The sequence below is a fragment of the Methylobacterium sp. WL7 genome (assembly GCF_008040085.1).
GTDB classification, from domain to species: Bacteria; Pseudomonadota; Alphaproteobacteria; order Rhizobiales; family Beijerinckiaceae; genus Methylobacterium; species Methylobacterium mesophilicum.
In genome coordinates this window covers 1-44218 of the sequence record NZ_VRVG01000033.1, presented here as the reverse complement: position 1 = coordinate 44218, position 44218 = coordinate 1, and the positions used below count along the sequence as shown (strand labels likewise).

Sequence of the window (44218 nt, the reverse complement as noted above, 5' to 3'; positions counted from 1 at the left end):
GGCCCACCCTCCCCCGCAGCGGGGGGAGGGAAGAGCGCGCGTTTTGAGAGTGCCGCCCAGTCCCAAATGAACGGCATCCATCTCTCGGGTGAGTCCCTGATGGGCCTGCGCCATCTCGCCCGGCGGGGCGCGGCGCCGGCGACCCGGACGCTGGCGGGCCTGCCCGGCGGCATCGTCACGAAGCGGCGCGGGCGCGGGTCCGAGCCGGAGGACGTGCGGCTCTGGTCCGAAGGCGACGACCGCCGGTTCATCGACCGCAACGCCACCGCGCGCACCGGGCAGCTGCACGTGCGCACCCATCACGACGAGCGCGACCGCGCCGTGGTGCTGCTCGCCGATTTCCGGCCCTCGATGCTGTTCGGCACCCGCCGGACCCTGCGCTCGGTGGCCGCCGCCGAGGCCCTGGCGCTGCTCGGCTGGCGGGTGGCGGCCGATGGCGGCCGGGTCGGCCTCGCGGTGGCGACCTCGGGGGCGCCGACGGTGCTGCGCCCGGCCGGCGGCGAGCGCGCCATGATCGCGGTGACCGGCGCCCTGGCCCAGGCCCATGCCGACGCCCTCGCGGCGGCCGGCGCCGCCGGGTCCGACGCACCCCTGGAGCCGATCCTCGGGCTCGCCCGCAGCCTGCTGCCCGCCGGCGGACATCTGGTCATCGCCAGCGCCCTCGACGCCCCGGGCCCGGGCTTCGACGCGACGCTGACCCTGCTGGCCGAGCGGGTCGCGATCCGGCTGATCCTGGTGAGCGACGCCTTCGAGCGCGCCCGCCCACCGGGCTACTATCCCTTCGCGTTGGCCGATGGCCGGCGCGGCACCGCGCTCCCGACGGCGCTGCCGGGTGAGACCGCCGAGGCGCGGCTCGCCGACTATGCCCGCCGGGGCATCGCCGGGGTGCGCCTCGACGTCGAGGCCGGCCCGGAGGCCTATGCGCCGCTGATGGAGCGCCTCGATGCGGTGCTGTGAGGCTCGGGGCTCGTCCCGAACGGTGCTTGCCGGCTGTCGGGCCGGGATGGTGCCCCAGCGAAGCCCGGCCGTGTCGCCGCGTCTCCCACATCCGGGCTCGGCCCGATGAACCCCGTCGAGATCGCCCCGAGCCTCGACCAGCTCCGCGGCCTGCACCTGCCGGGGGGCGCCGCCGGGGCGGTGCAGGGGGAAGTCGTCGCGGCGGCGGCGTTGGGCTTCCTCGCCGCCCTGCTGGTCGGGCTCGTCCGCTACCTGCGTGGCCGGGCCCGGGCGAGCCTGCGCCGGGCGGCGCTGGCCGAACTTGCCGGCACCCGCGACCTCGATCCGGAGTCCCGTCTCGTGGCGCAGGCGCGCCTGCTGCGCCGCCTCGCCCGGACGCTCGCGGGGGACGACGCCGCCCGGGAGACCGGCGCGGCCTGGGCCGCCCGCCTCGACACGCTCCTGGCCACCGACTTCTTCACGCGCGGATCCGGCCGGGTCCTGGCCGACGGGCTCTACCGGCGCCAGGACCCCGACCTCGACGGGCTCGACGCCGAGCTGGGACGCCTGATCGGACGGTTGCGGACATGAGCGGCCTCCTCCCCGCCTGGCTCACGGCGCAGCTCTCGGCCTTCGACCTCGCGGCGCCCTGGATCCTGCTCGCCCTGCCGCTGCCGCTGCTGGCCGCGCGCCTGCTCCCGGCCGAGACGGAGGGCGGCAGCGGCGCCCTGCTGGTGCCCGGGACCCTGGTCGGCACCGCCCGTTCCGGGGCCGACCTCGCCGCCCGCGGCCGCCGCCGGGCCGCCCTGATCTGGACCCTCTGGGCCGCCCTGGTGGTGGCGCTCTCCGGGCCCCGCCTGGTGATGCCGGCCGCAGCCCTGCCGGCGTCCGGCCGCGAGATCATGATCGCCATGGACCTGTCCGGCTCGATGGAGCGGCGCGATTTCACCCTGGACGGCGAGACCGTGAACCGACTCACCGCGGTCAAGCGCGTCGGCACCGACTTCATCCGGCGCCGGGCCGGGGACCGGATCGGCCTGGTGATCTTCGCCGATCAGGCCTACGTGGCCGCCGCCCCGAGCTTCGACACCGCCGCGGTCGCCCGCGCCCTCGACGAGGCGACCATCGGCATCAGCGGCCGCTCCACCGGCATCGGCGACGGCCTCGGCCTCGCCCTGCGCCGGCTCGATCCGAAGGACCCCGCGACGAACGGCGACGGCGCGGCGGCACCCTCCGCGGCGCCCTCCGCGAAGGCCGTGATCCTGCTCTCGGACGGCGCCAACAATGCCGGCCAGACCGCCCCCAAGGACGTGGCCGCCCTGGCCAAGGAGCTGGGCATCCGGGTCTACACGATCGCGCTCGGCCCCCGGGACATGGCCGATGCCGACGGCGAGCAGGACGTGGTCGATACCGAGACCCTGCGCGAGATGGCCCAGGCCAGCGGCGGCGAGGCGTTCCGGGTCCGCACCACAGAGGACCTCGTCCGGGTCGCCGACGCGATCGACCGGCTGGAGGGCGGCCGCGCCCTCGCGCCCCCCCTGCCGCTGCGCCGGGAGCTCTGGCCGTGGCCCGCCGCCCTGGCGCTGGCCGCCGCCGCGGCCCTGCTGGCGACCCGGAGGGGGGTGTGATGCTCGGGTTCCGGTCAAACGCTCTCCTCCCTCCCCCCTCTGCGGGGGAGGGTACCCTGCGCAGCAGGGGGGGAGAGGGGCAGCGCGACGTCGCGGATTTCGGCTCTCTGCGCGACCTTTCCGGATACGGCGCTCCCCTCTCCCGACCCCTGCTGACGCAGGGGCCACCCTCCCCCGCAAAGGGGGGAGGGACGGCGCTCGCCCGTTTCGGACAGACCGACACGCCGCCCGTCGCGAGCCAGCCCGCATGAGCGCCCTCGACGCCTTCGCGTTCCTGCGCCCCTGGTGGTTCCTGGCCATCCCGGTCGTGGCCCTTCTGGCGCTCCGCGCCGCCTGGCGGGCGGCGCCGCTGGGCGATTGGGGGCGGGCGGTCGATCCGGCCCTGATGGCCCATCTCGCCCGCGCCGGGGCCGTGCTCGGCGGACGGCGGCAGGCGAACCGCGCCGCCGCCCTGGCCGCCGGGGCGATCGCGCTGGCGCTGACCGGCCCCGCGGTGGAGCGCGCCGATACGGCGACCTTCCGCAATCTCGACGCGACCGTGATCGTCTTGGACCTCTCCCGCTCGGTCACCGAGGGCGGGAACCTCCAGGGCGTCCGCCAGGCCGCCGCAGCGATCGCCGAGGCCGCCGGCACCCGGGCGGTGTCGCTCGTCGTCTATGCCGGCGACGCCTACCTCGCCGCCTCGCCGACCACCGACCGGGACAGCTTCGGCACGACCCTGTTCGCCCTCGACGCCGACACCGTGCCGGACCGCGGCAGCCATCCCGAGCGCGGGCTGGCGCTGGCCCGCCGGACGCTGGCGGAGGCCGACGTGGTCGCGGCCGACGTGGTGCTGATCACCGACGGCGAAGGCATCGGCGACGCGGCCGGCCGGGAAGCCCGGGCGCTCGCCGATCGCGGCTGGCGCCTCCAGGCCCTGTTCGTCCCCGCCGACAAGCCGCTGCCACCGGGCGCGCCGAAGCCCGACCGGGCCGCCCTCGACGCGCTGGTCCGGGCCGGCGGCGGCCGCGTCGCCGACATCACCGAGCCCGGCCCGGTGCTCGACGCGGTCGGGGCCGGGACCGCCCAGCACCTCGCGGCCGGCGGCTACGGCGTACTCGCCTATGCGGATCTCGGCCGCTGGCTGCTGCTGCTCGCGGCGCTGCCGGCCCTGGTCCTGTTCCGCAGGAGCGCGTGATGGAGCGGTTCTCGTCCAGGACCGGTCTCGCAGTCCCGATCCGCGCCGGCCTTCCCCCGGGCTGGCGCCGGTTCGCCCGGATGGCCGGGCTGGCGCTGGCCGGCCTCGGGCTCGTGGCCTTGCTCGCCGTCTCGCAGCCCCGCACCGGGTTCGGGCGGCTGCTGATGGCGCTCGGCCTGCCGGGGCTCGCCGCCGACCTGATCGTCGATCCGGCCTGGCGCGCCACCGCCCTGTACCAGGCCGGCCGCTACGGCGAGGCGATCGCGCTGTTCCGCACCGGCGGAAAACGGGCAAGCTACAACCTCGGCAACGCGCTGGCGCGAGCGGGCGACTTCGAGGGCGCGCTCGCCGCCTACGACGAGGCCCTGCGCTTCGACCCGCGCGACGCCGACGCGCAGGCCAACCGCTCCCTGGTCGCCCGGATGGTCGCCGAGGTGATCGACCGCGGCCCCGGCGGCGGCATCGCCAACGGCACCGCGCAATACGGCGCCCGCTACAACAACACCGCCAACCAGGACCAGAACAACGACATCAACGCCGCCTCCAGCGGCGAAGGCCTGGCCGGCAACAAGGAATCCAACGCCAGCGCGTCCCTGCCCGGCAACAGCAAGGTCGCCCGCCGCGGCAAGGCCGAGCAGCAATCGGTCGACGCCGGCAAGGGCCAGGCCCGGGGCTCGGCCGGCGACGCGGCCGGGCGCGGCCGCACCGGCGGCGGTGCGGCCATGGTCGCGGAGGCGCCCGAGCGCGAGGTCCGCCGGGTGACCAAGAGCTTCGAGGCCCACGAGATCCGCCCCGACCGGCTCTGGCTCCAGACCCTGCCGGACGATCCCGGCCGCTTCCTCAAGCTGCGTCTGCGCGCCGAGCAGACCCGCCGGGTCGAGGCCGGCACCGCAATCCCGGCCGGGAGCAACCCGTGGTGATGGTTTTCGGGATTTGGGCCTTTGGCTCCGCAGGCACGGCGGGTGTTCTCCCTCCCCCCTCTGCGGGGGAGGGTGGCCCTCGCGTCAGCGAGGGTCGGGAGAGGGGAGCGACGCGTCCGGAAAGGTCTCACCGAGAGCCGAAGCCTGCAGCGTTGCGCTGCCCCTCTTGCGGGACTTCGTCCCGCCCCCCCCTGCTGCGCAGGGTACCCTCCCCCGCAGAGGGGGGAGGGCGTTTCCGGCTCCTGTTCCAAAGCCCGAACACCCTCAGAGCGCCCGGACCCGCTGCACCAGCTCGCCGACCAGGCCGCGGGCGGTCTTGCCTTCGGCGGCCGCGCGCCAGGTCAGGCCGATGCGGTGGGAGAGCGCGTCCCGGGCGAGTTCGGTGACGTCCTCCGGGGTGACGTGGTCCCGGCCGCGCAGCCAGGCCCGGGCCTTGCCCGCCATCATCAGCGCGAGCGTGCCGCGCGGCGAGGCCGGGTGCTCGATCATCGCCCGCAGGTCCGGCGCCGCCGTATCGGTGCGGGTCGCCGCCACCAGGCGGACCAGGTAATCCTTGAGCGCCGGCGACACGTAGGTGGCCAGAGCCGCCTCCCGGGCGGCGCGCACGTCGGCCAGCGACAGGCGCACCGGCATGGCCTCGGCATGGTGGGTCATCTCGCCCTCCACGAGGTCGAGGATCGCCCGCTCGGTGGCCTCGTCGGGCATCTCGACCACGACGTGCAGCAGGAAGCGGTCGAGCTGCGCCTCCGGCAGCGGGAAGGTGCCGGCATGCTCGATCGGGTTCTGGGTCGCCACGACCATGAACGGGTCGGCGAGCGGATGGGTCTGCCCGGAGACCGTGATCTGCCCCTCGGCCATCGCCTCGAGCAGGGCCGACTGCACCTTGGGCGGCGCCCGGTTGACCTCGTCCACCAGCACCAGGGCGTGGAACAGGGGGCCCTGCAGGAACTCGAAGCTGCCGCTGTCCTGGCGCCAGACGGTGGTGCCGGTGAGGTCGGCCGGCATCAGGTCCGGGGTGCACTGGATGCGGGCGAACGAGCCGTCGAGCCCGTCGGCCAGCCGCTTGACCGCGCGGGTCTTGGCCAGGCCCGGCGCGCCCTCGATCAGGAGGTGGCCACCGGTGAGCAGACCGATCAGTAGACGCTCGACCAAGCCGGCGCTGCCGATCAGGCCGCGCTCCAGCCCGTCGCGCAGGGCCAGGACCCGCCCGTGCAGGGCCGCGTCCGGTTCGGCCTCGGGCCGGCGTTCGGCGAGGGCGTCGCTCATGCGGAGAACGCTCGGGCGCGGAAAAATACACCCGCCACGGGGGCCGTGTCCTGCATCCTGCACGTCTCCTCGGCCCGGGTCCCGTATTCTCAAGGGATCCTCAGGTTGAGGCCGGTGTGCCCGCTGCCCGGTAGGGCCGTCAATCCCGGCCGGTTCTGCCTCCGGTCCGTGCCGGGCGTCATCCCGGGGTCCTTTTGTCGGCTCCCGGAGAAAGGTGATGCAAAACCAAGGGCCTGGCGCGCCGCCCCGGATCCGCTATCCCGGACGGCGCGCCCAGCAGGCCATGATGTCACGGTTTCGTCACCTCTCGCCTCGCAAGAGACCGTCATGACCAGCTACGCCGCCATCCCCGAGGAATTCAAATCCGCCATCGGCCTGATCGTCGCCTTCGTGCTCGGCACGGCGATCGGGGCCGAGCGGCAGTACCGGCAGCGTACCGCCGGCCTGCGCACCGCGGTGCTGGTGGCGATCGGCGCCTCGGCCTTCGTCGATCTCGGCATGCGGCTGACCGGCCCGGACGGCGGGGTCCGCACGGTGGCCTACGTGATCTCCGGCATCGGCTTCCTGGGCGCCGGCGTGATCATGAAGGAGGGGATGAACGTGCGCGGTCTCAACACGGCCGCCACCCTGTGGTGCTCCGCCGCCGTTGGGGCGTTCTGCGGCGCCGACCTGCCGTTGGAGGCGGTGTTCGTCACCGTCACGGTGCTGACCTGCAACACGGCGCTCCGGCCCCTGGTGAACGCCATCAACCGCGCCCCGATCCGCGAATCCTCCACCGAGGCGACCTACGAGGTGCAGGTGACCACCGCGCCCGGCGAGGCCGGCCCCGCCCAGGATCTGCTGGTCGAGCGCCTGGAGGCGGCGAACTATCCGGTCAGCAACGTCGAGGTCGAGGAGCGCGGCGGAGGCGCGGTCGACGTGGTCGCGACGCTGACGGCCAGCGCCGTCAAGGCGAGCGAGCTGGATGCGGTGACAGCCGATCTCGCCAAGGCGCCGGGCATCCGCCACGCCACCTGGTCGGTCCAGACCGCCGATTGATCGTTTGGGACTTTGCGTGGCGCCGGACTGAAGCCGGCGCGCCGCCGGTAGGGACCGGTCAGCGCGGCGGGGCGAGGGGCCGGGTGCGGCGCTCGATCACCACGGTCGGGCGGGTACGGCGCTCGACCACGACGGTGCGGGGCGCCCGGCTCGGGCTGGCATGGGTCAGGATCCGCTCCGGCACCCGCTCCGGCCGGGCCTTCTTGGCCGCCAGGACGTGCGGGCGGACCTCGTCGGCCGGCAGCCCGATCAGGCCGGCGGCGATCTCGACCTGCTGCTCGACATCGTCGGCGAGGTCCTGGGCGGCGGCGACCGCCTCGTTCACCGTGGGCGGCTCGCGGCGCACGCGGATCGGCGGCAGGTCTGCGAAGCTCTTCTGCGTCTTCTTCACGGGGCGACTCGCGGTCATCATCGAACAGACATAGCGCCTTCCGCGCCGGTTGTGCAGTGCATCATAATCGGCGGTTGCCCGTCCGGGGAACATGTCGTGGGCTGGAATACCGCATACGGCACGCCATTGCCCTCGCTCCACAGGGCGAACATCATCCGCGCGTGGGTCGGCATCGCGCTGCGGCATAATAGCGCGTGCCCGCGCGGGGTGCCAGACGGGGGTCGCGATCCCCGTCCCGGACCGGGCGGCGACGGTCCGGAGCGTCGTGCCGACGGAGGAGCCGAACCTCCGGGATGCGAGGATACCCGAGACCGCGCGCATCGGCCGGGATCCGATCCCCTGGACGATGCGCTAGGCTCGCGCGCCATGGCCGAATCACTCGATCCCCGCCTCACCCCGGCCCGTCCGGACGTCGCCGACATCCGGTTGCGCGGCCGGGTCACGGCGGAGCGCTTCGTCGCCGCCGCCCCGCGCCGGGTCGTGGCGCCCGCGGCGCCGTTGCGCCGGGCGCCGTCGCCGGAGGCCGGGCTCGACACCGAGGCGCTGCTCGGCGACGCCGTGGACCTCTACGCCGAACAGGACGGGTTCGCCTTCGTGCAGCTCGTCCGAGACGGCTATGTCGGCTACCTGCCGGCCGATTGCCTCGGCCCCGCCGCGCCCGAGCCGACCCACAGGGTCACGGCGTTGCGCACCTTCCTGTATCCCGAGCCCGACCTGAAGCGGCCGGTGCGCGCCCATCTCAGCCTCGGCGCGCGCCTCGTCGTCACCGGCGAGGCCGGGGCCTATCTCGAGACCCCCGACGGCTACGTCTTCGCGCGCCACTGCGCCCCGCTGGCGCAGCACGAGCCCGACTACGCGGCCACGGCCGAGCGGCTCGCCGGGATTCCCTATCTCTGGGGCGGCCGCACCAGCCTGGGGCTCGATTGCTCGGGTCTCGTGCAGCTCTGCCTCGACGCCGCCGGCCTCCCCTGCCCGCGCGACGCCGACATGCAGGAGCGGGCCCTGGGCCGGGCGCTGCCGCTCGGCCTCGACGGATTGCGCCGGGGCGACTTCGTGTTCTGGCGCGGCCATGTCGGGCTGATGCGCGACTCCGAGACGCTGATCCACGCCAACGGCCATCACATGGCGGTGGCGGCGGAGCCGCTGGCCGGCGCGGTCGCCCGAATCCAGGAGAACAGTTTCGGGGCGGTGACCGGGATTCGGCGGCTCTAGGTCAAGGATCCGGGCACCCCGGGTCCAAAACGCGCGGCAAACGTGCTACAGGGACGCTCCGCGGTCGTCTTCCTGCCCGGTTCGCAGTCTAGGACCGTTGACAGGACAGCCCCGCCCTCGCCACATCGCCACCATGACCGCAGACCTCGCGTCCCTCGCGCCCGCTCAGGGCACCACCGGCAAGCCGCCGCTGGAGATCCTGCTTTGTGCCCCACGCGGCTTCTGCGCCGGCGTGGTGCGGGCCATCGACGTGGTGGAGCGGGCTCTCGCCCTCTACGGGCCCCCCGTCTACGTCCGCCACGAGATCGTCCACAACAAGTACGTGGTCGAGAGCCTGAAGCGGAAGGGCGCGGTGTTCGTCCGCGAACTCGACGAGGTGCCCGACAGCGGCGCCCCGGTGATTTTTTCCGCTCACGGCGTCGCGAAGACGGTACCGGCCAACGCCGATTCCCGCGGGCTCACGACCATCGACGCCACCTGCCCGCTGGTCACCAAGGTCCACCGCGAGGCCGAGATCCACCACAAGCGCGGCCGCCACGTGCTGCTGGTCGGCCATTCCGGCCATCCCGAGGTGGTGGGTACCATGGGCCAGCTGCCCAAGGGCTCGATCACCCTGGTGGAGGATCTGGACCAGATCCAGGCCCTGACGCCCGAGAATCCCAACAACCTCGCCTGGGTCACCCAGACGACCCTGTCGGTCGACGACACCCGCCACATCGTCGAGGCGCTCAAGAAGAAGTTCCCGAACATCACCGGGCCGCACAAGGACGACATCTGCTACGCCACCACCAACCGCCAGGAGGCGGTGAAGCAGGTGGCCCCGCTGGTGGACGCCCTGATCGTGGTCGGCTCTTCGAACTCCTCGAACTCCCAGCGCCTGCGCGAGGTCGCCGAGCGCGTGGGCTGCCCGATCACCCGCCTCGTGCTGCGCGCCGAGGAGATCGACTGGCCGGCCTTCGAGGGCATCCGCAAGCTCGGCCTCACGGCAGGCGCCTCGGCCCCCGAGGTGCTGGTCGAGGAGATCATCGAGGCCTTCGCCGCGCGCTACGATGTGATCGTCGACACCGTCTCGACCGTGGTCGAGGACATGGTCTTCCCGCTGCCGCGCGAATTGCGCAGCGAAGCGGCCGAGTAGGCCGCGCCAGGATCCGGGCCCCGACTCAGGAGGGGGCTTATCCCGTCCGCCCCCTTCATCCCGAGGTGACGGGGCGCAGCGGAGGGCTCGGAGGAGACCTCCGGGGATCCGTGCGGCCGGCTGGGATGCTCTGCAGCACCTCAGGATGAGGCGGCGAGTCGGAAAGCCGGGTCCGTCGGGTCGCTGTGCAGCCTGTCGACGATCCTGAAACTCTAAGAAGAAACACGAGCGCGAACACGTGGCCGTCTACACCGAGGTATCCGACGCGGCGCTCTCCGAGTTCCTGTCCGCCTATTCCATCGGCACCCTGCTCTCCTTCAAGGGCATCGCCGAGGGCGTCGAGAATTCCAATTTCTACCTGCAGACGACGCAGGGCTCCTACATCCTGACCCTCTACGAGAAGCGGGTGCGGGCGGGGGACCTGCCGTTCTTCATCGAGCTGATGGAGCACCTCTCCGCGCGCGGCCTCGCCTGTCCGCAGCCGGTGCGGGACCGGGCCGGCACGGCGCTTGGGCAGCTCTGCGGTCGGCCGGCCGCCATCGTCAGCTTCCTGGAGGGCGTCTCGGTCAAGACGCCCGGCGTTGGGCATTGCCGGGAACTCGGCCGGGCGCTCGCCGAGCTGCATGCGGCCGGCGCCGATTTCGCGATGGTGCGCGAGAACAGCCTGTCGGTGGACTCCTGGCGCCCGCTCTTCGCCCAGGCCGAGGCCCAGGCTGATTCGGTCACGCCGGGCCTGGCGGAGCGCACCCGCGCCGACCTCGCGCTGCTCGAAGCCGCCTGGCCCCAGGACCTGCCGGGCGGGGTGATCCACGCGGACCTGTTCACCGACAACGTGTTCTTCATCGGCGACAGCCTCTCCGGGCTGATCGACTTCTATTTCGCCTGCACGGACGCGTTCGCGTACGACCTCGCGGTCTGCCTCAACGCCTGGTGCTTCGAGGCCGACGGCAGCTTCCACCGGGACATGGCCGCGGCGTTGATTGCCGGCTACGAGGCGGTGCGGCCCCTGGAGCCCGACGAGGTCGCGGCCCTCCCGATCCTGTGCCGGGGCGCGGCGCTCCGCTTCATGCTGACCCGCCTGGTCGACTGGCTCAACGTGCCGCCCGGCGCCCTGGTGAAGCCCCTGGACCCGCGGGAGTTCGATCGCCGGCTCACATTCCATCGCCAAGCGCGGGACGCTCGGGATTACGGGCGGCAGGTCTGAGGGACGGATGAGCACCGAGACGACCGAGACCGCAACCGAGCCCATGCGGGTGAAGATCTACACGGACGGCGCCTGCTCGGGGAATCCCGGACCGGGCGGCTGGGGCGCGATCCTGATCTTCGGCGATACCCAGAAGGAGCTCTCGGGCGGCGAGGCGCACACCACCAACAACCGCATGGAGATCCTGGCGGCGATCGAGTCCCTGGAGGCATTGAAGCGCCCCTGCCGGGTCGACCTGTTCACGGACTCGCAGTACCTGCGCCAGGGCATCACCAGCTGGATCCACAACTGGAAGGCCCGGGGCTGGCGCACCGCCGACAAGAAGCCGGTGAAGAACGAGGACCTCTGGCGCCGGATCGATACGGCCAACGCCCGCCACGAGGTGGCCTGGCACTGGGTCAAGGGCCACGCCAGCGACCCGCTGAACAACCGGGTCGACGCCCTCGCCGTGGCCGCGATGCTGCCGTTCAAGCGGCGCTGAGATCAGGGTTCCCAGAGGGCTCAGCCCTTTCAAGATCTTTGAGCCAGCCAATCCTGCTCGAGGGGCGACGCCGGGCCTTTGCACAGGTGGTCCTGTCGCTCCCCGTCATTCCGGGGCGCCGCAGGCGAGCCCGGAATCCAGTGCCGCTGACGGTGCAAGGTCCTGCCCGATCTGCGTTTATGGATTCCGGGCTCCGCCTTGCGGCCCCGGAATGACGGGGTGGAGGGATCAACACCGTTTACGAAACCACCGGGTCATGTGCCGGCCCGGACACTGCGAAAGCGTTGGGTTTCGAACCGCGGCATCAGGCGGTCGGGACGCCTTGGGCGTCCAGACCGGCACCGTCCTTCGCAGCATCGAGACGTCGCTGCGTAGATGCGCGCTTGGCCGCAAACCGAGCGTCGACCTCTTCCGTGCCGATCAGGCGGCCGGCCTTCGCTGAAGCCAAGCCCACCTGTACTTGACAGCAGAACCATGCCTCCCGTTCGGTCTGCGGCAATTCGGGGTCTGGGGTGAAACCGTCCGGTCATTCGGTCGTCACGGTCCTCAATCCGTCTTGCCGTCGAGGCCCAGCCAGTGGCGGCCGTCCCGGGCCAGGAGGTCGTCGGCGTCCTTCGGCCCGGTGCTGCCGGCCGGATAGGGCTTCACGTCCGCCTGCGGCCAGCCCTTGAGCAGCGGATCCACCGCCGACCAGCCGGCCTCGATGTTGTCGGCCCGCTGGAACAGGGTCGCGTCGCCGATCATGCAATCGTACAGCAGGGTCTCGTAGCCGACATTCGGCTGGTCGGCGAAGAAGTCCTTGTAGCGGAACGCGGCGCTCACCCGGCCGATCTTCATCTCCGGGCCCGGGACCTTCACGTTGAACTCGGTGCCGACCCCGTGGTCCGGGTCGATCATGATCCGCATCACCGTGGGTCCGAGGTCGGCGTTCGGCGTGTCCTCGAACATCTTGAACGGGGCTGGCTTGAACAGCACCGCGATCTCGGTGCGCCGCCCGGTCATGCGCTTGCCGGTGCGGACGTAGAACGGCACGCCGGCCCAGCGCCAGTTCTCGATGTTGAGCTTGAGAGCGATGTAGGTCTCGGTGACCGAGTCCTTGGCGACGTGCGGCTCGTCGCGGTAGCCCGGCACGTCGCGCCCCTCGGAGGTGCCCGCCGTGTACTGGCCGCGCACCGCGTCCTCCGGGGGGATCGGCCGGACGGCCTGGGCGAGCTTGGCCTTCTCCGAGCGCACCGCCTCGGCGTCGAACGAGTTCGGCGGCTCCATGGCGACCATGCAGAGAAGCTGGAACATGTGGTTGGGCACCATGTCCCGGAGCGCCCCGGTCGGCTCGTAGAAGCCGCCGCGCTCCTCGACGCCCACGGTCTCGGCCGCGGTGATCTGGATGCTGTCGATGTATTCCCGCCGCCAGACCGGCTCGAGCAGGCCGTTGGCGAAGCGGAACGCCATGATCGACTGGACCGTCTCCTTACCCAGGAAGTGGTCGATGCGGTAGAACTGGCTCTCGTCGGCCTGCTTCAGGATCCGGGCGTTGAGTTCCCGGGCCGAGGCGAGATCCGAGCCGAACGGCTTCTCGATCACCACCCGGCGGAAATCGCCGTCCTCCTGCTTGAGCAGGCCGGCCTGGCCGAGCCCGTCCACGATCGTCCCGAAGAACCGGGCCGCCACCGCGCAGTAGAACACCGCGCTGCCCTTCACCTTGTCTTTGACCGCCGCGAACGTCTCGGGCTTTTCGAAATCGCCCTTCAGGTAGTGCAGCCGGTCGCGGATGAAGCCCCAGCTCTTGGCGTCGATGTGGTCGGCGTGGAACTCCGAGGTCGGGTCCTTGCTGAACGCCTCCATGGTCTGGGTGAGGTTGTCCCGCAGGGACTCGTCGGTGCCGTCCGAATGGTCGACGCCCAGGATGGAAAAACCCTCCGGCAGGAGCCCGGCCCCGGCCAGGTTGTAGAGCGAGGGCATCAGGAGGCGCTTGGTCAGGTCGCCGCCGGCCCCGAAGATCACCAGCGTGCAGGGCGGCGCCGGCTTGGTGCCGCTGGCCGCATCGTCCTTGAGGGCTATCGTCTGCTCGGCCATGCCTGGCTCCTTTCGGGCTGCACTGCAGCAAATCGGCGTGACAACCCACCGGTAGCAATGCCCGTTCCTGTCGCGTGTCTCTATGCTGCTGCGATCGGACAGCGGTGGAGAATCGCGCATGCATACCCATTCCCTCGAACCCTGGAGCCACGGCCACGTGTTCCTGGGAGACCGTCATGACCGGCACGCGCGCCGGACCTGGGCGGTGGTGGCGCTGACCGCAGCCACGATGGTGGTCGAGATCGTCGGCGGCACCTGGTACGGCTCGATGGCGCTGGTCGCCGACGGCTGGCACATGTCGACCCATGCGGCGGCGCTCGGCATCGCGGCGCTAGCTTACCGCTTCGCCCGGCGCCACGCGGCGGATCCGCGGTTCAGCTTCGGCACCGGCAAGTTCGGGGATCTGGCGGCCTTCGCCAGCGCGATCATCCTGGGCCTGATCGCCCTGCTGATCGGCGCCGAGAGCCTCGACCGGCTGCTCCACCCGGCGCCGATCGGCTTCGGGTCGGCCATCCCGATCGCCGTCCTCGGCCTCGTTGTGAACCTCGCCAGCGTCTGGCTCCTGCACGACGACCACGGGGATCACGGCCACGCCCATGGCGGCCGCAGCCATGGCGGTCATGGTGGCCACGACCATGGCGGACACGGGCATGGCGGCCACGACACCAACTTCCGCGCCGCCTACATCCACGTGATGGCCGATGCGCTGACCTCGGTCCTGGCGATCGCCGCCCTGCTGGGCGGGCGCTATCTCGGCCTCGCCTGGCTCGATCCGGCCATGGGCCTGGTCGGCACGGTGGTGATCCTGGCCTGGTCCTGGACCCTGCTGCGCACGGCGGGCCTCGTTCTTCTCGACGCCCGGCCGTCCCCGGCCGCCACGGCCGACATCCGCGCCCGCCTGGAGACGGAGGGCGACCGGGTGAGCGACCTGCACCTCTGGCAGGTCGGGCCGGGCCACCGCGCCGCGGTGATCGCGCTCGTCAGCGACAACCCGCAGCCGCCCGCGCACTACAAGGCCCGGCTCGCCGGGGTGCGGGGCCTGAGCCACGTCACGGTGGAGGTGCAGCCCTGCCCGGGCCACGCGGAACACGGCTGATCCGGGATCCCGAAGGGCTCAGCCCTTCGGCGGGGTTCGGGGGCGGAGCCCCTGATACCTGGGCAAAGCCCGACATCAGGGTCCAGGATCGTGCGCCTCACTCGTCCGGGCGGACGGCCTGGCCGCCCCTGTCGATCGGCAGGGTCGGACCCTTCAGTTCGGCATCGCTCGGCAGGGCGCGGACGTCCCAGCCGCCGCCCAGCGCCCGGATCAGCGTGACCGCCGCGGTGAAGCGGTTGAGCCGGACCTGGAGGGCGTTGATCTCGTTGCTCACGAGCAGACCCTGCGCGGTCACCACCGTGGTGAAGTTCTGGGTGCCGGCCCGGTACTCGTTGAGGGTGATCTCCACGGCCTTGCGGGACGATTCGACTGCCGCGTCCTGGGCATTCTGCTGCAGGCCGAGGATGCGCAGGGCCGCCATCTGGTTCTCGACCTCCGCCAGCGCGGCGAGCACCACCTGCCGGTAATTGGCCACCGCCGCGTCGTAGCCGGCCTCGGCCGAGCGGACTGCCGCCGTTCGGGCGCCGCCGTCGAACAGGACCTCGGTCCCGGCCGCGGTCGTGGACCAAACCTGGTTGGCGGCCGAGAACAGGCCGTTGCGGGTCAGACCGGAGACGCCGCCCTGGGCCGAGATCGTCACCGTGGGGTAGAACGCGGCGACCGCGACGCCGATCCGCTCGCTCTGGCCCTGCACCAGGCGCTCGGCCTGGGCGACATCCGGCCGCCGCTCGAGCAGGTCGGACGGGATCCCGACCGGGACGGGGGGCGGGTTGCGGCCGATGCCGGCCACCGGGATCGTCACCTCCGAGGGCGGGCGCCCGATCAGGGTCGCGATGGCGTTGACGTACTGCACCCGGGTCAGCCGGATCGCGATGGCCTGGGCCTCGATGGTCTGGACCTGGGTCTGCGCCGTGATCACGTCCGAGCGGGCCGCGACCCCGGCCGCGTACTGGTTCTCAGTGATGCCGAGCGTCTTCTTGAAGTTCGCGACGTTCTCGTCGAGCACCCTCTGGAGGGCGTCGGCGTAGCGTACGGTCAGGTAGTCGGCCGCGACCTCGGCCTGGATGGTCAGCCGGGTCGCGGCGATCGTGGCGGCGTCGGCTTGGGCCAGCGCCGCCTCGCTCTCGATGTTCCGGCGGGTGCCGCCGAACAGGTCGAGCTCCCAGCTGGCCTGTCCGAGCAGCGCGGCGCTGGTGCGCACGGTGTTGCCGCTGCCGGTCCGGGTGATGCTCGGGGCGCCGACGACGGTCGGGTACAGGGCGGCCTGGGCCGAGGCGACGAGCGCCCGGGCCTGCCGGTAATTCGCCACCGCCTGACGCAGGGACTGGTTGTCGACGTCGACCAGGCGGATCAGGCGGTCGAGGGTCGGGTCCTTGAACACCCGCCACCAGTCGCCGCGCTCCGCCGCGTCGTTGGGCCGGGCCTCGCGCCAGCCCTTTTTTCGCGCCGCCACGACGGCCGGGCTGTCCTCGCGCTTGCCGCCTTCCTTGTAGGCGAGCGGCGTCTCCACGGAGGGGCGGCTGTAGTCGGGGCCGACCACGCAGCCCGCCAGGGCGGGAATGAGGGGGAGACAGAGAATATGGCGCAGCCCGAGGCTGCGGGCGCGTCTCCCTCCCCCCTCTCCGTAGGGAAGACGCTCTTCCGTCAGCAGCGAGCGGGCCGCAGCGGACCCCCTCTCCTGTGCGGGAGAGGGTTGGGGTGAGGGATACGCCCTTTCCGGAGACAACTGTCCCCTCACCCTGTCCCTCTCCCGCACGGGACAGTGGACCTGCGCCTCATGTGTCGCCGACGCGTGAGGGGAGCCCGCAGAGCCCGAAGACATAGGCGCGCGCGCGGGTGCCGCCGGTGTTTCACGTGAAAACGAACGCATCACTCTCCGGCCGGCAATGCCGCTGCGCCGCCGGGCCCGGCGCCGCGGCGCCGGGCGAGCACCCGGTGCCGGAGGCGGTCGAGGGTCAGGTAGACGACGGGGGTGGTGTACAGGGTCAGGATCTGGCTCACGATCAATCCGCCCACGATGGCGATGCCGAGCGGCCGGCGCAGCTCGGCCCCCTCGCCGGTGGCCAGGATCAGCGGCACGGCCCCCAGCATGGCGGCGAGCGTGGTCATCATGATCGGCCGGAAGCGCACGAGACAGGCCTCGCGGATCGCATCCACGGGATTTGCGCCCCGGGTCCGCTCGGCGTCGAGCGCCACGTCGATCATCATGATCGCGTTCTTCTTCACGATGCCGATGAGCAGGAACACCGCGATCAGCGCGATGATGGTGAATTCGGTGCCGGTCACCAGCAGGGCCAGCACCGCGCCGACGCCGGCCGACGGCAGGGTCGAGAGGATCGTCAGCGGGTGCACGAAGCTCTCGTACAGGATGCCCAGCACCGCGTAGACCGCCAGGATCGCGGCCAGGATCAGCAGCGGCTGGCGCGAGGCCGAGGCCACGTAGTTCTTGGCCGCGCCCGCATACTCGCCGTGGATCGTCGCCGGCAGGCGCAGGGACGCCATCGCCCGGTCGATCGCCGCGGTGGCGTCCGACAGGCTCTTGCCCGGCGCGAGGTTGAACGAGATCGTCGTGGCGACGAACAGGCCCTGGTGGCTCACCTGCACGGGGGCGCTGCCCGGCTCGATCCGGGCGAAGGCCGAGAGCGGCACCATGGTCTCCTTGGCGGACGAGACCGGCGCGCTCGAGGAGGCGCCGCCCTTGCTCGCCGCGATGGCGTTGGAGGAGGCGTTGCGGGCGGAGTCGGACGCGATCGCGGCGGCGTTCGAAGCGGCATCGGCCGTGTTGGTGGCCGCCGCCGCGGCGGCTCCGGTGGACGGGCCGCCGACCGCCCCCGTGGCGGTCGTGGCCCCCGTGGAGGACGCGGCGCCGCTCCCCGGGCTGCTGGTGCCGGTGGCCGCGTTGGTGTTGACGCCGCCCGCCGCCGCGACGGTGCCGGCCACCGCGTTGGTGATGGCCGCGCCCGGCGCGTTGCCCCCGGAGGTCGAGACGAAGATCTGCTTCAGCGTCTCGGGGGATTCCAGGTAGCGCGGGGCGATCTCCATCACGACGTGGTACTGGTTCAGGGGGTTGTAGATGGTCGAGACCTGGCGCTGGCCGAAGGCGTCGTACAGGGTGTTGTCGATCTTGTTCGGGGTGATGCCGTACCGGAACGCGGTGGCGCGGTCGATCACCACCCGGGTCTCCAGCCCCCCCTCCTGCTGATCGGAGGTGACGTCCGCGAAGGTCGGGTCCTTCTGGAGGGCGGCGACCAGCTTGGGGGCGGCGGCGAACAGCTCCTCGGCGGTGTCGCCCTGGAGGGTGTACTGGTACTGGGCGAAGCTCTGGCGGCCGCCCATCTGCAGGTCCTGGCGCGGGAAGACGTAGAGGCGCGCGCCCGCGACCTGGGCGAGCTTCGGCCGGAGCCGCGCCATCACGGCCGAGATCGGCGCCCGCTCGCCGATGGGCTTGAGCCCGATGAACACGTTGGCCGAGTTGGTGCCGCGCCCGCCCGTGAAGCCGACGACGCTCTCCACCGCCGGATCCGCGCCCACGATGGTGGTGGCCTGCCGGAGCTTGGTCTCCATGGACTGGAACGAGATGCGCTGGTCGGCCTGGACGCCGCCCATCATCTGGCCGGTATCCTGCTCGGGGAAGAACCCCTTCGGCACGATGATGTAGAGGTAGACGTTGAGCCCCACGGTGGCGAGCAGGCTCAGCAGCACCAGCCGCGGATGGGCGAGCGCCACCGACAGAGTCCGGGCATAGGCGTCGAGCAGCCAGGAGAAGCCGCCCTCCAGGACGCGGATCAGGACGTTCGGCCGGCGTCCCGCCGCGCGTCCGTGCCCCTCCGGCCGCAGCAGCCGCGCGCACATCATCGGCGTCGTGGTCAGCGACAACACCAAGGAAATCAGGATCGACAGCGACAGGGTGACGGAGAATTCCTGGAAGATCCGCCCGATCAGGCCACCCATCAGCAGGATCGGCAGGAACACCGCGATGAGCGACAGGCTCATCGAGATCACCGTGAAGCCGACCTCCCGGGCGCCGATCAGCGCCGCCTCCATCCGAGGCTTGCCGTCCTCGATGTGGCGCTGGACGTTCTCCAGCACCACGATGGCGTCGTCGACCACGAAGCCGGTGCCGATGATCAGGGCCGTGAGCGACAGGATGTTGAGCGAGTAGCCGAGCAGATACATCGCCGAGAAGGTGCCGATGATCGAGATCGGCACCGCCACCGCGGGGATCAGGGTCGCCCGGCCGGAGCGCAGGAAGGCGAACACCACCAGGATCACGAGGCCGACCGCCACCAGCAACGTCTCCTCGGTGGCCGCGAGCGACGCCCGGATCGTGGCGCTGCGGTCGCCGGTGAGCTTGATGTCGATGCCGCCCGGCAGCGCCGCGGTGAGCTGCGGCAGCGCCTTCTTCACCGCGTCGATGGTCTCGACCACGTTGGCGCCGGGCTGCTTGTAGACGAACAGCAGCACCCCGGCCTTGCCGTTGACGATGCCCAGGTTGCGCTTGTCCTCGACGCCGTCGAGCACCTGGCCCACATCCGTGAGCTTCACCGCGGCGCCGTTGCGGTAGGCCACGATGATGTCGCGGTAATCCTCGGCCTTGCGGCCCTGGTCGTTGGCGTAGAGCTGGTAGCGCCGGCCCCCGGCGTCGATCTCGCCCTTGGGCGAGTTGGCGTTGGCCGAGGCGAGCGCCGCCCGGATGCCCTCCAAGCCGATGCCGTAGTTGAACAGGGCGGTGGGATCGAGCTCCACCCGCACCGCCGGCAGGGACGAGCCGCCGATATCGACGTTGCCGACGCCGGGGAGCTGCGACAGCTTCTGCTGCACCACGGTGGCGGCCGAATCGTAGACCTGGCCGCGGGTCAGCGTGTCCGAGGTCATGCCGAGGATGATGATCGGCGTGTCGGCGGGGTTGAACTTGCGGTAGGTCGGGTTCTGCCGGAGCGAGGCCGGCAGGTCGGCGCGCGCCGCGTTGATCGCCGCCTGGACGTCGCGCGCCGCGCCGTCGATGTCCCGGTTCAGGCCGAACAGCAGCACGATCCGGGTGGAGCCGAGCGAGTTCGTGGACGTCATCTCGTTGACGTCCGCGATGGCGCCGAGCCGCCGTTCGAGCGGCGCCGCCACGGTGGTCGCCATGGTCTCCGGCGAGCCGCCCGGCATCTGGGCCTGGACCAGGATCACGGGGAAGTCGATCTGCGGCAGCGGCGCCACCGGCAGCTTCAGGAACGCGAACAGGCCGGCGAGCAGCACGCCGATCGTGAGCAGCGTGGTCGCGACCGGCCGGCGGATGAACGGCTCGGAGATGTTCACGGGAGCGCCTCGCCGGCCGCGACATCCGGCCCCCGCCGTCCGGCGATCCGGCGCTCCAGCCGGTCGAAGGCCAGATAAATCACCGGGGTCGTGAATAGGGTCAGCACCTGGCTGACGATCAGGCCGCCGGCGATGCAGATGCCGAGCGGCTGGCGCAGCTCCGAGCCGACGCCGGTGCCGAGGATCAGCGGCACAGCCGCGAACAGGGCGGCCAGCGTCGTCATCAGGATCGGGCGGAAACGCAGCAGGCAGGCCTGGAAGATCGCCTCCCGGGGATCGAGCCCGTCCTCGCGCTCGGCCTGGAGCGCGAAGTCGATCATCATGATCGCGTTCTTCTTCACGATGCCGATCAGGAGCACGATGCCGATCACCGCGATGATGTCGAGGGACAGCCCGAACAGCATCAGGCCCAGCAGCGCCCCGATGCCGGCCGAGGGCAGCGTCGACAGGATCGTGATCGGGTGGATGAAGCTCTCGTAGAGCACGCCCAGCACGATGTAGACGGTGATGATCGCCGCGAGCACCAGGAACAGCTCGTTGCTGAGCGCCGACTGGAAGGCGAAGACCGAGCCCTGCGGCACCACCCGGAACGAGGGCGGCAGGTCGATCGCGGCCTTGGCCTGCTCGATCGCCTCGACCGCCTGCCCGAGGGCCGCCCCGGGGGCCAGGTTGAACGACACCGTGGTGGCGGGGAACTGGCCGAGATGCGAGATCAGCAGGGGCGCCCGCCGCTCGCTGATCCGCGCCACCGCGGAGAGCGGCACCTGGCCGTTGGTCGCCGTCGAGGATGGCAGGTAGATCGTCTCGAGGCTGCGCAGGGTGGTGTGCAGGTTCGGGTCGGCCTCCAGGATCACCCGGTACTGGTTGGACTGGGTGAAGATGGTCGAGATGATCCGCTGGCCGAAGGCGTCGTAGAGGGCGTTGTCGATGGTCGCCGGGGTGATGCCGTAGCGGCCGGCGGTGGGCCGGTCGATGGTGACGTAGGCGGCGAGCCCCTGCGCCTGGTGGTCGCTCGCCACGTCGGCGACCACGGGGGATTTCGCCAGGGCCTCGGTGAAGCGCGGCACCCAGGTCTCGAAATCGTTGAGGTTCGGGGTCTCCAGGATGAGCTGGTACTGGGTCGCCGAGACCGCGGTGTCGATGGTCAGGTCCTGGACCGGCTGCATGTACAGGCGCATGCCGGGCTCGGCCCGGGCCGCCTCCGTGATCCGCCGGATGATCGCGCCGGCCGAGTCCGTCCGCTGGTCGCGCGGCTTGAGGTTGATCAGCATCCGGCCGGAATTGAGCGTGACGTTCTGGCCGTCGACCCCGATGAACGAGGACAGGCTGGCGACGTCCGGGTCCTTGAGGATCAGCGCGGCCATACGCTGCTGGCGCTCGGCCATGGCCGCGTAGGAGACGGACTGGTCCGCCTGCGTGATGCCCTGGATCACCCCGGTATCCTGGACCGGGAAGAACCCCTTGGGGATGACCACGAACAGGTAGACGGTCAGCACCAGGGTGCCGAGCGCCACCAGTAGGGTCAGGCCCTGATGGTTCAGCACCACCCGGAGCGCGCGGCCGTAGGCGGCGATCGTACCGTCGATGGCGCGCCGGCCGGCGCGCGCGAACACGCCCTCGCGGCGGCGGACCTTGGCCTCGGGCGCGTGCTTGAGCAGGCGCGCGCACAGCATCGGCACCAGGGTCAGCGACACGACCGCGGAGATCACGATGGTGGCGGCCAGCGTGATGGCGAATTCGTGGAACAGGCGCCCGACCACGTCGCCCATGAACAGCAGCGGGATCAGCACCGCGATCAGCGAGACGGTGAGCGAGATGATGGTGAAGCCGATCTCGCGCGACCCCTTCAGGGACGCTTCCAGGGGCGAATCGCCGGCCTCCACGTGGCGGGCGATGTTCTCGATCACCACGATGGCGTCGTCGACCACGAAGCCGGTGGCGATGGTGAGGGCCATCAGCGACAGGTTGTCGAGGGAGAAGCCGTACAGGTCCATCACCGACAGGGCGCCGATCAGCGACAGGGGCACCGACAGGCTCGGGATCAGCGTCGCCGACAGGCTGCGCAGGAACAGGAAGATCACCAGCACGACCAGCGCGATCGCCAGCCCCAGCTCGAACTGCACGTCCTCCACGGAGGCCCGGATCGTGGTGGTGCGGTCGGTGAGCGGCGCCACCGCGACGGAGGTCGGCAGGCTCGCCTGCATCTGCGGCAGCAGCGCCTTGATCTTGTCGACCGTGGCGATGACGTTGGCGCCCGGCTGGCGCTGGATGTTGAGGATGACCGCTGGCGTGGTGTCGGCCCAGGCGCCGAGCTTGGTGTTCTCCGGCCCCTCGACCACGTCGGCGACCTCCGAGAGCATCACCGGGGCGCCGTTGCGATACGCGATGATCGCCGCATTGTAGGCCTTCGGGTCGCGGATCTGGTCGTTGGCGTTGATCGCGTAGGATTGCTTCGGCCCGTCGATCGAGCCCTTGGGGGTGTTGACGTTGAGGTTGGTGATGGTGGTGCGCAGGTCGTCGATGTTCAGCCCGTAGGCGGCGAGCGCCCGGGCGTTGAACCGCACCCGGATCGCCGGCCGCTGGCCTCCCGAGATGCTGACCAGGCCGACGCCGGCCACCTGACTGATCTTCTGGGCGAGCCGCGATTCCGCGAGGTCGCGCACCTGGGTCAGCGGCAGGGTCTTCGACGTGAGGGCCAGGGTCAGGACCGGGGCGTCGGCCGGGTTGACCTTGGCGTAGATCGGTGGCGCCGGCAGGTCCGAGGGCAGAAGGTTGCCGGCGGCGTTGATCGCCGCCTGGACCTGCTGCTCGGCGATGTCGAGGGGCAGGTCGAGGTTGAACTGCAGCGTGATGACCGAGGCGCCCGCCGAGGATTGCGAGGTCATCTGGTTGAGGTTGGCGAGCTGGCCGAACTGCCGCTCCAGCGGCGCCGTGACCGAGGAGGTCATCACCTCGGGGCTCGCGCCCGGATAGAAGGTCTGGACCTGGATCGTCGGGTAATCGACGGCCGGCAGCGCCGAGACCGGCAGGTTCAGGTACGAGACGCCGCCGACGATCAGGATCGCCAGCATCAGCAGCGTCGTGGCGACCGGACGGAGGATGAAGAGGCGGGACGGGTTCATGGCAGGCGCACCATGGCCGGGCTCACTGCGCCGACCGGCGCCCGTGCCGGCGGCCGCCCCGTCCGGTCCGGCGGCCGGCTTTCCGCCGGGCTTGTCGCCCGCGCCGGTGACCGCGCCGGTCGCGCCCGCAGCCTGCGCGCCATCCGTGATCCGGACCTCGGCGCCGTCCTTGAGCCGGTCGGTGCCGTCGGTGACGATCCGGTCGCCCGGCTTCAGGCCGGAGACCACGACGGTGTTGGTCCCGTCGGTCTCACCGGTCTTGATCGGCCGGACCGTGACCTTGCTGTCCCCGTCCATCAGGTAGACGTAGGTGCCGGGCGTGCCCTGCAGCAGGCCGGAGTTCGGCACCAGCGTCGCGGCCCGCACCGTGTCGACGGTGAGCTTGGCGTTGACGAACTGGTTCGGGAACAGCTCCTCGTCGGCGTTGTCGAACTGCGCCCGCAGCTTCACCGTGCCGGTGGTCGTGTCGATCTGGTTGTCGACGGTGTCGAGGGAGCCGAGCGCGATCTGGTGGGCGTCGCCGCGGTCGTAGGCGCGCACCGCGAGCTTGGCCCCGGCCCGCACCTGGCGCATCACCCGGGCCACGTCGTCCTCCGGCAGGGTGAAGATCACCGAGATCGGGTGGAGCTGGGTCACCACCACGATCGCCGTGGAGGCGGCCGAGATGTAGTTGCCCTGATCGACCTGCCGCAGGCCGACCCGGCCGTCCACCGGCGCGGTGATGTGGGTGTAGGCGATATTGAGCTTCTGCTGGTCGACCAGCGCCTGGTCGGCCGCCACCGTGCCCTCGTTCTGCTTGACCAGGGCGGCTTGCGTGTCGACGTTCTGCTTCGAGATCGAATCCTGCCGGTTCAGGGTCTGGTAGCGCTGGAGGTCGAGCTTCGAGTTCTGCAGCAGCGCCTGGTCGCGGGCGAGCTGGCCCTGATACTGGGCGAGCAGCGCCTCGTAGGGGCGGGAATCGACCAGGGCGAGCTCGTCGCCGGCCTTGACGGTCTGGCCCTCGCGGAACTTCACCGCCATCAGGTAGCCGCTGATCTGCGACTTCACCGTCACGGTGGCGAGCGGCGTCACGGTGCCGAGGCCCTGGAGCACCACCGGCATGTCGCCGGTCGTCACCGCTGCGACGCCCACCGCCTGCGCCATGTCGCCGCCGCCGTGCCGCCCGCCGCGGCCGCCGCCCTTGTGGGCCGTGGCCGGCTCGGCGGCCTTCTCGGTGCGCGCCTCGTACCAGCGGTGGCCGATCGCCCCGGCGCCCGCCAGCAGGGCCAGGATCACGAGCCAGCGGATCGGCCGGAAGCGCCGCGTGCGGACGTCGCGCGCCGGCGCCTCGCCGGGTTGGTAGGCGCGCGCCGTATCGGTGCGGATCGGTGAACTCTCGTTCATGCCTGACTAGAGCACATGCCGGACGCCTGCGCGACCGACGGCACCCTATCCCTCGCTGTGCACGCCCCCATGGCGCATGTTCCGGCCGCCTACGCTTCGGCGGCCCGGACGGTGGCATCGGCCTACGCGGCTATACGGGCCGGACGGTGTCCGGCGGCTGCGGCATATTCCATCGCCGGGGCGTATCGGATGCCCGGCCATTGTGCCGTCACTAGGGCGTGGAGGTTTCAGCCGTGTTGCTGGGCTCCGCGGCGGACGGATCCGGTGCCGCATAGGCCTTCAGCACCGCGCGGAACGGCGCGTCCACGGGCGCCACCGGCAGGCCGAGCCGGAGGGCGAGGCCCAGGCCGGCGATCAGCAGGGCAAGGCATATGGCGTGCGTCGTCCGCATGGTCGCATCCGGTGGGCCGGACACGCTACCAGAGCGCGCGACCCATCACATGCCGAAAGGGCCACCGATCCGGAGATCGATGGCCCTCTAAGAGGACCGGAGCGGCGTCTCGCTGACGGAGCGAGGGGGCAAAGCCCCGCCGACGAGAGCGCCGCTCCGGCCGTGAGACGAACCTACGTTACGACTGATGAATGTCAACATTCGTCAGCCTCGCCGTTCGCCCGGATGGATGGGTCTGTGCGGGCGCGCACATTCCGCACGCCGCCGACCCCATGCTACATCCCGACGATGTCCAGCCTGTCTCCCGCACCCCAAGCGGCGTCCCGCCCCGCATGAATCCGGTCTTCGCCGCCCTGCCGACCACGGTGTTCGAGACCATGTCGCGGCTCGCCCGCGCCCACGACGCGGTCAATCTCGGGCAGGGCTTTCCCGACGATCCCGGCCCCGCGGACGTGCGCGAGCGCAGCGCCCGGGCGCTCATGGACGGCTGGAACCAGTATCCGCCGATGATGGGGCTGCCGGCCCTGCGCGAGGCCGTGGCCGCGCATTACGCCCGGCACCAGGACCTCGCCCTCGATCCCGAGACCGAGGTGATGGTGACCTCCGGGGCGACCGAGGCGCTCGCCGGGGCCCTGCTGGCACTGATCGAGCCCGGCGACGAGGTCGTGCTGTTCGCGCCGATGTACGACGCCTACCTGCCGCTGGTGCAGCGGGCGGGCGGCGTGCCGCGGATCGTGGCCCTGCAGCCGCCGTCCTTCCGGCTCGACGAGGCTGCGCTGGCTGCCGCGTTCGGCCCGCGCACGAAGGTCGTGGTGCTCAATAATCCGCTCAATCCGAGCGCGACCCTGTTCGACCCGGACGACCTGGCGCTGCTCGCCCGGTACTGCACGCGGTTCGACGTCACCGCGATCTGCGACGAGGTCTGGGAGCACGTTGTCTTCGACGGCGCCCGCCACCGGCCGCTGATGGCGCTGCCCGGGATGCGCGAGCGGACGGTCAAGATCGGCTCGGCGGGAAAGATCTTCTCGCTCACCGGCTGGAAGGTCGGCTTCGTGATGGCCGATGCCCGGCTGATGCCGGTCCTGGCCAAGGCGCACCAGTTCCTCACCTTCACCACGCCCCCCAACCTGCAGGAGGCGGTGGCGTACGGCCTCGGCAAGCCCGAGCCGTGGTTCGAGGCCATGCGGGCGGGCTACGCGGCCTCCCGCGACCGGCTGGCCTCCGGCCTGCGCGACCTTGGCTTCCGGGTCCTGCCGGCGCAGGCCACGTGGTTCCTCAACATCGACATCACGGGGCTCGGCTACGCCGACGACGTCGCCTTCTGCGAGGCACTGGTCACCCGTCACGGCGTCGCCGCGATCCCGGTGAGCGCGTTCTACCCGGACGGCTCCGTGCGCAGCCTCGTGCGCCTGTGCTTCGCCAAGGCCGACGCCACCCTGGACACCGCCCTCGCGCGGATGCGGGGCGTGGCCGGGGGTGCGGCATGATGGTCGCAGGCGCTTTGCTTGCGGGGATCCCCCGGGGGGGCCACCTCGTTGAGGGTGATGGCTCTCCGACGGATCCCCGCGATGGACTTCTCCCAGGCTTCCCGGACCGGCCCCTCCGCCGGTGCCAAGACCTTTCCTGGCGCCAAGACCTTTCCTGGCTCCAAGACCTTTCCCGGCAGTGCGTCGGCGCGCCTGCCGCCATTCCTGTCGGCCGATCTCGACCGCGAGGCCAGCCTCGCCCGGCTGGAGACGCTGGCGCACTTCATGGACACGGCCTTCGTGATCCCGGGGATCAACCGGCGGGTCGGGTTCGACGCGCTGATCGGCCTCGTGCCGGTGATCGGCGACGTGGCCGGCATGGTGATCTCCTCGTTCATCGTCTACGAGGCCAAGCGCCTGGGCGCGCCCCGCTGGCTGGTGGCCCGGATGGGGCTCAACGTCGCCTTCGACGGTCTGCTCGGGGTGGTGCCCCTGGCGGGCGACCTGTTCGACGCCGCCTTCAAGGCCAACCGCCGCAACGTCCGCCTGCTGCGCCACTGGATGGAGCGCACCGGCGGAATCCGCCCGAACGAAATCGAGGGCACCGCGACCCGTCTCGACACCTGAGTCTTTTCTGGGGTTCGCGATGGGCGAAGGGCGGTAGCCGCCGACTCGCGCCTGCTCCCCTTTGTGACCTGCGATATCTTCACATCGGCGCGTGCCAGCCGCGAGCCCCCTCTCCCGCACGGGAGAGGGGGCTCGTCGCGGCTCCTCCGGTATCGTCTGGATCCGGTAGCCTGCGCTGCCACAGCGAGAAACGTCCAGTTCTGCAGGGGCAGCCATGAACGAGATCGCGCGCCCCGGCGAGAGCGAGGTCGTCCCGGCGCCGTTGCCGGGCGCCCAGCCGATCGTCCTGCGACCCGATGAGGCCGTTCCCGCGCCGGCCCCGGTTTCGGGTGGGCGCGGCTGGCTGTCGCCGCTCAACCGGCGCCGGCTCGACAACTTCCGCCGCAACCGCCTCGGTTCCTGGTCGTTCCTGATCTTCGCGGCCCTGTTCGTCCTCAGCCTGTTCGCCGAGTTCATCGCCAACGACCGCCCGATCGTCCTGTCCTACAAGGGCGAGTGGCTGGTCCCGGTGCTGGTGGACTACCCGGAGGAGACGTTCGGCGGCTTCCTGGCGGTCACGGATTTCCGGTCGCCCGAGATCCGCAAGGAGATCGCCGAGCACGGCTGGGCGCTCTGGCCGCCGATCCGGTTCTCCTACGACACGATCAACGAGGACCTGCCGACGCCCTCGCCGTCGCCGCCGACCTGGATGCTTTCGGACGCGCAGTGCAGGCCGGTGGCGGAAAAACTCGGCGGGGCGACCTGCGCCGACATCCCGTGGCACTGGCTCGGCACCGACAACACCACCCGGGACGTGCTGGCGCGGGTGATCTACGGGTTCCGCATCTCGGTGCTGTTCGGGCTGATCCTGGCCGCGGTCTCCTCGGCGATCGGGGTCGTGGCCGGGGCCGTGCAGGGCTATTTCGGCGGCTGGGTCGATCTCGCGTTCCAGCGGTTCATCGAGGTCTGGGGCGGGATCCCGACCCTCTACCTGATCATCATCATCTCGGCCTTCATCGCCCCCGGCTTCTTCGTCCTGCTCGGGATCATGCTGCTGTTCTCGTGGGTGGCGCTGGTCAGCGTCGTGCGCGCCGAGTTCCTGCGGGCGCGGAACTTCGAATACGTCCGGGCCGCGCGGGCGCTCGGCCTGTCGAACCTGCGCATCATGACGGTCCACCTGCTGCCCAACGCCATGGTGGCGACGCTGACCTTCCTGCCGTTCATCCTGAACGGCTCGATCACCACGCTGACCTCCCTGGACTTTCTAGGCTTCGGCCTGCCGCCGGGCTCGCCCTCCCTCGGGGAACTGCTGGCACAGGGCAAGGACAACCTGACGGCACCGTGGCTCGGGCTCACCGGATTCCTGGTCATCGCCGTGATGCTGAGCCTCCTGGTCTTTGCCGGCGAAGCAGTGCGCGACGCGTTCGACCCCCGCAAGTCCTTCGCCTGAGCCCGGATCCGGCCCTCAACGGTGCCGGAACCCACAGGCGATCGGCGATCCTGCAAAAATATTTTGCGGCGCGGCGGCAAGACCGGTCAACGGTCGGGAAAGTCGCGCCAAGACCCCCCGCGGGAACTGCTGATCTTGGCCGTAACGGTCTCTCCCACCAACGAAAACCTCGTTCCGAGCCAGTGCCAGCATTCGTCGCGCGGGCCAGGATATAGCGCCGCGCAAGTGCCTGGATAATGGCGCCAATGCAACTTCAACCTGTAACCTTGGCCGGCCGATGTAGACCTGAACTTTCAATCGATCACACGGAATTGTATGGATCACCTTGCTTTTTCCTGCGGCTGTCTTAACTCGCAGTAAGTCACCATCTCCGCACCCATCCAGCTTAAGGAAAGCAAGAATGTCCGAAGAAGCGTCCGCATCCCAGGCGCACTATATCGAACGGACCGTGGACGTCGTTGCGGCCTATGTCGCCAACAATTCCCTGCCCCCGACCGAATTGCCGTCGCTGATCGCGAGCATCCATGAGGCGCTGAATTCCATCGGCTCCGGGCCTTCCGCCGCGGCGGAAGACACTGTCGAGCGGCCGACCCCGGCGCAGGTCCGCAAGTCGATCCGCCCGGATGGCCTCGTCAGCTTCATCGACGGCAAGTCGTACAAGACGCTGAAGCGCCACCTGACCAAGCACGGCCTCGATCCGCAGGGCTACCGCGAGCGGTACGGCCTGCCGGCGGATTATCCGACCACCTCGGCGAATTACTCGGCGCAGCGCTCGGCGCTGGCCAAGAGCCTGGGTCTCGGCCAGCCCGGCCGCACCCAGCAATCCGAGAAGGAGCCGGACGTCGAGGCTGGCTCGGCGCCCGCGCCGGCCCGCGGCGGCCGCCGCAAGGCCGAGAAGGCCGAGTCCGCCCCCGCCAAGGGCCGCGGCACCAGCCGCAAGTCCGTCGAGGCCGCCTGACCGCCGGGTCCCGATCTCCCTCCGCGCCGTTCCGCGCAGAGGGAGGATTTCGCGCAGCCGGTCCGCAGCAATCGGACCGGATCGCCGCGCCTTGGGCCGGCCGGATACTGGCTCTCGACCGGAGACGGTCGGGAGCCATGTCGTGGATACCGGCCTGCGCGCCGGCTTCTGCGGCCGGGCGAGAGCGCCCGCCGCCGAAGTGGATACCGGTTCGGCGCAAGCGAGCGCGTCGAATCAAGGACTTAGAGCCGTTCTCGATTACAAGTCGATCGGGAACGGCTCTATTGATCACCGTGGATCGACAACCGCTGATTTAAACCTACGATAAGATTCGCTGTTTACGGTCGTGTCCTGCAGCGCCCGTGAGGGTCGGGCTGAAGGGCCGGGAGCGGAATCGGTGTCGGCAGCGACCACGTCGGAATGCGTCCTGGCCGAGCAGGAGACCCTGCGCCTTCACGCCTTGGGCACGTTCCAGATCGCCGGGACCGCCCCCGAGGAGCGGTTCGACGCCATCGCCCAGCTGGCGGCGCGGCTGTTCCGCGCGCCGATCGCCTACGTCTCGCTGATCGATCAGCACCATCAATGGATCAAGGCGCAAGTGGGCCTCGATCAAGTCGGTCTCGATCCAGCGCCGACAGCCCGCGGCGCCTCGTTCTGCACCCACACGATCCGGTCCGACGATCTTCTGGTCATCCCAGATACGCGGCGCGATCCGCGCTTCTCCGACAATCCCCTCGCTTTGGGACCGCCCTTCGTCCGCTTCTACGCCGGCGCCCCGCTGATCACCGCGGACGGCTTCCGGCTGGGGGCGCTGTGCGTGGCCGACACGGTGCCGCGCCGGCGCTTCCCGGCCCGGGACCGCCGGGCGCTCGCCGACCTCGCCGCCCTGGTGGTCCAGCAGATGACCCTGCGGCGCAGCGAGCTGGCGCGGGTGTCCATGATGGGCTTTGCAAACGCCACCGAGCTGGCGCTGCTGGCGATCAGCCGGGAGGGCCGGATCCGGTTCGCCAACCAGGCCGCCGCAGCGCTGTTCGGCTACACCCACGACGAGATGCTGGGGGAGCCCTTCGATCTGATCGTGCCCGAGCGCATGCGTGCGGCCCACACGGCCGGATTGAAGCGGATCTTCGCAGGCGACGCGGCCAAGGTCGCCGGCCGCACCATCGAGGTGATGGTCCGGCGCAAGGACGGCGCGGAATGCCCGGCCGAGATCGCCCTGTCCGTCTGGCACGACGATGGCGGGCCGAATCTCGGCGCCATCATCCGGGACATCTCGGAGCGGCGCAGGCGGGAGGCCGGCCTGCTCCGCCTCGCCCACCAGGATGCCCTGACCGGCCTGACCAACCGCCGCCGGTTCGAGACCCTGCTGAACGACCTCTACCGGCGCGGCCAGCCGCTCGCGGTGCTGCTGGTCGATCTCGACGGGTTCAAGGCGATCAACGACAGCCTCGGGCACGCGGTCGGCGATGCGCTCCTGCAGGCGCTCGCGGTCCGGATCCCGGCGGTGCTGCCGCGCCGGGCCGTGATGGCGCGCCTGGGCGGCGACGAGTTCGTGGTGCTGCTGCCCGGCACCGGCGACCCCCTGGCGGCGCGCGCCTGCGCCACCGCGATCCTGGCCGCGCTGGCGGACCCGGTGGTGGTCGGGACGCACGTGCTGCGGGCCGGCGCGAGCATCGGCTTCGCCCTCGCCCCCGAGCACGGCCGCGACGGAGAGGAGCTGCTCGCCAGCGCCGATTTCGCGCTGTACCGGGCCAAGCAGGAGGGCGGCGGCGCCGCCCGGATGTTCGCCTCCGAGATGCGCCATGCCGCGGCGGCCTTGCGCAACACCCAGGACGCGCTGCTGCGCGCCCTGCACGGCGACGAGCTGGTGCTGCACTACCAGCCGCAGATCTGCCTCACGAGCGGCCGGCTCGTCGGCGCCGAGGCCCTGCTCCGCTGGCAGCACCCGGAGCGCGGCCTGCTCCTGCCCGGCACGTTCCTCCCGGCCATCAAGATGAGCCCGCTGGCGCTCCCGGTCGGCGCCTGGGTGCTGGACGCCGCCTGCCGGCAGATCGCGGCCTGGCGGGACCAGGGACTGCCGCCGTTCCGGGTCGGGGCGAACCTGTTCTCCGCCCAGTTCAAGACGGGAAACCTCGTCCGCGAGGTCTCCGACGCGCTGGCCCGCCACCGGGTCCCGCCGGAGGCGCTGGAGCTGGAGATCACCGAGCGGGTCGTGCTGCAGAACGACGACCGCACCCTCGGGACGATCCGGGACCTGCGCGCAATGGGCGTTCGGATCGCGTTCGACGATTTCGGCACCGGCTACGCCTCGCTGAGCAGCCTCAAGCGCTTCCCGCTGACGACCCTGAAGATCGATCGCACCTTCGTGAGCGACCTGCTCACCGAGGCCAACGACGCCGCGATCACCCGCGCGATCATCCGGATGGGCAACGACCTCGGCCTCGACACGGTCGCCGAGGGCATCGAGACCGAGGGCCAGGAGGTCGTCCTGCGGGCGCTGGGCTGCAAGGTCGGCCAGGGCTTCCACTACGGGCGGGCGATGCCGGCCGCCGCCCTGACGCGCCTCCTGGCGGAGCGCCCGGAGACCGGCGCGTGGCTGACACCGGTCCCGGCCCTGCGCGCGGCTGGGTAGGCGCCCGCCTCGTCCGTTCGGGACGGGGCAGGGAGCGGACGCGCCCCGCCGAAAGGCGAACCCGGGCGCCGCGCCCGCTTCCCGCGTTCGCGCCCTCCTGTTCGCGAACGCGGGCGGCCATCCATCGAGAAGGATGTATGGCAGGATTGTCCGCCGGTTTACGCATTCGGCACAACAACTCATTAACGGGGACAATATAGCCCTATTATAGAGCGTAGTCTGAGCGTGACCTGGTGGGTTCGAAGTCAATCTTCCTGTTCGTCGCTCGGGCGGCCCGGCATCTGCGCCGGCTGCGGTGGCGGCACACCTGCGATCTGCGCGCCTGGACGGCCATCGGTCTCGCGCTGGTGATTACGGCCGCGGCCGCCCTGTTCATCGCCCACCTGGAGACGCGCGCGGTCGACGACAACGAGCGCAGCCTCGGCGGCCTCGCCACGGTCCTGGCCGACCAGGCGGACCGGGCGCTGCAGGCGATCGAACTCGTCCAGGACGCCGTGCTGGCCGAGTTCCGCCAGGCGGGGATCGCCGACGGCGAGCATTATGCCGAGGCGGCGTCCCGTCCGTCCATGCACACGGCGCTGAAGACCTGGATCGCGGCACTGCCGCAGGCGAACGCCATCACCCTGGTGGACCGGACCGGACGGCTGCTCAACTTCAGCCGCTACTGGCCGATCCCGGCCGTCAACATCGCCGACCGGGATTACTTCAAGGCGCTGTCCGCCGACCCGACCCTGCAGCGCTACGTCGGCCGCCCGGTCCCGAACCGGGGGGACGGCGCCTGGACGATCTACATCGCCCGGAAGGTCGCGGCCCCGGACGGCACGTTCCTGGGCCTGATCCTGGGCGCGGTCGAGCTGAGCTATTTCGAGGGCCTGTACGATCAGATCGCGCCGGCGGACGACGCCGTGGTGTCCCTGTTCCGCAACGACGGCATGCTGCTGGTCCGGCATCCGCACCGCGAAGGGACGATCGGCCGGATCTTCCCCCGCGCGGGCGCATCCCTGATCACCGCCCGGACCGCGCAGGGCGGCGTCCTGCGCACCGTCAGCCCGATCGACGGCCAGGATCGGCTCATCGCCGCCCACGCCCTGAAGAACTACCCGCTGGTCCTCAGCATCAGCCGCACCGCGGAGGCCTGCCTGGCGGCCGCGCACCAGCAGGCGACCATCGTGGGGGTGGCGGCGTTCCTGCTCGATCTCGGCCTCCTCGCGCTGGTTCTGCTCGGCCGCCGGCAGGCCCGCGCGCAGGATCAGCTCGCCCAGGCCGAGGCGGCCCGGGCCGCGGCCGAGGCGCGCGAGCGGGGCGAGCGGGCGCTGCGGCTCCAGGACGCCCGGTTCGGCATCGCCCTCGACAACATGGTCCAGGGCCTGTGCCTGTTCGACCGGGACGGCGCCCTCATCGTCATGAACGCCCGCTACGCGCGGATGTACGCGGTCCCGGAGGAGATGCGCCGGCCCGGGACCGCCCTCCCGGCCCTCCTCGGCCACCTCAGCGACCCGCGCAACGGACTCGGATCCGCGGCCGCGGGGGCGCTGGTGGCGGCCTGCGAGCGCACCGCCGCGCAGGGCCAGCCGGTCTCGCTGACCTGCGACTTCGCCGACGGCCGGGCGGTCGACGTGGTCCACGCCCCGATCCCCGGCGGCGGCTGGCTCTGCACCCACGAGGACGTCACCGAGCGCCGCCGGAGCGAGGCCCGGGTCGCCCACATGGCCCGGCACGACGCGCTCACGGGCCTTCCCAACCGCCTGGTCCTGAAGGAGCGCATGGACGCGGCCCTGGCAAGCTGCGATGCCCGCGCGCCGGCGACCGTGCTGTGCCTCGACCTCGACGGCTTCAAGGTCGTGAACGACACCTACGGGCATCCGGTCGGCGACGCGCTGCTCTGCGCGGTGGCGGCCCGGTTCGCCGCCACGGTGGCGGTCGGCGACCTCGTGGCCCGGCTCGGTGGCGACGAGTTCGCCATCGTGCTCGGCACGGCTCCCCTGCCTGCCGACGCCGCGCGCCTGGCACGGCGCCTCGTGGCGGCGCTCGAGACGCCGGTCACGGTGAACGGCCACACCCTGGTGATCGGCACCAGCATCGGCATCGCCATCGCCGACGACCCGTCCGGCACCGCCGCCACGCTGCTGCGGCAGGCCGACATCGCCCTGTACCAGGCCAAGGCCGCCGGCCGGGGCACGTGGCGCTTCTTCGACCCGGCCATGGATGTCGAGATCCAGCGCCGCCGGCAGCTCGCGGGCGATTTGCGCGGGGCGCTGGCCGGGGGCCAGTTCGTGCTGCACTACCAGCCGATCGTCGGGGCGCACGGCCAGGCCCTGCACGGCTTCGAGGCCCTGCCGCGCTGGCACCATCCCGAGCACGGCGAGGTCGGACCGGCGGAGTTCATCCCGCTGGCCGAGGAGGTCGGGCTGCTCGGGCCGCTGGGCGCCTGGATCCTCGCCACGGCCTGCCGGGCCGCCGCGTCCTGGCCGGACCCGGTCAAGGTCGCGGTCAACCTGTCGCCCCTGCAATGCGCCGGCCTCGGCCTCGAGGCGGATGTCCGGGCGGCGCTCGCCGACAGCGGGCTCAGGCCGGACCGCCTGGAACTCGAGATCACCGAAGCGGTGCTGCTGCAGGACAACGCCGCGAACCTGTCGCTCCTGCGGGCGTTCCGCGCCGCGGGCGTGCGGATCGCCATGGACGAGTTCGGGACCGGCTATTCGAGCCTCGGCACCCTGCACCGGTTCCCGTTCGACAAGCTCAAGATCGACCCGGGCTTCGTGCGCAGCCTCGCGCGCGACGGCGGCAGCGTCGAGATCCTGCGGGCCATGATCTGGCTCGGGCGCGCCCTGAAGATCGACGTCCTGGCCGAGGGCGTCGAGACCCCCGAGCAGGCGCGGATCCTGCGGGAGGAAGGCTGCCAGGAGCTGCAGGGCAATTTGTTCGGCCGGCCCGCCCCGGCGGCCGACCTCGCCGCGATCCTGGCCCGGACCGCCGACAGCCTGCGCCGGCCCGAGGCCGGGCCGAACCGCGGCGGCGTGGCGGCCTGAGGACGACGCGCCGCGACGAATCAGGGGCTCCGCCCCCGAACCCCACCAAAGGGCTGAGCCCTTTGGGAACCCGGGACTTCAGGCCGCCTTGGTCGCCTCCAGCCGTCCGTCCAGGGGGAACACCTTGGCGGGGTTGAGCATCCAGTCGGGGTCGAACACCGCCTTCACCCGCATCTGCTGCTCCAGATCGACCTGCGCGTACTGGAACCGCATCAGGTCGCGCTTCTCGATCCCGACGCCGTGCTCCCCGGTGAGGCAGCCGCCGACCTCGACGCAGAGCTTCAGGATCGCGTCGCCCGCGGCCTCGGCCTTCTGCAATTCGCCCGGCGTGTTGATGTCGAACAGGATCAGCGGGTGCAGGTTGCCGTCGCCCGCGTGGAACACGTTGGCCACCCGCAGGCCGTGGCCGGCGCAGATCGCCCCGATCCGCTCCAGCACCGGGCCGAGCTGTCCGGTCGGGATGGTGCCGTCCATGCAGATGTAGTCGGAGATGCGCCCCGTCGCCCCGAAGGCCGACTTGCGGCCCTTCCAGATCGCGGCGGATTCGGCCTCCGAGCGGGACACCCGCACGCTGGTCGGCCTGAAGTCCTTGGCGATCGCCTCGATGCGCCCGAGCATCGCGTCGCACTCGGCATCCGATCCCTCGACCTCGATGATCAGCATCGCCTCGGCGTCGCGCGGGTAGCCGGCCTGGGCGAAGTCCTCGGTGATCAGGATCGCCTCGCGGTCCATGTACTCGATCGCCACCGGGATGATGCCGGCCGCGATGATCGCGGCGACGCAATCGCCCGCATCCTCGACCTTCGAGAAGCCGACCAGCACCGGCCGCGCGCCCTCGGCGGCGCGCAGGATCCGCACGGTCGCCTCGGTGACGATGCCGAGCTGCCCCTCCGACCCGCAGACGAGGCCCAGAAGATCGTAACCGGGGCTGTCGAGGTGCTGGCCGCCGACCTCCACCACGGTGCCGTCGTTGAGCACCAGGGTGACGCCCAGCAGGTTGTTGGTGGTCACCCCGTATTTCAGGCAGTGCGCCCCCCCGGAATTCATCGCGATGTTGCCCGCGATCGTGCAGGCGAGCTGGCTCGACGGGTCGGGGGCGTAGAAGAAGCCCTCGTGGGCGACCGCGCCCGAGATCGCCAGGTTGGTCAGCCCGCTCTGCACCCGGGCGGTGCGGTTCTCGAAATCGAGGTCGAGCACCTGGGTCATCTTGCCGACGCCCAGGATGATCGCGTCGCCTTGCGCGATCGCCCCGCCGGCGAGCGATGTGCCGGCGCCCCGCGGCACCACCCGCACGCCCTCGGCGTGGCAATAGGCCATCACGGCCGCCACCTCCCGGGTGGTCGAGGGCAGCACCACGGCCAGCGGCATCTGCCGGTAGGCAGTGAGCCCGTCGGTCTCGAAGGCCCGGCGCTCGTCCTCGCTCACCACCAGCGCCTCCGGGGCGACCAGGGGCGCGAGGCCCGCCAGGATCTCCCCCCGCCGGGCGAGGATGTTCGGGTCGGGATCGGGGAAGCGGATGGTCATGGGGCTTGGGCCCTTTTGGCTGGCGTATGCGGAGCATGGACTCGCCGGAGCGGGCCTTCAACCGCCGGGCGGACGGAGAGGGGCGGCATGTCGTCCCGGCGTCACATTTCAACCATGACGGCTCCCTAGCGTCGAAAACCTCGCTTCGCTTCGCCTTCGCGGCGCCGGACCCTGCTCGACGGGTCCAGAACGGAACCGATGACCGCTCCCGCTTCCAGCGCCCTGCGCGACGACCCCTACGACGCGCCCTCGCCGCATCTCGCGGGCACCCGCGATATCGGGATCCGCAGCCTGCAACTGGGCATCGCCGCCCTGCAGGAGACCAGCGCGGCGTTCCAGGGCAGCCTCGGCGTCGCGTTCGAGGAGGCGGTGCAGACCATCCTGCAGAGCAAGGGCCGGGTCATCGTCAGCGGCATCGGCAAGAGCGGGCATATCGGCCGCAAGATCGCCGCGACGCTGGCCTCCACGGGCACCCACGCGTTCTTCGTCCACCCCACCGAGGCGAGCCACGGCGATCTCGGCATGATCGCCCGCGACGACGTGATCGTCGCCCTGTCCTGGTCCGGGGAGACCGCGGAACTCTCCGACCTCGTCGGCTTCAGCCGCCGTTTCTCGATCCCGCTGGTGGCCATCACCCGCAACGGCGCCAGCACGCTGGGCAAGGCCGCCGACGTGCTGCTGGAGTTGCCGCGGGTGCGCGAGGCCTGCCCGCACGACCTCGCCCCGACCTCCTCCAGCCTGATCCAGCTGGCGCTCGGCGACGCCCTGGCGGTGGCGCTGCTGGAGCGGCGCGGCTTCACCTCGGCCCGCTTCCACACCCTCCATCCCGGCGGGACGCTCGCGGCCCGGCTCAAGACCGTGCAGCAGGTGATGCACGGCCCGCAGGACATGCCGCTGGTCCACGAGACCGCGCTGATGTCCGAGGTGCTGATCGAGATCGCAGCGCGCCGCTACGGCTGCGTCGGCGTCACGGACGGCGCCGGGCGCCTGGTCGGCATCATCACGGACGGCGACCTACGCCGCCACATGGGCCCCGAGATCCTCGATACCCCGGTCTCGGCGATCATGACCCGCGAGCCGATCACCGTGGAGCCGCACAAGCTCGCCCAGGCCGCCCTCGAACTGATGAACCGCCGGCTGATCACCGCGGTCTTCGCGGTCACCGACGGCCGGCCCGTTGGCATCGTGCACGTCCACGACCTGCTGCGCGCCGGCATCGCCTGAGTTTTTCGACGTCCCGCCGGGCGAGGCCCGGAGTTCATCCGGACCCGATAGGCCGGACGCATCGCCGCGTGCCATGATCCGGGCATGGCGCTCCAAATCATCAACCGTCCTCTGCCCGGCTGGGGCATGACCTATGGGCCGTCCGGCGACGGTCCATTTCCAGCCGTGATGGTCCTGCACGGCTCCGAAGGGGCCTGGTCGGGCTACAGCTACCTCACGGCGGCCATCCTCGCCGCCCACGGCTTCCTGGCCTTCCCGTTCGGCTACTCGCGTGGCGGCAACGTCTGGAATGCCGGCGACATCGTCGATGTTCCGCTCGACCGGACGGTCGAGGCCCTTGGCGTCCTGCGCGCCCTGCCGATGGCCGGGCGGGTCGGCCTCTACGGTGTCTCCCGGGGGGCGGAACACGCCCTGCTGGTGGCGTCGTTGATGGCACGGGATGATGTCGCCGGCTTGCCCGATGCCGTCGCGGCCCATGCCGCGCCGGACGTCGTCTGCGGTGCTTTCGTGGGCGCCGCGTGGCGTGATTCCGGTGATCCGGGATTTCAGCCTTGGGATCCCGCCCAGCGGGCCTGGACATGGCGCGGCACGTCGGACGACCTGCTTCCGACTACCCCGATCGAGATCGAGCGGTATCGCGGTCCCCTGTACTTGAGTCACGGCCTGCGGGACGCGACGTGGGCGGCCGCGATGACGGAGCGTCTTCGGGACCGGCTGCACCGCCACGGTCTGGACCCCGAGGTCCATCTGCTCGCGGATCAGGATCACATGCCCGACGGCGAGGACGAGAACGAGCACCACCGCCGGTTGATCGCGTTCCTGCGGCGGACCTTGACCGACCTTTGATCAACCGCGCGCCTACAGCCGCGCCAGCAGTTCCGCCTTCTTGTCCAAAAACTCCCGCTCGCTGAGCACGCCCCGGGCGTGCAGCTCCGCCAGCCGCTCGATCGTGGCCAGCACATCGCCCGACGAGGCCGGCTCCGGCGCGGGCGCGGTCGGTCGAAGCGGGGGCGGCGGTTCGGCCGGATCGACCTGCCGGGGGGCGGCCGTCTCCGCCTCGATGCGGCGCAGGCGGTCGAGGGCGACGACGCCCCGCGGGCCCGTGAAGTCGAGGCTGCCGTTCGCCTGCGAGACCCCGGAGATGTGGTGCTCGCCGGTATCGTAGAGCGCGACGCCGCTGCCCGATTCGATCGCGAGCCGCCGCGTGTCGGGAAAGTAGGCGTAGCGTAGGCCGTCCTGCGCGCCGGTGCTCGCCGGAGCCCCGAGGCCGGCGGGCCACCACTCGCCGCCGCCGCGCTGCGACGCAGGCCCGACCTCCGTGAAGCCGCCCGCCGGCAGCGCCGCGGCGAGTTCGGTGCAGAGCGCGTCGACCCGGGCCTTGAGGCCGTCGTCGAACATCCGGCCGACCATCACCATGCCGCCGGAAAACCACTGGCCCATGCCGCCGAGGTCGGGATGGTTGAACTGCGCCATCGTGCCGTGCCCGCGCTCCAGCGCCTGGACCAGGTGGCGCACCGCATCGAGGCTCACCCCGTGGCGGTCGGCCACGCTCTGAAGGCCCGAGGCATGGTCGAACCCGCCCGCGTCGAGGAAGGGGGCGGGCGCGGCGGTGCCGCCGGGCGGGACCGAGGGTTTCTGGTCCATGGGCAGGCTCCGATCGTAGGGGGGCGGGAGCAGGATGGGCGAGGGCCGGCGCCATCGCGCTGCCGACACAATCCCTGGTCGTATACTCCGGTTCCGGACCGCCTCAGGTGCCGGAGGGCGGGAACGCGCCGGCGATGACGAAGTCGGTGATCGGCCGGCGGCCGTTCGGGGCCTCGCGCGGACGCTGCTCCTCGGTGAGGTCGGCCTCCGCGACCTTGCGGCCCACCGCGAAGGCGGCCTCGATCCGGTGGTTCTCGGGCAGGCGCAGCACCTCGGGCGCGCGGACATGGTCGAACCCGACCATGCCGTGGGCGTGCCAGCCCTGATGGATCGCCTGGAGCTGGAAGGCCAGCGATGCGGTGCCGGCGTCGAAGGAGTGGCTGTAGGACGGCTTCAGTTCGTCCCCGACCTTCATGAGCCCGTTCGAGACCAGGAACAGGATCGCGCCGGTGCCCGAGACCCATTTCTGGTTGCCGGGCACGAGCAGGCCGAAGAACGTCTCCCAGTTCGCGTCCCCACGCAGCGCGTAGAGGAAGCGCCACGGCTGCGAATTGTACGCCGACGGCGACCAACGCGCCGCCTCGATCATCCGCATCAGCTCGGCTTCGGGCAGCGCCTCGCCCGTGAAGGCACGGGGCGAGTGCCGCGCCACGAAGATCGGATCGATGTCGTGGTCGGGCTGGCGGGGCGGGGGCAGGCTCACGGGGATCGTCTCCGGACGGGCGCGAGCGCCCAGACTGCTGAGCTTGCCCGAAACACCTGCCCGGAGGCAAATCCCCCGCCGCTCACGCCACGCTGCGCTCGATCTCCTCCTCGTCGCAGATCACGCCGGCATTGCCCTCGAACTCGGCCGCGAGGTCCACGGGGGCGTGGGTCGGGGCCGCGGCGGCGCGGTCGCGCGCGAAGGTCGACAGGAACAGCCGCATGACGTGGCGCACCCCCGCGTCGTTGATGGTGCGCTGGTCCTCGTTGTAGTAGCGCCCGGCATTCACGTTGCTGGTGACGATGTCGTAGGCCGGGAAGTACACCGCCCGCGGATCGCCCCGGCCGACCACCTCGCCGGCCGCCACCCGCAGGACCGACTTGGAGTAGCTGTTCGACTCCATCACGTGCCGGTCCATGTAGGTCGCGATCATCGGCACCGGCGAGACCGTGAAGATCACCCGGGCCTTGGGGTTCACGCTCCAGAGCCGGTCCAGGAAGCCGTTGAGGTCGCCCAGCACCTCCCCCGCGCCGGCGTTGACGCATTCGTAGAGCTCCGGGTCGAAGGTGCCGCCCGCGACCCCCGGGGCGAGCGGCAGCGCCGCGCCGTCGCCCCGCCAGCGCCAGCCCTCGGTGAGGCCCAGCGTGAGCACGAAGACGTCCAAGGTCTCGAACAGGCGGCGCACCTCGGCCAGATGCGCGTCCCGGGCGGCGACCACCTCGGCCTCGCTGGCGAAACCCGCCGGCTCGACGGTGGGGCGGAACGGGTCGACGTAGCGGCCGTCGTCGCGCAGCCACGCCTTCAGCTCCGGCTCGAACTGGCCATAGGCCCGGTCGAACAGCTGCACGAACTGGCGCGTGTAATAGAGGTTGCCGTACCGGGCCGAGAAGGTGCCGAACTGGCGGGCATTGGCCTCGTCGGCGCTCATGCCGGGGGGCGGCGGCTCGGTCAGGTAGTAGTTGAAGCCGGCGCCGCGCACCGCCTCGGCCACCCGCTGCGCGAAACAGGAGCCGCCGGTGGCGACCTTGTCGGTCGGCCCGATCGCGAACGTGTCCTTCGGGTGCGGATTGACCGCGAAGGGCGGCACGTTGGTCACGACCTTGCGCCAGAATCGATCGGCCGGTAGACCCGTATACGGATTCAACGCCATCTTCGAACCCTCTTCTTCACGACGGCAACTGCCCTCGGGGCTGCTGATCCGTCCGCTGACCCCGGCACGCGACGTGGCCCTGAACGATCTGCCCCGGCGCGCCCGCAGCGCGTTGTCCCTGTCGACCCCCAGTTGGGCGCCTACCTGGGCGACACCATGGCGGAACCGCGCGCGCGCCGCCACGACCCGCGACGGGCCGGCCATCGCGGTGCTGGGCAATTGCCAGGCCCGGGGCATCGCCCAGGCGATGCGCCTGCTCGCCCCGAAGAGCCCCGTGCGCTACCTGCCCATGGGCTCTCTCAAGCGCGACCACGGCCATATCGACGGCCTGGTCCGGACGCTCCGCTCCCACGATCACGTCTTCTCGCAGACCTTCCCGGCCGGGCTGATCCCGGGCGGCGACGTCGCCAGTCTGCGGGCGGCCGACCCGCGGCTCAAGCTGTTCCCGGCGATCGTGTTCTCGGCCTTCCACCCGGACATGGTCTATGCCGGCCAGGCCTCGGATCTCGCCGCCCTGAAGCTCGCGCCCTCGCCGACGGGGCAGTACCACTCGGCGATCGTGCTCTGCGCCCACCGGCTCGGCCTCGATGCCGGCCGCACCGCCGGCCTGTTCCGCGAGGACGTGTTCGTCCGCCTGGGCTACCTCGACCATTGGGATCCGGCCGTGCGCGAGCTGGTCGGGGCCGCCGCGGCCCTGGGCTTCGGCCTGGACCGGGAGGTGACCCGCTGGGCGCGGCGCGGCGCCTTCATGCACCTGATGAACCACCCCAAGGCCTTCGTCATCGGCGACATCGCCCGGCGGCTGCTTCAGGAGAGCGGGTTCACGCCGGAGCCCGTGGAGATCGAGGATTACCTCGGCGACGAGCTGGTCCAGGACGTGGTCTGGCCGCTCTACCCGCCGATCGCCGAGCATTTCGGCCTCACCGGCTCGTACCTGTTCAAGACGAAGCCCCGGGGCGACGACTTCCCCAGGCTCTACGACCTGCCGGGCTTCATCGCGGCGAGCTTTTCCCTCTACGACGCCCTGCCGGCCGGCGATCTCGCGTGCCAGCGGGTGGAGACCTGGCTCGCCAGCCCCGAGATCGTCGCGCTGTTCCGGGCCGGGTAACCGGGACGCGTTCAGCCCGCCGCGCAGAGCGGGGCGTCGCTCAAGCCGTCGCCCATCATCCGGACCAGACGGTTGACCGCCTCCACCTGGAACGGCTTGCGCAGGAACAGGCTGCCCGGCACGCCCCGGCCGCCGCTCGAATCGGTCGAGGTGTAGACCACCGGCCGGTCGGCATGGAGCGCCCGGAACGCGTGGGCCACGGTCCAGCCGTCGATCAGGCCGGGCAGGTGGATGTCGGTGAACAGCCAGTCGATCTCGTGGCCCCGCGCCCGCAGGAGCGTCAGCGCTGCCTCCCCGGTGGAGGCCTCGATCACCCGGATGCCCTGCGTCTCGCACAGGCTCGCGATGATCTCGAGGAGCAGGTAGCTGTCCTCAACGATGAGGACGCACTGGGCGGGGCGCATTGAGGGGTCCGGGAATCGCGCGGCGTCTCTAGATCTGGAAGCGCTCGCGTGTGCCGAACCGGAATCCGCGTCGACGGCGAGCGCTTCGGGCGAATCAAGGCCCGACAGGGTTGAGAATGTCTTAAAACGCGCCCGGATGCGGTATCCGGCCCTGTTGCATCCGGGCAACCCGCGGGGCGGAAACGCCTCCGCTTGCCCGGTGGCCCCGCCCGATCGCCCTGGCGGTGCCGCAATCCGGGCGCGTCAGCATGGCCCTGCGTGCGGCAGCGCACGCCGCCGACCGAAGCGGGCCCGCAGGACGTTGCGCGGGGCGCGCCGGAACCGTCGCTTAACCATCCGCGCCTATCACCGGCGCTCAGGACGACGCGGACCCGCCTCGAAGACCCGCAGCCGGCCTTCGGCACCGCTCGAGGAGTTGAACGATCATGCCCCAGCGTTTCCGCGCACTCGCCCTCGGCCTCGCTCTCTGCGCCGGCCTCGGGCTCGGCGCCTGCAGCAACGACAAGGACCTCGCCGACGCCTCCGCGTTCGGGGCGGGGGCCGCGACCCCGGGCAGCGCGCAGGACTTCGTCGTCAATATCGGCGACCGGGTCTTCTTCGAATCGGATTCCACCGACCTGACCCCCACCGCCACCGCCACCCTCGACAAGCAGGCCGCCTGGCTGCAGCGCTACCCGCGCTACACCTTCATCATCGAGGGCCATGCCGACGAGCGCGGCACCCGCGAGTACAACTTCTCCCTGGGCGCCCGCCGGGCCCAGTCGGTCAACGACTACATGGCCACCCGGGGCATCGGCGCGAACCGGATGCGCACGGTCTCCTACGGCAAGGAGCGGCCGGTGGCGGTGTGCAACGACATCTCGTGCTGGTCGCAGAACCGCCGCGCGGTGATCGTGCTGGACCGCGGCGCCGGGGCGTAATTCTTCGCGGATCCGACACGCGATCCACGTCCGCCTGCCGGTTCCTTCGAAGAACCGGCAGGCGGTCCCGCGAAGAATTGGCCGCGCCGCAGTTTTGCCGCGGAACGGCGCATCTGATAGGGCCTCGCGCTTCCATCGGACCGCAGCCCATCATGCCCGCCCGCCTTCGCACCCGCCTCGCGCTCACCACGATCCTCGGGGGCCTGCTCCTCGGCCCTCCGGCCGCCGCGCAGGACGCCTCGGAACTGGTGGTGCGCCTGGGGCGCATCGAGAACCAGTCCCGGATCATGTCCGGGCAGATCGAGACCCTCCAGTACGAGAACCGGCAGCTGAAAGAGCAGCTGCGCAAGTTCCAGGAGGATGTCGAGTTCCGCCTGAACGAGGGCAAGGGCGGCAAGGCCGCCCCCTCCTCCCCGTCATCGGGATCGGCCCCGGCGGGCACGGTCAACGGCGGCAATCCGGGGTCCGGCCGTCCGGGCAAGCGCGGCGACGCCTTCGACCCGTCCCAGGCCCCCGGCGCGCCCGGCGCGCCGGGGGCCGGGGGCGGGTCGAAGGCGTCGCCGCGCGTGCCCGGCCGGCCGGCCCCCGGGTTGCCGCCGTTGGCCGGGCCCGCCGGGGCCGATCCCGGTGGCGGGGGGGGGGG

General features: G+C 71.3%; 34 protein-coding genes and 1 pseudogene. 22 read left to right on the top strand and 13 right to left on the bottom strand.

Annotated elements, in window-relative coordinates:
- Positions 1 to 66 precede the first annotated feature (66 nt).
- From FV233_RS11430 to FV233_RS11405, 5 genes are all read left to right on the top strand, one after another.
- A complete protein-coding gene (locus tag FV233_RS11430) occupies positions 67 to 957 on the top strand; it encodes a DUF58 domain-containing protein (protein WP_147897557.1) in 891 nt (296 codons plus the stop codon).
- 105 nt (positions 958 to 1062) lie between these two features.
- Entirely contained in the window at positions 1063 to 1527 is a 465-nt protein-coding gene (locus FV233_RS11425) for a DUF4381 family protein (RefSeq protein ID WP_147897556.1), read from the top strand.
- The gene (locus tag FV233_RS11420; RefSeq protein WP_147897555.1) at positions 1524 to 2564 is read left to right on the top strand and encodes a VWA domain-containing protein; all 1041 of its coding nucleotides are present in this window, start codon (positions 1524 to 1526) and stop codon (positions 2562 to 2564) included. Before FV233_RS11425 ends, FV233_RS11420 begins: the two co-directional genes overlap by 4 nt.
- Positions 2565 to 2811: 247 nt before the next feature.
- Positions 2812 to 3741, top strand: a complete 930-nt coding sequence (locus FV233_RS11410; protein WP_147897554.1) for a VWA domain-containing protein — start codon at positions 2812 to 2814, stop codon at positions 3739 to 3741.
- Positions 3741 to 4661, top strand: coding sequence for a tetratricopeptide repeat protein (locus FV233_RS11405; protein ID WP_147897553.1), 921 nt, complete (start codon positions 3741 to 3743; stop codon positions 4659 to 4661). The genes FV233_RS11410 and FV233_RS11405 overlap by 1 nt, the downstream gene beginning before the upstream one ends.
- A gap of 264 nt (positions 4662 to 4925) precedes the next feature.
- Here FV233_RS11405 and FV233_RS11395 read toward each other — a convergent pair whose 3' ends face one another.
- Positions 4926 to 5927 (bottom strand): MoxR family ATPase, encoded by a 1002-nt coding sequence (locus tag FV233_RS11395; RefSeq protein ID WP_147897552.1) that lies wholly within the window; start codon positions 5925 to 5927, stop codon positions 4926 to 4928.
- Positions 5928 to 6254: 327 nt separating this feature from the next.
- Here FV233_RS11395 and FV233_RS11390 point away from each other — a divergent pair, with 327 nt between their 5' ends.
- Positions 6255 to 6965 (top strand): MgtC/SapB family protein, encoded by a 711-nt coding sequence (locus FV233_RS11390; RefSeq protein ID WP_147857001.1) that lies wholly within the window; start codon positions 6255 to 6257, stop codon positions 6963 to 6965.
- A gap of 58 nt (positions 6966 to 7023) precedes the next feature.
- Here FV233_RS11390 and FV233_RS11385 read toward each other — a convergent pair whose 3' ends face one another.
- On the bottom strand, positions 7024 to 7356 hold the full coding sequence (locus FV233_RS11385; protein WP_246689961.1) for a hypothetical protein: 333 nt from the start codon (positions 7354 to 7356) through the stop codon (positions 7024 to 7026).
- Positions 7357 to 7722: 366 nt separating this feature from the next.
- Here FV233_RS11385 and FV233_RS11380 point away from each other — a divergent pair, with 366 nt between their 5' ends.
- From FV233_RS11380 to rnhA, 4 genes are all read left to right on the top strand, one after another.
- On the top strand, positions 7723 to 8568 hold the full coding sequence (locus FV233_RS11380) for an NlpC/P60 family protein (RefSeq protein WP_147897551.1): 846 nt from the start codon (positions 7723 to 7725) through the stop codon (positions 8566 to 8568).
- 133 nt (positions 8569 to 8701) lie between these two features.
- On the top strand, positions 8702 to 9703 hold the full coding sequence (ispH, locus tag FV233_RS11375; protein WP_147855115.1) for a 4-hydroxy-3-methylbut-2-enyl diphosphate reductase: 1002 nt from the start codon (positions 8702 to 8704) through the stop codon (positions 9701 to 9703).
- A 238-nt stretch (positions 9704 to 9941) separates the two neighbouring features.
- Positions 9942 to 10907 (top strand): homoserine kinase, encoded by a 966-nt coding sequence (gene thrB, locus FV233_RS11370; RefSeq protein WP_147897550.1) that lies wholly within the window; start codon positions 9942 to 9944, stop codon positions 10905 to 10907.
- Positions 10908 to 10914: 7 nt separating this feature from the next.
- A complete protein-coding gene (gene rnhA, locus FV233_RS11365; protein WP_147855113.1) occupies positions 10915 to 11388 on the top strand; it encodes a ribonuclease HI in 474 nt (157 codons plus the stop codon).
- Positions 11389 to 11934: 546 nt separating this feature from the next.
- On the opposite strand, the gene zwf is transcribed toward rnhA, so the two are convergent.
- Positions 11935 to 13461, bottom strand: coding sequence for a glucose-6-phosphate dehydrogenase (zwf, locus tag FV233_RS11360; protein WP_147855112.1), 1527 nt, complete (start codon positions 13459 to 13461; stop codon positions 11935 to 11937).
- Positions 13462 to 13579: 118 nt separating this feature from the next.
- Here zwf and dmeF point away from each other — a divergent pair, with 118 nt between their 5' ends.
- Entirely contained in the window at positions 13580 to 14557 is a 978-nt protein-coding gene (gene dmeF, locus FV233_RS11355; RefSeq protein WP_147897549.1) for a CDF family Co(II)/Ni(II) efflux transporter DmeF, read from the top strand.
- A gap of 97 nt (positions 14558 to 14654) precedes the next feature.
- Here dmeF and FV233_RS11350 read toward each other — a convergent pair whose 3' ends face one another.
- The 5 genes and pseudogenes from FV233_RS11350 to FV233_RS11335 all read right to left on the bottom strand — a co-directional run bounded on the left by FV233_RS11350 (position 14655) and on the right by FV233_RS11335 (position 24757).
- Positions 14655 to 16145 carry an efflux transporter outer membrane subunit gene (locus tag FV233_RS11350; protein ID WP_147855117.1) on the bottom strand — a complete coding sequence of 497 codons (1491 nt, stop codon included), beginning with the start codon at positions 16143 to 16145 and terminating at the stop codon, positions 14655 to 14657.
- A 281-nt stretch (positions 16146 to 16426) separates the two neighbouring features.
- Positions 16427 to 19861: an efflux RND transporter permease subunit gene (locus FV233_RS11345; RefSeq protein WP_147897548.1), complete on the bottom strand. Its 3435-nt coding sequence runs from the start codon at positions 19859 to 19861 to the stop codon at positions 16427 to 16429.
- A complete protein-coding gene (locus tag FV233_RS11340; RefSeq protein ID WP_246689962.1) occupies positions 19858 to 22983 on the bottom strand; it encodes an MdtB/MuxB family multidrug efflux RND transporter permease subunit in 3126 nt (1041 codons plus the stop codon). Before FV233_RS11340 ends, FV233_RS11345 begins: the two co-directional genes overlap by 4 nt.
- Before the next feature lie 153 nt (positions 22984 to 23136).
- Positions 23137 to 24366, bottom strand: a pseudogene (locus FV233_RS31120) (MdtA/MuxA family multidrug efflux RND transporter periplasmic adaptor subunit); the annotation flags it as partial.
- Positions 24367 to 24577: 211 nt separating this feature from the next.
- On the bottom strand, positions 24578 to 24757 hold the full coding sequence (locus tag FV233_RS11335) for a hypothetical protein (protein ID WP_147897546.1): 180 nt from the start codon (positions 24755 to 24757) through the stop codon (positions 24578 to 24580).
- A 332-nt stretch (positions 24758 to 25089) separates the two neighbouring features.
- Here FV233_RS11335 and FV233_RS11330 point away from each other — a divergent pair, with 332 nt between their 5' ends.
- The 6 genes from FV233_RS11330 (at position 25090) to FV233_RS11305 (ending at position 34898) form a co-directional block, all read left to right on the top strand.
- On the top strand, positions 25090 to 26244 hold the full coding sequence (locus FV233_RS11330; protein ID WP_147897545.1) for an aminotransferase: 1155 nt from the start codon (positions 25090 to 25092) through the stop codon (positions 26242 to 26244).
- 81 nt (positions 26245 to 26325) lie between these two features.
- Positions 26326 to 26850 (top strand): DUF4112 domain-containing protein, encoded by a 525-nt coding sequence (locus FV233_RS11325; protein ID WP_147856272.1) that lies wholly within the window; start codon positions 26326 to 26328, stop codon positions 26848 to 26850.
- A gap of 214 nt (positions 26851 to 27064) precedes the next feature.
- Entirely contained in the window at positions 27065 to 28279 is a 1215-nt protein-coding gene (locus FV233_RS11320) for an ABC transporter permease (protein ID WP_147897544.1), read from the top strand.
- A gap of 400 nt (positions 28280 to 28679) precedes the next feature.
- A complete protein-coding gene (locus FV233_RS11315) occupies positions 28680 to 29237 on the top strand; it encodes a MucR family transcriptional regulator (protein WP_147897543.1) in 558 nt (185 codons plus the stop codon).
- A gap of 397 nt (positions 29238 to 29634) precedes the next feature.
- Positions 29635 to 31869, top strand: coding sequence for an EAL domain-containing protein (locus FV233_RS11310; RefSeq protein WP_147897542.1), 2235 nt, complete (start codon positions 29635 to 29637; stop codon positions 31867 to 31869).
- A 233-nt stretch (positions 31870 to 32102) separates the two neighbouring features.
- Positions 32103 to 34898 (top strand): EAL domain-containing protein, encoded by a 2796-nt coding sequence (locus FV233_RS11305; protein ID WP_147897541.1) that lies wholly within the window; start codon positions 32103 to 32105, stop codon positions 34896 to 34898.
- A gap of 78 nt (positions 34899 to 34976) precedes the next feature.
- On the opposite strand, the gene FV233_RS11300 is transcribed toward FV233_RS11305, so the two are convergent.
- Positions 34977 to 36422 carry an FAD-linked oxidase C-terminal domain-containing protein gene (locus tag FV233_RS11300; protein ID WP_147856698.1) on the bottom strand — a complete coding sequence of 482 codons (1446 nt, stop codon included), beginning with the start codon at positions 36420 to 36422 and terminating at the stop codon, positions 34977 to 34979.
- A gap of 198 nt (positions 36423 to 36620) precedes the next feature.
- Here FV233_RS11300 and FV233_RS11295 point away from each other — a divergent pair, with 198 nt between their 5' ends.
- A complete protein-coding gene (locus FV233_RS11295; RefSeq protein WP_147856699.1) occupies positions 36621 to 37646 on the top strand; it encodes a KpsF/GutQ family sugar-phosphate isomerase in 1026 nt (341 codons plus the stop codon).
- Positions 37647 to 37730: 84 nt separating this feature from the next.
- Positions 37731 to 38492 (top strand): acyl-CoA thioester hydrolase/BAAT C-terminal domain-containing protein, encoded by a 762-nt coding sequence (locus tag FV233_RS11290; RefSeq protein WP_147897540.1) that lies wholly within the window; start codon positions 37731 to 37733, stop codon positions 38490 to 38492.
- A 12-nt stretch (positions 38493 to 38504) separates the two neighbouring features.
- Here FV233_RS11290 and FV233_RS11285 read toward each other — a convergent pair whose 3' ends face one another.
- The 3 genes from FV233_RS11285 to FV233_RS11275 all read right to left on the bottom strand — a co-directional run bounded on the left by FV233_RS11285 (position 38505) and on the right by FV233_RS11275 (position 41143).
- On the bottom strand, positions 38505 to 39290 hold the full coding sequence (locus tag FV233_RS11285) for an SHOCT domain-containing protein (protein WP_147897539.1): 786 nt from the start codon (positions 39288 to 39290) through the stop codon (positions 38505 to 38507).
- Positions 39291 to 39393: 103 nt separating this feature from the next.
- A complete protein-coding gene (locus FV233_RS11280) occupies positions 39394 to 39993 on the bottom strand; it encodes a nitroreductase family protein (protein WP_147856181.1) in 600 nt (199 codons plus the stop codon).
- Positions 39994 to 40075: 82 nt separating this feature from the next.
- Positions 40076 to 41143, bottom strand: a complete 1068-nt coding sequence (locus FV233_RS11275) for a GSCFA domain-containing protein (RefSeq protein ID WP_147897538.1) — start codon at positions 41141 to 41143, stop codon at positions 40076 to 40078.
- 73 nt (positions 41144 to 41216) lie between these two features.
- Between FV233_RS11275 and FV233_RS11270 the strand changes: the two genes are divergently transcribed.
- A complete protein-coding gene (locus FV233_RS11270) occupies positions 41217 to 42251 on the top strand; it encodes a WcbI family polysaccharide biosynthesis putative acetyltransferase (RefSeq protein ID WP_238260823.1) in 1035 nt (344 codons plus the stop codon).
- 11 nt (positions 42252 to 42262) lie between these two features.
- Here FV233_RS11270 and FV233_RS11265 read toward each other — a convergent pair whose 3' ends face one another.
- Positions 42263 to 42655 (bottom strand): response regulator, encoded by a 393-nt coding sequence (locus FV233_RS11265; RefSeq protein ID WP_147856179.1) that lies wholly within the window; start codon positions 42653 to 42655, stop codon positions 42263 to 42265.
- A 425-nt stretch (positions 42656 to 43080) separates the two neighbouring features.
- On the opposite strand from FV233_RS11265, the gene pal reads away from it, so the two are divergent.
- Positions 43081 to 43575: a peptidoglycan-associated lipoprotein Pal gene (gene pal / locus FV233_RS11260; RefSeq protein ID WP_147856178.1), complete on the top strand. Its 495-nt coding sequence runs from the start codon at positions 43081 to 43083 to the stop codon at positions 43573 to 43575.
- 152 nt (positions 43576 to 43727) lie between these two features.
- Positions 43728 to 44218 (top strand): YbgF trimerization domain-containing protein (locus tag FV233_RS11255; protein WP_281407997.1); only part of this gene is annotated, 491 nt, incomplete at its 3' end.

Excerpts from the sequence above, each read along its gene's own strand:
- FV233_RS11340 (WP_246689962.1), bottom strand. The coding sequence starts at position 22,983 with ATGAACCCGTCCCGCCTCTTCATCCTCCGTCCGGTCGCCACGACGCTG.
- FV233_RS11290 (WP_147897540.1), top strand. The coding sequence starts at position 37,731 with ATGGCGCTCCAAATCATCAACCGTCCTCTGCCCGGCTGGGGCATGACC.
- FV233_RS11410 (WP_147897554.1), top strand. The coding sequence starts at position 2,812 with ATGAGCGCCCTCGACGCCTTCGCGTTCCTGCGCCCCTGGTGGTTCCTG.
- zwf (WP_147855112.1), bottom strand. The coding sequence starts at position 13,461 with ATGGCCGAGCAGACGATAGCCCTCAAGGACGATGCGGCCAGCGGCACC.
- dmeF (WP_147897549.1), top strand. The coding sequence starts at position 13,580 with ATGCATACCCATTCCCTCGAACCCTGGAGCCACGGCCACGTGTTCCTG.
- FV233_RS11285 (WP_147897539.1), bottom strand. The coding sequence starts at position 39,290 with ATGGACCAGAAACCCTCGGTCCCGCCCGGCGGCACCGCCGCGCCCGCC.
- FV233_RS11395 (WP_147897552.1), bottom strand. The coding sequence starts at position 5,927 with ATGAGCGACGCCCTCGCCGAACGCCGGCCCGAGGCCGAACCGGACGCG.
- FV233_RS11335 (WP_147897546.1), bottom strand. The coding sequence starts at position 24,757 with ATGCGGACGACGCACGCCATATGCCTTGCCCTGCTGATCGCCGGCCTG.
- rnhA (WP_147855113.1), top strand. The coding sequence starts at position 10,915 with ATGAGCACCGAGACGACCGAGACCGCAACCGAGCCCATGCGGGTGAAG.
- FV233_RS11425 (WP_147897556.1), top strand. The coding sequence starts at position 1,063 with ATGAACCCCGTCGAGATCGCCCCGAGCCTCGACCAGCTCCGCGGCCTG.
- FV233_RS11315 (WP_147897543.1), top strand. The coding sequence starts at position 28,680 with ATGTCCGAAGAAGCGTCCGCATCCCAGGCGCACTATATCGAACGGACC.
- FV233_RS11325 (WP_147856272.1), top strand. The coding sequence starts at position 26,326 with ATGGACTTCTCCCAGGCTTCCCGGACCGGCCCCTCCGCCGGTGCCAAG.
- pal (WP_147856178.1), top strand. The coding sequence starts at position 43,081 with ATGCCCCAGCGTTTCCGCGCACTCGCCCTCGGCCTCGCTCTCTGCGCC.
- ispH (WP_147855115.1), top strand. The coding sequence starts at position 8,702 with ATGACCGCAGACCTCGCGTCCCTCGCGCCCGCTCAGGGCACCACCGGC.
- FV233_RS11275 (WP_147897538.1), bottom strand. The coding sequence starts at position 41,143 with ATGGCGTTGAATCCGTATACGGGTCTACCGGCCGATCGATTCTGGCGC.
- FV233_RS11390 (WP_147857001.1), top strand. The coding sequence starts at position 6,255 with ATGACCAGCTACGCCGCCATCCCCGAGGAATTCAAATCCGCCATCGGC.
- FV233_RS11380 (WP_147897551.1), top strand. The coding sequence starts at position 7,723 with ATGGCCGAATCACTCGATCCCCGCCTCACCCCGGCCCGTCCGGACGTC.
- FV233_RS11405 (WP_147897553.1), top strand. The coding sequence starts at position 3,741 with ATGGAGCGGTTCTCGTCCAGGACCGGTCTCGCAGTCCCGATCCGCGCC.
- FV233_RS11300 (WP_147856698.1), bottom strand. The coding sequence starts at position 36,422 with ATGACCATCCGCTTCCCCGATCCCGACCCGAACATCCTCGCCCGGCGG.
- FV233_RS11330 (WP_147897545.1), top strand. The coding sequence starts at position 25,090 with ATGAATCCGGTCTTCGCCGCCCTGCCGACCACGGTGTTCGAGACCATG.
- FV233_RS11320 (WP_147897544.1), top strand. The coding sequence starts at position 27,065 with ATGAACGAGATCGCGCGCCCCGGCGAGAGCGAGGTCGTCCCGGCGCCG.
- FV233_RS11430 (WP_147897557.1), top strand. The coding sequence starts at position 67 with ATGAACGGCATCCATCTCTCGGGTGAGTCCCTGATGGGCCTGCGCCAT.
- FV233_RS11420 (WP_147897555.1), top strand. The coding sequence starts at position 1,524 with ATGAGCGGCCTCCTCCCCGCCTGGCTCACGGCGCAGCTCTCGGCCTTC.
- FV233_RS11295 (WP_147856699.1), top strand. The coding sequence starts at position 36,621 with ATGACCGCTCCCGCTTCCAGCGCCCTGCGCGACGACCCCTACGACGCG.
- FV233_RS11265 (WP_147856179.1), bottom strand. The coding sequence starts at position 42,655 with ATGCGCCCCGCCCAGTGCGTCCTCATCGTTGAGGACAGCTACCTGCTC.